Source organism: Halorubrum ruber, from assembly GCF_018228765.1.
Taxonomy (GTDB): Archaea; Halobacteriota; Halobacteria; order Halobacteriales; family Haloferacaceae; genus Halorubrum; species Halorubrum ruber.
On sequence record NZ_CP073695.1, the window covers coordinates 1 to 57,411 of the forward strand.

Here is a 57,411-nt window from a genome sequence, read left to right on the forward strand (position 1 = left end):
ATGGCAACGGTGTATGCGGTCGCGTCGGCGAAAGGTGGCGTCGGGAAGACCACCACGACCGCCGCGCTGGCGACGATTCTGGCGGAGTCGGGCGCCGACGTCGTCGCGATCGACGCCGACCTCGGCATGGCGAACCTCGCGGGCGCCGTCGGGGTGACCCCCGGCGAGACCACCCTCCACGACGTCCTCGCCGGCGAGGCGGACCCGGAGGCGGCGGTCCGCGAGGGGTCGTCGGGGCTCCGGGTCGTCCCGGGCGCGACCGACCTCGACGCGTACGCGGCCGCTGACCCGTCGGGGCTCCGCCGGGTCGTCGAGGCGTTCGACGACGCGGACTACGTGTTCGTCGACGCGGGCGCGGGGCTCTCTCACGACTCGACGCTCCCGCTCGCGATCGCCGACGAGACGCTGCTCGTCTCGACGCCGGAGCGGAGCGCCCTCGGCGACACCGAGAAGACGCGACAGCTGACCGAGCGGCTCGGCGGGACGGTCGCGGGCGCCGCGATCACCCGCGTGACCGACGACACCGACGAGGTCGTCACGGCCCTGCTCGACGCCCCCGTCCTCGGGCGGGTCCCGGACGACGAGGCCGTGGCCCGGGCCGCAGCGGCGAACCGCCCGCTGCTCTCCGTCGCGCCCGACGCGCCGGCGACACGGGCGTACCGCGACCTGGCCCGAGCGCTGACCGGCGCGGACGTCGATGGGGCCGGGCTCGACGAGCCCGCGGCCGCGGTCGCGGCGGGCGGGGACGACGCGCACGGCGACGACGAGGCCGAACCGGACGCGACGGACGACGCGGTGATCGTCGACGACGGACCGGCGGCCGATGATGACGAGCCGGCGAGCGACGACTCGGACGATGACGACGTTGGTCCGGAGGATGAGGAAGGAACCGACGAGGACGAGGACATCATCGTCGCGGACCCCGACGCCGCCGGGGTGGCGGAGCCGGGCGACGGCGAGGACATCATCGTCGCGAGCGAGAGCGAAGCGGCGGGGGACGTCGCGGACGACGACACCGACGAAGACGGCGACGACGACACGGGTGACGGCGGGAGCGAGGCCTCCGACGATGACGGAGGCGAGACGACCGACGAGGGAACACCCGACGACGGCGACGAGCCGGAGGAGTTCGTCGACGAGGGCGACGGGGCGGCTCGCGAGGGCATCGACGCCGACCAAGAGGCGACCGAGAGCGACGAGGCCGGCAGACCCGACGCCGGTGACGAGTCCGTGAGCGGCGGGAGAGCGGCTGCCGAGCTCGAGGCCACCGGCCCCGAGGCCGCGACGGACGAGGAGTCGGACACGATCCCCGACGCGGACGAGACGGCGCGCGAGTCGGCCGCCGGGCGCGACGACGACGGAGACGAGGGGCGAGCGGGCGACGAACCGACGGCGGCGGACGACGACATCGACGACGAGCTCGCGGGCAGCATCCCGTTCCGCGACGACGACTCCGGGACGATGAACACCGTGCTCTCGGAGGAGGACCGCGAGAGCGAGGCGGAAGCGGACGACGAGACGGCGAACGCGGACAACGAGACGGCGAACGCAGACGACGAGACGGCGGACGCCGGAACCGAGGATGAGTCATCCGCGGACGACGACGGGGAGCCGGAGAAGGACGGCGGCTTCTTCAGCCGGCTCCTCGGTCGGTGAAGCGGCTGGCGAGGAGAATTTTCGGCGACGAGAATAGAACGCGAAGAGCGACCGGACCGCGGCGGCGCGGTCAGGCCTCCGAGGGGGCGCGGGCGCGGTCGCGGATCAGCTCGCGGATCTCCTCGGGGTCGGTGACCGCGGCGAGCTCCTCGCAGGAGACCAAGGCGGTGCCGTCGACGGACTCGCGCTTCTCGTCCTCCTCGGTGAAGTACACCGAGCGGGTCTGTGCCACCTCGCCGATGGAGGACATGATCCGGGCGCGCTTCTCGGCCGCGGCGGTGAACGCCGAGTGGCCGGTGAGCACGCGCGTCGCCGGGCTGTCCTCGTCCTCCGAGACGGCCTTGAACGGGGCGCGGGCGGTCGGGTGGACGGTGAAGCCGGCGCTCGTGAGCACGCCGAGGACGTGTTCGTCGTCGGGGTCGGCCTCGGGCGCCGAGGGGGTCGGCTCCGAGTCGCGGACCTCGTCCGCGCCGTCGAGCACGTCGACCGGGCTGGAGAACGGCTGGTCGAACAGCTCCTCTAACTGGATCGCCACCTCGATGGAGGCGTTCATCCCGTCCTCGTACTTCGAGACGGTGCGCCTGGAGACGCCCAGCTCGGTCGCGAGGCGGCCGAGCGACCAGCCGCGCTCCTCGCGCTCGTCGGCGAGCAGGTCGCCGTCGAGGCTGACGTACAGCCCGCCGGGGGCCGCGTAGATGAGCGGGGGCATCCCCTCGACGAACAGGTCGTAGGCGGTGTCGGGGTTGATCACCGGCACGCCGTGTCTGAAGTAGACGACGCCGGGCTTCAGCTCCTCGTCGCGGGTGCGGATCCCGATCACCATCGGCGTCCCCCTGAGGTACTCGCCGAGCCGGCGCATCTCCGCGCCGGTCTCCGCGTCGAGCGCGTCGACGTTGCCGAGGATCTTTAAGAGGAGGAGGTCCTCGTCGCGGCGGGCCGCCACGTCGAAGCTCTTGGGCCGGACCGCACACCGGTCGCTGACGAGGAACCCTGCGTCCTCCAGCATCGCGGTGACGTTCCCGATGAGCGCAGTCCGGGACATAGCCGAAACAAGCGGCTCGCCGTATATATGCGTTGTGTCGTCCCGCTCCCGACGAAACTGCCGCCCGCCTGCGATTTTCCGCGTTCAGCACGGGAAACGGTTAAATACTCGACCGGCACCGAGAGCGGGTCGGCTGCCTCCGAAGCCATCCGGCCGCCCTCGAAAGGGGCTTGTCGCGCCGTCACGAACCGCGTCGCATGCCGATCGTCGCCGTCGACGACACCGACTCCCGCGAGCGCGGGATGTGCACGACGTACGTGGCGACGCGGATCGCGGAGCGGCTCGCGGACGACGGGGGCCGGATCCGGCGACGACTGCTCATCCGCCTAAACCCGGCCGTGAAACACAAGACGCGCGGAAACGCCGCGGTCGCGCTCCACGTCTCCGGCGTCGACCCGGATCGGGCCGCGACGGTCGCCGTCGAGACGGTCGAGGAGTTCGCCGCGGCCGCCGACCCCCGGACCTCACCCGGCGTCGTCGTCGCCGACCGCGACGTCGACGGCGACCCCTTCGATCCGACCGGAGCACCGATTCCCGACGAGATTGCCGGGTTTGCCCGCCGCGCGCTCCGCGAGCGGCTCTCCGTGGCGGAGGCGGTCGAACTCGCCGAGGAACACGGGTTCCGACACGCCGCGGTCGGCTCGGCCGGCGGGGCGGGCGGAGCGGACGGAGCGGACGGAGCGGACGGAACAGACGGAGCAGACGACGCCGACGCGGTCGCGGGACGCGGGCGGATCGGCGCGCTCGCGGCGGTCGGCGCGCCGGCCGCGTTCGACGACTGGACCTTCGAGCGCATCTCCTACCGCGAGCTCGACCGCTGCGGAACGCCCCGCGAGGTCGACGTCGAGAGCGTCTTCGCCGCCGCCGAGGCGGGGTACCCGACCGTCTGGGACACCGTCGACCGCGAGACGGGCGCCGCCGTCTGCGTCCCGAACGCTCCGGGCCCGATCCTCCACGGGATCCGGGGCGACAACGCGGTTGCGTGTCAGGATGTCGCGGCCGCAATCGACGGCGAGACGGTCGACCGCGCGGCGACCTTCCTGACGAACCAAGGCACCGACGCCCACCTCGCGCCGGGGCGGATCGGCGACCTCCGCGACGGCGCCGGCTACCGGGTCGCCGGCGTGGTGGCGAGCGCGCCGGAGACGAAACAGGGAGGCCACGTCCACGTCGACGTCGCGGGCGACCGCGACGCGGGCGGAGCAGGTTCGGGCGAGGAGTCGGATCCGGGCAAGGAGTCGAATCCGGGCGAGGAACCCGACGACGACCGACTCCGCGCCGTCGCGTTCGCGCCCACGGGCCGGTTCCGCGACCGAGTGCGCGCGCTCCGGCCGGGCGACCGCGTCACGCTCTGCGGCGAACACGAGGTCCGGGCGAACGCGGACGGCCCCGAGAGCACCCTAAAGCTGGAGAAGTTCGCCGTTCGCGACCTCGTCCGGACCGCGCCCGCGGTGCCGACCTGCCCCGACTGCGGGCGCTCGATGTCGTCGGCGGGAAAGGGGCAGGGGTACCGGTGTCGCGACTGCGGGACGAGCGCGCCGGGGAAGGTCGCGGAACCGATCGAGCGCGACCTCGACGCGGGGTGGTACGAGGTGCCGCCGAGCGCGCGCCGCCACGTCGCGAAGCCCCTCGTCCGGGGCGGGTTCGACGCGCCGACGCACCCGGAACGGTGAGGTCGCGTCCGGCGACGTCGACCGCGTCGCCCGGAGCGATGAAGTGCCTCCGCCGCGAGCGACCGCTATGACCGGAATCGTCTTCCACGCGACGGAGCGGCGCGACGCGGTCGTCGAGTTCTACCGCGAGCGGCTGAACGCGAGCGTACGGGTCGAACAGCCCGACTGCACCATCCTGGAGTTCGACGAGTTCCTGTTCGGGTTCTGCGAGCGCGACGCGGCCGACGACTGCGGGATACTCACCTTCGTCTACCCGGACCGTGAGGGGGTCGACGCCGCCGCCGAGGCGCTCGGCGACGCCGTCGTGACGGAGCCGCGAGAGAACGAAACGTACGATATTTACCAGTGTTTCGCCGAGGACCCCGAGGGGCGGACCGTGGAGTGCCAAGTGTTCCTCGACGACGCGGTCGACATCGAGTAACCGCGCGTACTACTCGTCGAGGTCGCGGGCCTCGCGCCACTCGGTCGCCCGCGCTTCGGCGGCCTCGCGGTCGTCGAACCGCACGCGCTCGTAGGCCGACTCGTCGGCCGCCTGTTCCATCACGTCGAGGCGGACGACGAAGCCGCCCGCCGCGCGCTCGCGGAGCCTGACGGTCGCGTACCCGTCCGACCGCTCCCACTCGGTGACCGTGCCGTCGTCGCGCTCCAGCGACCAGCTCATACCCGGGCGGACGCGCCCCGCGGCTAAAGCGGTGCGGTTCCGGGACGGCCGGGCGGACGCGCCACACGCCGGTGCTCGCGCCGGCCGGGTCAGTCGCCCGCGCTCGGCGACCGCTCGGCGCTCGACGACCGCTCCGGGGCCGGCGTGGCGGCGTACCCGCACACCGGGCAGACGACGTAGCCGAGCGAGTCGTACGGCACCGAGGTCGAGGGGGCGCTCACGTCGCACTCGGGGCAGTCGAACGTCGCGGCGTTCTCGGTTGACATGCTATCGCGTAGCGACCGATCCGCCGTAGTTATGCGCCGCTTGCGGCCCCCGCAACGCCACCCTACTTATATACCGAGTCCGAACTCCGGCGCGTGACCGACGACGCACACGCGGACCGGTCGGGGGGAGAGCGACCGACCGACGCGCACGAGCGACGACGCGAACGGGCCGCGCGGCGGCTGGACGAGGTCGACGCGGCGGGGTTAGTCGCGTTCCCGAGCCGCAACCTCCAGTACCTCACCGGGTTCGCCGAGGAGCCCGGCGAGCGGCACTTCTTCCTCGTGCTCCCGGCCGCGAGCGCGGCCGACTCGGAGCCGGCGCTGCTCGTGCCGGCGCTGTACGAGACGCAGGTCCGGGAGGCGACGAGCGTCGCGGAGATCCGGACGTGGAGCGACGGCGACAACCCGGTGGCGGCGACGCGCGAACTGCTCGCCGACCACGGGCTGGACGGCGGGCGGCTGCTCGTCGACGATACCATGTGGGCGCGGTTCACGCAGGACCTCCGCGCGGCGGCGCCGGAGGCGACGTGGGGGCTCGCGAGCGAGGCGCTCGCCGACCTGCGGGTCCGGAAGGACGAGGCCGAACTGACCGCCCTGCGCGAGGCGGCCGGGGTCGCGGACGCGGTCGTCGGCGACCTCCGCGAGTTGGGCGCCGACGCGGTCGGGATGACCGAGGCCGAACTCGCCGACTGGATCGCGGAGCGATTGGCCGAGCGCGGCGGGCGCGGCGTCAGCTTCGAGACGGTCGTCGCCGCGGGCGAGAACGGCGCGAAGCCCCACCACGGCCACGGCGACCGCGAGATCCGGGCGGGCGAGCCGGTCGTCCTCGACTTCGGGACGCGCGTCGACGGCTACCCCTCCGACCAGACGCGGACGCTCGCCTTCGGTGGCGAACCGAGCGAGGAGTATCGGGAGGTCCACGAGGTCGTGCGGAAGGCGCAGGCGGCCGGCGTCGAGGCGGTCGAACCGGGCGTCCCCGCGTCGGCCGTCGACCGCGCCGCGCGCGAGGTGATCGAGGCGGCGGGGTACGGCGACGCGTTCGTCCACCGGACCGGCCACGGCGTCGGCTTAGACGTTCACGAGGAGCCGTACCTCGTCGCCGGCAACGACCGCGCGCTGGAGCCGGGGATGGTCTGTTCCGTCGAGCCCGGGATCTACCTCGACGGGCGGTTCGGCTGTCGGATCGAGGATCTCGTGGTCGTCACCGAGGACGGCTGCGAGCGGCTGAACGAGACCGACCGCGGCTGGACGTAAAGAGCGGTAGTGCCGCTCGTCGCCGACCGAGACGCGCCGCTCGTCGTCGGAGTCAGCTGCGACGGGAAAACTCGCAGACCGGCGTGTCGACGCTCGACACGCGAATACGGGAGTCGTGTGCCATGCCCCCAACCGGAAATTACCGCCGGATAATATAACAGTATTACCGAATTATTTCGGGTATGCTCTCTGAGTCGGACCGAGTCGACGGCGGCCTCGCCGGGCGCGGTGGGTGCGGTGGGCGCGCCCCCGCGAGCCCCAGAGCGGCATCGAAACCATTAGTGTCGCCCGAGCGGAACCGCGGGGCATGAGCGACACCGATGCGGACGGGGAAGACGAGGAGGCGGAAGCGGAGCCGGCCGTCGAGCTCGGCGACGGGCCGGACGTGGCCGGCGAGCCGGTCGCCCGCGTCGCGTCGCGGCTCACCTGGCCCGCGAAGAACAGCGACGTCCGCGAACAGGAGGGCGACGCCGAAATCCGAACGCCCGACGGCGCCCAAACGCTCGACGACGTGCTCGCGGAGAGCGAGGTCCCCCTCTTCGAGAGCCGGAGCGACTTCGTTCAGGAAGTCGAAGAAGTCGTCGGCCGCGGTCCGGTCGCGACCGAATAGGCGCCGAGCGCGACGATTTTATTTATAAACAGCAGCCGAGACGACGAGAGACACTTATAAACCGGCGGTCGGCGCGTGCCGACAAGCGGCCGCCCTCGGCGGCCGCGAGTCGCACGCGCGAGGGAGTCGGCCGACCGGAGGGAGGCCGACGAGGCTGGGGAGGCGTGAGGTGCGGTTGCTGTGCGGGGCGGGACTCAAAGGGGCAGCCGGGAGGCGGGCGCAGGCGACGTAAGCACTGGAGGGAGCGAGCAACGCGAGCGACTGAAGCGCGCAGCGAGCGTGCGCCCGCCTCCCGGCTGGGGCTTTGGAGGTGGTCGCCGTCGATCCGTAGTCGGCTATTTATAAGCAAGCGACTGGGTATTTGGTCGTGTCCGCCATCGATCTGTTAACTGCTATTTATAAGCGAGCGACTGAGGCTTTGGCGGTGTTCGCCGCCGATCCGTTGTCGGCCGATCCACCATCAGCCATTTATACGCGAGCGACTGGGGATCTGCCGGCCTTCACCGTCGACCCGCTGCCGACTACTTATAAATAAACGCCCGCCACACCGACTTCCTACCCACTCGCCCCGCTGCCGTCCGCGCCACCACGATCCAGCCACGAGGTCGCGACCGACTCGAACGGCGCGGAGTAGCCCATCAGCGTCGTCCCCAGCACCGCCATCACGAGCACGTAGCCGACCGCGAACGCGTTGATCGTCCCCGCCAAGGCCGGGTCGAACGAGCCGGCGTTCGCGCCCGTGACCGCGACGGTCGCGATGATCAGCGAGAACTCGCCGCGGGTTGTCATCCCGAGGCCGACCCGGGTCGACCGGCGGACGTCGAGGTCGAACGCGCGCCCCGCGAGGTAGCCGGTGACGACCTTCGTCGGGGTGGTGACGACGACGGCGAGCGCGACGAGGGCCGCGACGTCCGCGAACAGCGCGGGGTCGGTGACGAGCCCGATCCAGAAGAAGAACACCGCGGCGAAGAGGTCCCGGACCGGCTCTAAGACCGTCTCGATGGTGTGGACCCGGTCCGTCGCGGAGAACGCCATCCCGACGAAGAACGCCGCGACCGCCTCGCTGACGCCGAGCGCGAGCGCCGCGCCGGCGACGAACACGACCGCGGCCGCCGCGCGGAGCGCCACGAACTCCCGGTTGTCGGTCGCGACGAGCCGGTCGAAGAGCGGGGTGCCGAACCGGACGACCGCGAACAGCCCGGCGATGAACGCGAGCGCGATCCCGACGTCGACCGCGGCCGCCGCGACGTCCCCGCCGCCGAGCACCAAGGCGGACGCGACGGAGAGGTACACCGCGATGAACAGGTCCTCGTACACTAAGGTGCCGAGCATCGGCTCCGCCTCGTCGTTGGCGATCCAGCCGAGGTCGATGAGCGACTTCGTGATCACCGCCGACGAGGAGATGTAGACGATCCCCGCGATCAGGAACGCCGGGAGGAACGCCCCGAAGACGAGCCAGCCGAGGACGAGCCCGACCCCGAAGTTCGCGAGGTCGATCGTCCCCGCCGTCCCGATCGGCCCCCGCCGGGCGAGCAGCCGGTCGAGGTTGAACTCCAACCCGAGGAAAAAGAGGAGGAAGACGATCCCCAACTCCGCGCCCAGCGAGATGAACTCCGTCTCGGGGACGTAGGCGGTCCCGATCACCGGGAGCGCGAATCTACCGAGGACGAACTCCCCGAGCAGCATCCCGACGAGGATGTACGCGGGGATCACGGACTGCCCGAGGCGGTTCGCGACCGCGCCGGCGACCGCGACCGCGGCGAACATGACGCCGACGTCGAGCAGCGCCACTACCAGTCACCTCCGGGAGAGCGGACCGTACCGCCGCGCCCCGACGCGCCGAAACCGGCGGCGCCGTGCCGGCCGCTCATTCGGTGAGGATCTCCTCGAACGCCTCGCAGTTCTCGGGCGTGCCGACCCCGATCAGGGTGTCGCCCTCGCGGAGGATGGTGCCGGCGTCCGGGCTTTCGAGCACCTCGTCGCCGCGCTGGATGGCGACGACGGCGAGCCCGGTCCGGTTGCCGATGTCGGCGCTCTCTAGCGTCTCGCCGACGAGCGGCGAGCCGGGCGGGAGCTCGTACCACTCCAAGAGGATCCCGCCCGGCAGCGTCGTCTCCTGCGTGTCGGGCTCAACCGGCTGGAAGTACGCCCCCTCGATTATCGAGCCGATCGTCCGAGCGAGGTCGTCGGAGAACTCGAACGCCTTCTCGGAGTCTGCGTCCGGGTCGCGCCGCCGGAACACCTCGCGTTTCCCCGTGTTGTGGATGACGACGATCATCTCCTCGCCGTCGCCTAACTCGATCTCGAACTTCTTCCCGACCCCGGGGAGGTCGGACTCGCTGATCGTCATACGGGCTCCAGCGCGCCCACGGTAATATGTCTGTACGTCGGCTTCTGCGCGCAACGATAGGCGACCGTTCAGAAGCCCCGTCCGACGGACGTCAGCCGCCGCACCAAACGCTAAGTGGGGCGGGACCGAGGGACTCCGTATGTGGCGCTCCCGAGGGAGCCGGGACCGGCGGACGGTGGTGTGTATCGCGTGCGGGGACTCGGTGCTGCGGGAGGACGCCCGCGAGTACGATAAGGAGGGCGACCGCTGGAGCCGACGCGACAAGGAGTTCGAGTACCTCTGTGCCGACTGCGACGACGAGATCTCCCACCAGCCGCGCGACGGGCTCGAATCGCTGATCCTCTCGATCGAGTCGGACGGCCTCTCCACCGAGGAGTTCCTCGACCGCTACGCCGACGCGGTCGCGGACGACGCCGGCGACCGGACTGACGAGGGTGGCGCCGGGAGCCGCTCGGACCGCGACCACTCGGACCGCGACCGCTCGGACCGCGACCGCTCGGACCGCACGCGCTCCGATCGCGACCGATCCGATCGCGACCGATAATTCTACCCGTCGCGGCTCGGTACCGCGACCGTACGCATGTGCGCCCTCCACGTAGCGGCCGCGACCGCTGACCTCGTCTCGGCCGTCGCCAGCACCGTCGACCCCGTCCCGACCGCTATCGCCGCCGTCGACTCCGTTCCGACCGCCGTCAGCGCCGTCGACTCCGTTCCGACCGCCGTCAGCGCCGTCGATCCCGTCACGACCGTCATCGGCGCCGGCGCGTGTGTCCTCGGACTCGCGTTCCTTGCGCGCGGCGCGAGCGGCACCGTCGACGCGGTCCGGGTCCTCCGAACGACGGCGACGAGTCCGGCCGGGCTCGACGGCGCGGAGCGAGAGATACGAGTCACGGGCCGCGTCGCTGCGGTCGACGACGAGACCCTCCCCGCGCCGTTCGGCGGCGAACCGTGCTGCTGCGTTGAGTACGACGTGTCCGAGCTCCGCAGCCAGGGCAAAGGGCAGTCGTGGGTCACGATCGACGGGGGCGAGGCCGGCGTCCCCTTCCGGGTCGACGACGGCGGGACCGGCGTCCGGGTCGACCCCGAGGCGGCGACCTTCTCGCTCGACGTCGACGAGAAGGTCAAGCTCGACGCCGGCGAGGAGCCGCCCGAGCGCGTCCGGGGTTCATCGACGCGGTCGACGACGTCGACGACACGGAGACGGGCTACGAGGTCGGCCCGCTCACGATCGGCGACGACCCGCGGCGCCGGTACGTCCAGCGGACGCTCCGCCCGGGCGACGAGGTGACGGTCGTCGGCGACAGCGAGGCGTTCCCGGACGCGCCCGTCGGCGAGGTGAAATCGCGGATCGCGGACGGCTCGCCGTTCGTCGTCTCGGACGCGGGCGCGCGGCGGACCGCGCTCCGGCTTGTCGGCGCGTCGGTAGTTCCGATCGCCCTCGGCGTCCTCGCGCTCGGCATCGCGGCCCTGCTGCTGTCGCCGATCCTCACGACGCTCGCCTGAGGGAGCCCTCGCGTCCGCGACCTCGACGTCCGCTCCCGGCCGCGCGCAGAGCGCTCGCCGCTCGCGCCGCCAGCGCCGCGCTCCCCCGCCCGACAGGCCTTTCTAACGGACCCGCGTTGGTGGAGGTATGTCAGACGACGAGCCGAAGCAAGGGTCCGCCGAGGACCAGGGCCCCGTGACGATCACGCCGGCGCTCGCGGACCGCCTCGCCGAGAAGCGCGAGGAACTGTTCGAGGAGTTCGAGATCCGCGACGAGTTCCCGAGCGAGGTCCTCCGCGAGGCCGAGGCCCGGACCGAGGGCGTCTACGAGGAGATCGAAGCCGAGATCGACGAGCGCGAGGACCTCCGCGACCTCACCACGTGGACCACCGACCCGGTCGACGCGCAGGACTTCGACGACGCCATCTCCATCGAGCGCGAGGAGGACGCCTACCGGCTGTGGGTCCACATCGCCGACGTCACCCACTACGTCACGCCCGACACCGCGATGTGGGAGGAGGCAGTCGAGCGCGCCAACACCGTCTACCTGCCGGACTACACGATCCACATGCTCCCGCCGGTGCTGGCCGAGACCGTCTGCTCGCTCGTCCCGAACGAGGACCGGCTCGCGCACACCGTCGAGATGGAGATCGACGATGAGACCCTCTCCTTCGAGGACATCGACATCTACAAGTCCGTCATTAACTCCGACGAGCGGCTCACCTACAAGGAGTGCGAGAACCGGCTGGAGGACCCCGACCTGCCACTGAGCGAGGAGAACCAGCTCGCCTTCGAGCTCGCGGACCGGATGCACGAGCAGCGCAAGGCGGACGGCTCCCTCGTCTTGAACCCGCGACGCGACCGCGCGCACACCATCATCGAGGAGTCGATGCTGAAGGCGAACAAGGCGGTCACGCACACGCTGATGTGGGACCGCGGCGTCGAGGCGATGTACCGCGTCCACCCGCAGCCGACCCCCGACCAGTGGAACGAGGCTTTAAAAGAGATCCAAGAACTCGACGGCGTCTCCATCCCCGGCGACGCGTGGGGCGACGACCCGCGGAAGGCGGTCAACGCCGCCCTCGAAGAGTCCCCCGAGCGCCAGCTCAACAAGATCCAGCGCGCCGTGCTGAAGGTGATGCCCCGTGCGAAGTACATGAACGACCCGTTCGGCGGCCACCACGCGCTCAACTTCGACATCTACGGCCACTTCACCTCGCCCATCCGCCGCCTGTCGGACACGATCAACCACTGGATCGTCCACGAGAACGACGTGCCCGAGACCCTCGTCGAGCTCTGCGACCACGCCAGCGACAAGCAGAAGGACGGCGAGACCGCGGAGCGACTTTATAAGCAGTTCCTCCAGGAGCAGGGGCTCGACCCGTACGCGGTCAACAACCGCGGCGTCGAGGTCGTCGAGGACCCCGAGGAAGCGAAACACACCGTCTGAGCGGCCGTCGGCCGACGCTCAGTCGCGCCGCGTCGCGAACCGCGTGACCGCGGTGGCCGACAGCGCGCCGAGCGCCGCGATGACCGCCAAGACGACGAACAGCTCTCGGGGCCCGGCGCGGGTGAGAACCGTCCCGGCCAGCGTGGAGCCGAGCGCGCCGATCCCGAAGATCCCGACGTACGTGTAGCCGAACGAGAGGCCGCGCGCCTCGCTCGGCGAGTACGCGGCGACCGTCGCCTGCGAGAGCGGCTGGACCGTGAACAGCGCCACGCCGAGCGCGAGCGACACCGCGACGAAGGTGGCGACCGTGCCCGTCGCGGGGATGAAGAGCAGCGCGAGCGCCGAGAGAACGCCCATCAGCGCCATCAGCCCCCACTCCGGGGGGACGCGGTCGGCGATCCGGCCGCCGAGGTACTGCCCGAACACGCCGACAGTGAGGACCGCCACGTACAGGTACCGGCCCACGTCGAACTGGTCGGCGTAGGGGCTCGACGGGTCGACGAGCTGGACGTCGACGAGCCCGCCGAGCACGTCGCCGAGGAGGTCCGGGAGGAACGTGAGGAACGTCCGGTAGTAGAGCCCGCTGAACGTGACGAACGCGAACACGATCAGGAACCCGCCGGCTATCAGGAGCCGCGTGTCCGAGAGGATCGACTGTAGCGAGACCTCCCCCTTCGTCCCGTCGTCCGACGCGCCGTCCGGCTCGGCGGCGTCGCCCGCGTCGTCGACATCGACGGTGAGGCCGTACGCGGCGACGGCGACCGCGGGGAGCGCGAGCGCGGCCGTCACCAGCCGCCAGTCGAACGCCAAGAGCAGCAGCGCCGTCGCCAGCGGGCCGAGCGCGATCCCGAGGTTCCCGCCGATCCCGTGGTAGCCGAGCGCGGTCCCGCGCTGGTCGATCGACGTCGAGAGCAGCGACAGCCCCGCCGGGTGGTAGACGCTCGCGGTGAGCCCCCATACCGCGATCGCCGCGGCGAGGACGGGGAGCGTCGGCGAGACGCTCACGAGGAGGAACGACCCCGCCATCCCGGCGAGGCAGGCGAGGATGAGCGGCTTCGACCCGAAGCTGTCGACGAGGATTCCGCCCGGCAGCGCGCCGACGCCGAACAGCCCGTAGCCGAGCGTGACGACGACGCCGAGCGCGGCGGCGGTCGTCGAGAACTCTCCGACCCACACCGTCAACAGGATCGGGATCGACAGCTCGTAGGTGTGAACGAGCCCGTGCGATCCCGCGGTGAATTTGACGATCCGGCGCTCGGCGGCGTCCATGTGGGTCCGGGGTTCGTCGGGTCAGGTGATAACGTCGGGGGTAGCCGCCGCGGTTGCCGAGAGTCGGGGGCGGCGCGGGCCGGCGGCCGGTGCCTACAACGACGAAGTGTACAGCAGCAGGCCGACGGAGATGATGGTGACGAGCAGGATCCACCCGACCATTATCGCCCCCATCTGCCGGTGCGTGAGGTTCGTTCCCTCAAGTAACTCGGAGATACCCATACGACGCTCAACTTACTCGGGATATATAAGCGGACTGGGTCTGGGAGGGATCGGTCGCAATGCCGGCGTAAGAACCGCTTCCCCGGGTTCAGCGTTCGCCTTCCCGGTCTCGGAGGAAGGTTCAAAGCGAGCGCAGGAGTGGACTCGCGGGGATTTTGAACCAGAACCAGACGTGCTCGCTCGCTTCGCTCGCTGCGCGCGACTGGTAGGGTTCAAATCCCGCTCGTTACAGATTTGCGCCGCTCGCGACGTTGCTCGCGGCACAAAATTATGGACTCGCGGGGGTCCCGCGAGCGAACGGAGTGAGCGAGTGGGACCAAGCGAGGGAACGACTAAGCGAACGAAGTGAGCGCAGGAGTGGACTCGCGGGGATTTGAACCCCGGGCCTCTTCCTTGCGAAGGAAGCGATCTGCCACTGATCTACGAGCCCTCATCACGAATCAATCCCCGTTCGTATTTGTACCTTACCTTTCGCTGACCGGTGCGGGAGACGCTCACATCCGGGAACCGAACCGGTTCGGGGAATCACCGGAGACGCCGCGAAGCCGACCGGCACCGACGGGATTACATATCCAGCGCGGGAACTATCGGTTCCAGCGGTTTTCCGGTCGGTTCCGCCGACCGCTTAACGTTTCTGAGACGTGTTCCATATTCGTTACCCTTTTGCCCGCGGACGACCGAGCGTATCGTATGTCAGACGCGACGGCGACCGACGCGGCGGCCGACGTGGACCCGGCCGCGCTCGCGGCCCTGAAACACGTCGGGCTGGTCGGCGGCCTCTCCGAGACGAAGGTGTCGTGCGCGGCGCTCGGTGACCGGCTCGACGCCTCCACGCAGACCGCCTCCCGACGCCTCCAGACGCTCGAATCCGCGGGCTACGTCGAGCGCGACGTGGTCAGCGACGGGCAGTGGGTCCGGGTGACGGACGCGGGCGAGGCCGCGCTCCGCGCGGAGTACGCCGACTACCGCCGCCTGTTCGAGTCGGACGTCGAGCTCTCGCTCCGGGGGTCGGTCACCGGCGGGATGGGCGAGGGGCGCCACTACATCACGCTGCCGGGCTACGCCGAGCAGTTCCGCGAGCGGCTGGGGTACGACCCGTTCCCGGGCACGCTGAACGTCGACCTCACCGAGGAGAGCGTCCGCCGGCGCGGCGAGATGGCCGGCATCGACGCCGTCCCCATCGACGCGTGGGAGGGCGAGGACCGCACCTACGGCGCCGCCACCTGCTACGGGGTCACCCTCGTCGCGGGCGACGAGCGCTACGAGGCGGTCCACGCCATCGTCCCCGACCGGACCCACCACGACGACGACCAGCTCGAGCTGATCGCACCGGACCGCCTGCGCGACGCGCTCGACCTCGAAGACGGCGACACCGTGGAGGTCCGCGTCGAGCCGACGAGCCGCGCCGACGAGCCGGGAGCGACCGCCGTCGAGACGGAGGCCGCCTGATGCGCGCCGACGTCGACGCCGACCCGGAGACGAGCGCGGCCGCGGCCGACGCCGCCGCCGAGAGCGACGCTACCGGTGAACCCGATGCCGCCGAGACCGACACCGCGGGGACCGCCGACGCCGCGGACGCGGCCGACCCCGTCGAGCGCGCGCTCGACGCCTTCCGCGCCGGCGACCCCGTCTGCGTCCACGACTTCGCGGACCGCGAGGGGGAGACGGACATCGTCTACCCCGCCGGCGCGGTCGACGAGGCCGCGGTCGCGCACATGCGCAACGACGCGGGCGGCCTGATCTGCGTGGCCGTGAGCGACCAGGTCGGCGACGCGTTCGACCTGCCGTTCCTCGCGGACGCGCTCGACCACCCCGCGGTCGACGACGACCCCGACTACGACGACCGCTCCTCCTTCTCGCTCCCCGTGAACCACCGCGACACGTTCACCGGGATCACGGACGCGGACCGCGCGAAGACAATCGTCGAGGTGGCGAACGCCGCCGCCCGCGTGCGCGAGGACCCGACCGGCTACGGCCCCGAGGACTTCGCGGCGGAGTTCCGCGCGCCGGGCCACGTCCACGTCCTGCGCGGCGACCGCGACGGTCTCGCCGGGCGGACCGGCCACACGGAACTCGGCCTCGCGATGGCCGAGGCCGTGGGGGCCGCGCCCGCCGCCGTCGTCTGCGAGATGCTCGACGACGAGACCGGCGACGCGCTCTCGCCCGCCGACGCCGCGGCCTACGCGGCCCGGCGCGACATCCCCTACGTCGAGGGCGCGGCCCTCGTCGAGGCGCTGAAGTAGAACCTCCCACGCTGCTGTCGGCGCGCGCCTGCGAGCGGCCGTTTTTAAACGGCCGCGAGGAGCGCGTGCGAGGGAGTCAGTCGCCCGGAGCGAAGCGGAGGGCGACTGACGAGGCTGGGGAGGCGTGAGGTGCTGTGCGGTGCGGGGCGGGACTCAAAGGGGCAGCCGTGCGGTGGCCGCAGGCGACGTAAGCACCGCAGGAGCGAGTGAAACGAGCGACGAGGCGCGCAGCGAGCGTGCGGCCACCGCACGGCTGGGGCTTTGAAGGTGTTTTCCGTCGATCTGTGGTTGAATATTTATAAACAAGCGACTGGGGCTTTGGAAGTGCTCTCCGCCGAACTGTAGGCAGCTATTTATAAGCAATCAGCTGGAACTTCAGCAGTGTTTGCCGGCGGTCTCCGAACATCTATTTATAAGCTATCGACCAGAGCGCCGAAACCAGCTACCGCGGCAGCAGCACTGAGTCCGAAACCCGACCCCACGTAGCGATCCGACCTCGCTTCCTCGCGGCAGTCCCCGACCGGTTGTTACAGTTTTAAGCCCGCCGGCCGCAACGCACGACTATGGGATTCGACGAGATGGACGTCGACACGATCTGGAAGAACGGGGAGTTCCTCGACTGGGAGGACGCGACCACCCACGTTCTGACCCACGCGCTCCACTACGGGAGCGGCGTGTTCGAGGGCGTCCGCTGTTACGACACGGAGCAGGGGCCCGCCGTCTTCCGCTGGGACGAACACCTCGACCGGCTGTTCGACTCCGCGAAGATGTACGACATGGAGATCGAACACTCCCGCGAGGAGATCACCGAGGCGACCCTCGAACTGCTCGACCGGCAGGACCTCGACTCCGCGTACATCCGACCGATCGCCTACTACGGCTACGACTCGCTGGGCGTCTCCCCGAAGGACTGCCCGACCGACCTCGTCCTCGCTGCGTGGCCGTGGGGCGCGTACCTCGGCGATGAGGCCCTCGAGGAGGGCGTCGACGTGATGGTCTCCTCGTGGCGGAAACACGCCTCCTCGCAGGTGCCGACGAACGTGAAGACGACCGGGCTCTACGTCAACTCCATGCTCGCGGGCGAGGAGGCGCGCCGGAACGGCTACGTCGAGGCCATCGTCCTCAACAAGGAGGGGAACGTCGCGGAGGGGCCCGGCGAGAACATCTTCATGGTGAACGACGGCGAGATATACACCACCGGGCCGGCGCAGTCCATCCTCGAAGGGATCACCCGCGACACCGTGATCACCCTCGCCGAGGAGCGCGGCTACGAGGTCCACGACGAGGCCGTCATCTCTCGGGGCCAGCTGTACACCGCCGACGAGCTGTTCTTCACCGGCTCCGCCGCCGAGGTCACCCCGATTCGCTCGGTCGACGACACCGAGATCGGCTCGGGCACCCGCGGCCCCGTCACCGAGGAGCTCCAGCAGGCCTTCTTCGACCTCGTCGAGCGGCGGACGGACGACCACGACGAGTGGTTCACGTACCTCTAAGCCGGGACGTCTGACCGCGGGCGGACGCCTCGAACCGCCTCACTCGGCCGAACTGCTACCCTCGGCCGCCGACCCGTCCCCGTCGCCGGGAGTCCCGTCGGTCCGGACGTGTCCGAACCCGTCGGCGGTGTCCGCACCGTCGCCTCCGGCGGGGTCCTCCTCGTGGACGGGGACCTGATGGGCCGACTCGGCGAACCCGGCCGAGAGGACGCGGGTCATCCCCTCCTCGACGGTCTCGCCGGTCTCCTCGATCTTCTCGGGCTCGACCTCGATGACGAAGCCGGTGGTGATGTTCGGCGCGGTCGGCATGAACAGGACGATCTTCCCGTCGCGGGTCTTCTTCCCGGTGCGGAACGCGGTCATCCGGATCCCGGGCCACGTCTCGATGTACACCGGGCTCTGCAGCTCGTCCGTGCCGGAGATCGCCGTCTCGATTGCGAGCTTCGAGGCGTTGTACACCACCCGCAGCGCCGGGATCCGGTTTATCGCGTCGTCCACGGCCGACTCCGCCAAGCGGCCGACCGTGGTCCGCATGAAGTACCCGACCGCGAGGACGACGGTCGCGAACACCGCGAACGCGATCACCACCCGGGAGACGGGCTCTAACGGCGCCGGGATGACCTCGGGCTGGAGCCCCTCGATCAGCGGGATCGACGCGATGTACTGGTAGATCCAGCGGAGGACGAGCAGTAAAACGAGGAGCGGCGCCAGCACGATGAGGCCGCTGGCGAAGTCGCGTTTCCACGTGGACATCTATCGCGTTGGTATGTGTCGGCAATCCTTAAAGGGGCTTCTACGCGGCGACAGCCTCCGGTCGGCGGCGCGCGGTCACCGGAGTCGAGAGCTACCCTGCCTACTGCCCCAACACCGCCCGCGCCGCAAACGTCAGGTTCTCCTTGCGCTCGCGGACGCGACGGTAGAAGTACGAGAGCCACTTGTCGCCGTACGGCGCGTACTGGTGCACGTCGACCCCCTGCGCGGCGAGGTCGCGCTGCGCGTCCTCGCGGACCCCCATCAGCATCTGGACCTCGTAGTCGGCGCCGTGCTCGCGCGCGAGCCGGTCCGAAAGCGAGATCATCTCGGGGTCGTGGCTGCCGACCGCGATCCCTCGGTCGCGCCGCTCGAAGAGGAATCGGAGGTCGTCGCGGTACGCCTCGTCGACGCGCGCCTTGTCGGTGTACGCGATCGACGACGGCTCGTCGTACGCTCCCTTCACGAGCCGGATCTTGCCGGGAACGTCGACGAGGCGTTCGAGGTCGTCGGCGGTGCGTTTCAGGTTTGACTGGACGCACTGGCCGACGCTCCACGGGTAGTCGGCGGCGATCGACTCGAAGGCGTCGAGAGTGGCGTCGGTCGTGTCTGCGTCTTCCATGTCGCACCAGACGAACGCACCGAGTTCGTGGGCGCGCGCGACTATCTCGCGATAGTGCTCCTCGAACAGGTCGGGCGAGACGTCCATCCCGATTTGCGAGGGCTTCACCGAAACGCAGGCGTCGAGGCCGCTGTCGGCGATGTCGTCGAGCAGGGAGAGGTACGCGTCCGTGTCCGCGCGGGCGTCCGCGGCGTCGTCGTAGTGTTCGCCCAGCAGGTTCAGGATGACCGCGACGCCGTCCTCGTTCGCGGCGCGGGCGTGGTCGAGGGCGGCCGGAACGCTCTCGCCGGCGACGAATCGCCGGGCGATCGGGGGGATCATATGATGACTTCCGGACGGAGCGAACTTTACCTTTGCCGACCCGGCGGCCGTGACCGGGAGCCCCGAACCGAGGTTTATAACACGCCGCGCGTCGCCCGTGAGGACATGATCGGTACGCTCGTTGCGACCGCGTTCTGGGCCATGCTTCCGGCGTACGTCCCGAACAACGCCGCGGTGTTGGCCGGCGGGGGCCGCCCCATCGACGGCGGCCGGGAGTGGCGCGGCGCGCGGCTGCTCGGCGACGGGAAGACGTGGCGCGGCACCGCGGTCGGGACCCTGGTCGGCGTCCTGCTCGCGCTCGGGCTCAACCGCCTCAACGACCCCGCGAGCGCCGCGTTCGGCGCCGAGCTGCCGACGTTCGCGCTCCCGGCCGCGTTCGCGCTCGCCTTCGGCGCGATGTGCGGCGACATCGGCGCCTCCTTCCTCAAGCGCCGGTCCGGGCGCGAGCGCGGCGCCGCGTTCCCCGGGCTCGACCAGCTCGACTTCGTCGTCGGCGCGCTGGGCCTCGTCTTCCTCGTCGACGCCGACTGGGCGCTCGCGGTGTTCACGCCGAGCGTCCTCGCGGTCGTCCTCGTGATGACGCCCGTCCTCCACGTCGTCACGAACGTCGGCGCGTACGCGCTCGGCGTCAAAAACGAGCCCTGGTAAGCGGCGGCGGGAGTTCGCTCTCCGGCGCCGGCCGCGCTGTGAAGTTGTGTATCGAACTGATTTCTCGCAGAAACTGATCACTCGTCCGCGTAATTCGCAGCGACGAGAACGGCAGAAAGATATATATGCTGGTGTGACATACCATGTCACGCATGTCCAGTAGTGCACCCAGCTCGGACGACGACGTGTTCGACGAGTTCCTCTCCGATCACGGCCACGAGACAGAGATCGTACGCTGGGAGCGATCCTATAACAAGCTCCAGTGTCCCGAGTGCGGTGCGCTCCACGAGGAAGGGTCCGCGCGGTGTTCCGTCTGCGACTGGCGGCCGAACTGACGCCCGGGTCGACGCCCGGTTCCGCGAATTTTCTTTCCGTCATACTCCCCGGTAGTATTATGTGGAATTACTCGATAGTGTGAACCATGCCGACCTGTCAGAACTGCGGTTCGTTCGTCACGACAGATTACGTTCGGGTGTTCACGCCGAACGAGGTCGATCGGCCCCGCGTCTGTCCGGCCTGCGAGGACATGGTCCGCGACGGCGCCGACGTCCGCGAAGCGCGCGCGACGCGGAGCAGCTGACGAGCCGACCGAGCGATGAAACGCCGCGCCGACGGGGCCGAACCGGGACTCGGGGTGGTCCAAGCGCCGCGGACCGGTGCCCGGAGTCGACGATCACCGAGCCACGGCGTTTAAGGAGAATGGGAATCTGGGGGTAATAATGACTGATACCACGGTGACGCGGCTGTTCGGCGGGCCCGGGAGCGGGAAGACGACCGCGCTCCTGGACCGCGTCGAGGAGATCCTCGAAAACGAGGACGCCGAGGTTCGCGACGTACTCGTCGTTTCGTACACGCGCGCGGCCGCGGCGGAGATCCGGGAGCGGCTCGCCGAGCGGCTCGACATCTCGCCGCGCAGCCTTCAGGGGAACGTGAGCACGATGCACGCGAAGGCGTACGAGCTGCTCGACCTCTCTCGGGGCGACGTGGTCGGCGACGACGACAAGGAGGCGTTCTGCGAGGAGTACGGCATCGAGTTCGAGGACCAGCACGGCGGCGCGGGGCGCCGGACCGCCCGGTCGACGACCATCGGCAACAAGATCATCGCCACCTCGCAGTGGCTCCAGCGCACCGAGCGCGACGTGGCCGACTGGTACGACGTTCCCTTCCAGTGGAACGTCGAGGAGGTCCGGCTCCCGCCCGAGGAGGACCCGAACGCCCAGCAGGGGAACAAGTACACGCCGACGTGGCCCTCCGACGACGACCGGATCGACATCCCCGAGACGATCCGGGCGTGGCGGGCGTACAAGGGCGACAACGACCTCGTCGGCTTCGCGGACATGCTCGAACGGGTCGCGCAGCGCTCGCTCGTCCCGAGCGTCGACTACCTGATCATCGACGAGTTCCAGGACATCACGACGCTCCAGTACAACGTCTTCGAGGAGTGGCGCCCGCACATGGATCGGGTGCTGATCGCCGGCGACGACGACCAGGTCGTCTACGCGTGGCAGGGCGCCGACCCCGACCTCCTCCTCGACACCGACGTCGACGAGGACGTGGTCCTCCCGAACTCCTACCGGCTCCCCTCCGAGATCCTCAACGTCGTCAACGCCGAGATCCGCCACATCGACAAGCGGCAGGAGAAGGACCTCCACCCGCGCAAGGAGGGCGGCACCGTCGAGGCGATCGAGTCGCCGTCGATGATCGAGCTGGTCCGGAACGTCCGGTACACCGTCGAGGACGACGAGGGCGACATCATGTGCCTGTTCCGGGCGCGCTACCAGATGTTCGACTTCATCGACGAGTTCATCGACCACGGCATCCCGTTCACGATGCTCACCGACGGGCGGATGTGGACCGATCGCGTTCAGGACTACGTGAGCGCGATCGAGAAGGCCGAGGCGGACGAGCCCGTCACCGGCCTGGAGGCGCGGCGCCTCGCCGACATGCTCCAAGAGTCGGCGTTCGGCACCCACGACCGCGAGGAGTTCTACGACTTCCTCGACGACCGCGAGGAGGCGGCCGACGCCGACGACGTCGCCGACATCGACATCGCGGCCGACACGCTGAACGAGTACATCCCGTTCATGCCGGACACCGCGAGCGCGGACGACATGGTCCGGAAGGTGACGAGCTTCCAGCGCAAGTCGATGGGCGCGTACTTCGAGGGCGAGCATCAGGGCGCCGACCCCACCCGCGTCCGCGTCGGCACCATCCACTCCGCGAAGGGCCGCGAGGCCGACCACGTGTTCGTCGCCACCGACCTCACGGAGAAGGTGGTCGAGCAGATGGCGGCCTCCATCGACGACCCGACCGACGTCGACGGCGTCGAGGAGTTCACGAAGGCGACGAGCCCGGTCCCGGTGCTCACCGACAACGAGCGCCGCGTCTTCTACGTCGGGATGTCCCGCGCCCGCGAGCGGCTCGTGATCATGGAGAGCCTCATCAGCGGCGCGCCGACGCTCCCGATCAGCGTCCTCCTGTTCAACGAGCTCCGCGACGAGCCGGCCCAGGAGCTCGTCGAGGAGGTCCAAGCGGAGCTGGCGGTGCCCGAACCGGAGCCGTGAGCGGGGACGGCGCGGGACCGGAAGCCGCCGAGGAGAACCTCCGCCCCCTCCGGACCGATCTCCGCCCAGTCGTCGAGGCGGTCCGCGAGGCGGACGCGGCCGCGTTCGTCGCCGTCGGCGACCGCTTCGACGACGATCTCCGGTTCCTGACGCGCTTCTCCGGCCCGGACCGCCCGTACGCGCTGGTCGTCGTGCCGGGCGACCCCGTCGGGCGCGCCGTCCTCTGTGCCCCGGCGCTCTTCCGCGAGCAGGCGGAACGGGAGTTCGTCGCGGCCGCCCGCGACGCCGACGGGGAGTTCCACGACGGGATCGGTCGCGAGATCCGGACCGATCGCGTCGGCGACCACGCCGGCGAGCGCGCGGCGGGGGTCGTGGACGACCTCGCCGACGGTGCGAACGCCGCGGCCGAGGGCGACGGTCCGACCGTCCTCGCTCCCGCTTCGATCCCTCACGACGCCGCGGTGTATCTGGAACGCGCGGACAACGATCTGACTTCGACGGACGTGGTCGCCGACGCTCGGGCGCGCAAGACGCCGGCGGAGGTCGACCGGGTCCGGCGCGTCCAGCGCGCGGCGGTCGCCGGAATGGCTCGCGCCGAGGCGGTACTCGCCGAGAGCGGTGTGACCGACACAACCGCCGAGAAATCGAAGAGAGACCGCCGACCCCCGCTCCGCTGGGAGGGCGAGCCGTTGACGACGGAGCGGCTCCGCCGCGAAGTGAATCGGGTCCTCACCGCTCTCGGGGTCCGCAACGCGGGCAACACGGTGATCGGCGCCGGCCCGTCGGCCGCCGACCTCCACTACGTCGGCGACGACCCGATACGGCCGGGGGAGACGGTGCTGCTCGACGTCTCTCCGCGTGGCCCGGACGGGTACTACGGCGACACGACGCGGACGTTCGTCGTCGACGGCGACGGCGGCTGGGAGCGCCGCGCGTACGTCGCGGTCGAGGCCGCCCGCGAGGCCGCGCTCGCGGAGATCGAGCCCGGCGTCCCGGCCAAGACGGTCCACGGCGAGGCCGCCGCGGAGCTGGCCGCGTACGGCTTCGACCCGAACGCGGACGAGGGCGAGGCCGGCTTCACCCACGGCACCGGCCACGGCGTCGGCGTGAGCCTCCACGAGGGGCCGTCGCTGTCGGGCGCTGGCGAGCTCCGCCCGGGCCACGTCGTGACGGTCGAGCCGGGGGTCTACGACCCCGAAATCGGCGGTGTCAGACTGGAGGATCTGATTCTCGTCACCGACGACGGGTACGAGATACTGGCCGAGTACCCGTTCGGCATCGTTCCCGGAGCGGACCCGGCCTGAGTCAGGGCGGCGCGTTACTTCGGCGCGTCACTTCGGCGCGTTACTTCGGGGCGTCGCCGCCGTCGACCGCGGCGGCGTCCGCCGACTCGGACTCGTCGTCACCGCTTTTAGGACCGGAGTCAGTGCCGTCCGAATCAGCGCGGAGCTGCCGCGGCAGCAGCCCGGAGAGGAGCCTGCGGGCGATCCGGGCCGGGTCGAGAAAGTACTGCGGGAGGACGACCATCGCGACGGCGACGACGAGGAGGCCGGCGCCGAGCGCGACCTCGCCGGCGACCAGCCGGATGACGGCGTAGTTCGCGAGCGGCAGCGCGAAGACGAGCGACGCCGCCAGCCCGATCATGTCCAGCAGTCCGAGTCGCATCGGGCGTCCGTTGATCCCCGGGGGCAAAAGGGACGCGGCGTCGACTGCGGAGGGTCGACCGGGAGAGGATCCGCCCGGACCCAGAACCGATAACCGTCGCCCGCCCCCAGTTCCGGTATGTTCACCGGCATCGTCGAGGACACCGGGACGGTCCGCGAACGGACCGAGACCGACGACGGACTCCGGCTTCGGATCGGCGTCGACGGGTTCGACGACCTCCACCACGGCCAGTCGATCAGCGTGAGCGGCGTCTGCCTGACCGTCGAGGAGTACGGCGTCGACGCGGGCGCAGGGGAAGACGACTGGTTCGAGGTGTTCCTCGCGAGCGAGACGGTCGCGAAGACGTACCTCGGCGACGTGCGCGAGGGCGACGCGGTCAACGTCGAGCGCGCGATGCCCGCCGACGGGCGATTCGACGGCCACGTCGTTCAGGGCCACGTCGACACCGTCGCCGAGGTGACGGGGATCGAGCGCGTCGGCGAGGACTGGCGGTTCACCTTCGCGATCCCCGAGGGCCACGGCGACTACCTCGTCGACAAGGGTCGGTGACGCTCGACGGGATCTCGCTGACGGTCGCCGAGAAGCGTGACGGGGAGTTCGACGTCGCGATCATCCCGACCACCTACGACCTGACGACGCTCTCGGAGAAGTCGGTCGGCGACCCCGTCCACCTGGAGGTGGACGTGATCGCGAAGTACGTCGAGAACATGCTGGACGGATACGTGTAAACTACCCCGCCCTACTCGCTCACGGCTTCGCCGTTCGCTTCGTTGAGAGCGGGGCTTTCGCGTGGACTCCCGTTCTGGCCATCGCTGGCAGGCTCGTAATCGCCGTTCACGTTCAATGTCCCGCGATTCAAGCGCACGTTTACGGGTGCGCCTCCACCCGACGACGTTTGCGCCGAGCGGAGATACTTCAGACCGATATTCTTCGCCGCGTTGTAGTCCGCGTGCGGTGAGTATCCGCACTTCAGGCACTCGAATACCTCTTGGCCGTCCGAGATCGGGCGGTTGTCCTCATGAGTGAACCCGCACTTGGAACATCGCTGGGAGGTGTAGGCGGGACTCACCTGCTCGACCGAGATGCCGACGACTTCGGCTTTGTACTCGACGTACTCGAACAGGCGCCGGAACGCCCACGCGTGGAATTTCTTGGCGTTCGCCATCCGCTCACGAATTCCGGTCAGGTTCTCGAACGCGATCACGTCACAGTCGTGTTCGACGGCTTCTGCGACGATTTCTTTCGAGACGGTGTGTAAAAAGTGGTCGTAGCGTCCCGTCTCCGTGCGCCCGACCGATTGGATGGTTTCGTGAGCGGCCCGCGTCCCGCACTGTTGAAGCGACCCGCGTCGCTTCTCGAACTCGCGGCGCCAGTGGTTCAACTCCGACCCGTTCCAGAACGTGCCCGTTGACGTGACGGCGACGTTTTCGATGCCGAGGTCAACGCCGAGGACTGTGTTGTGCTCGTCGTTGCCGTCGTCGGCAGTCTCGAACTCTACGTCCGCCTTTGTGCGGACATGAAGGTAGAACTCGCCGTCTCGGTAGTGAAGTTCTCCGCCTGTCACTTCGTAGTCGTCGTTGAGAAGGTACTCCGAGTAGGGCGTCTCACGGTTACCGTCTGGCACGACGTACTCGGCGGTGATACGGCCTTCGACGGTCGAGAGCGTCGCGTGGTCTTCGTTAAACGTCGCACACCTCTTGTCGTAGACGAGAGTTGAGGCAGTGAAATGCGGCTTCCCTGCGTAGTCACCTTGTTTCCAGCGGGCGACGACGCTTTGGACGGCGTCGGCGGCCTTGTTACGGGCGTTCTGGACGAGATTCGCTTGAAGTCGCGTCTCGGCTCGCACGTCGTCGTAGGTCTCGCGTTGTAGCTCGGCCTTGCTTGTTGTTTTATACTCGCCTTGCCAGGCTTGGTCGACGACGTAGTTGGCGGCCCACAGGAACTCGGAGATAGTTTCATGGAGGAGGTCGGCGTCGCTGTCGGCCATATCGAGCTTGACTGGCACGGTGCGCCGTACCTCCATCCGTACTTCAGACGTATTTCTTACTTTTATATTAGTGACGATTCAGTGAGAAGTCGGCCGACGATCGAACGTGGCTGGTGTAGTGCCTGGTGGGTTTCCTCTCCGACCTACTCGCTCGCTTCGCTCGCTCTCTCCTCACGGGCCGCAGACCCGTTCGGATGGTCAGCGGGACCTACGGTCCCATACGACTTGAGGTCGGAGGCTCCAACTTGTATTATGCTGAACGCTGTTGCGGTGAGGCGCCGTCTCGCGATTTCTGGTTGCTCGGCTTTGTGACTCCGGAGACGAGACTACGAAATCGGTTTTTAAATTCTGGTCGCTCGTTTATAAATAGGTCACCGTGGATCGACCAAGAACGTCGTCAAGGCCCCAACCGCCCATTTATAAATAGTCGAATACGGATCGACGGCGTACACCTCCAAAGCCCCAGCCGCTCGGTTATAAGTGATTGACTGCGGATCGACGGTGAACACCTCCAAATCCCCAGCCGCGAGGCCGGCGTACGCTCGCTGCGCGCTTCACTCGGTCGCTCACTCCGTTCGCTCCCTCGTTCCAGTGCTTGCGTCGCCTACGCCGGCCTCGCGGCTGCCCCTTTGAGTCCCACCCCGCACGGCACCGCACAGCACCTCACACCTCCCCAGCCTCGTCGGTGGTCCTCCGCTTCGCTCCGGACCACCGACTCCCTCGCGCGGTGCTGTTCGCGCCCTCCGGGCGCTCACAGGCACGCGCCGACCGTATCACTGGCCCACTTAGCCCAGTAGATCGACTGTCTTCCTCGGATGAAGCATCCGCGAGCGAAGCGAGCGGTTCACCGACGGCGAGGCGAACGCCGAGCCGTCGGCTTTTTCCCTCCAGGTTTTTCGAGGAGCGGTTCCCGAAGCGAACGAAGTGAGCGAGGGAACCCGACGAGAAAAAGGTGGTTAGGCGTCGTGCGCGTCCTTCGCGCCCTTCACCGTCTCGCGGACGGCGTCGACGCCCTCGTCGTGGAGCAGGTCGCCGACGACGATCACGTCGCTGTGGGCGGCCATCTCGTTGGCCGACTCGTAGTCGTGGATGCCGCCGCCGTAGAAGAGGGTGGCGTCGTCCAAGGCGTCGTGGGCGGCCGCGACCTTCTCGGTGTCGCCGAAGGTGCCCGAGTACTCGACGTAGACGATCTCCTGGCCGAACATGCGCTCCGCGATCTTCGCGTACGCCGCCACGTCGTCCGCGGCGAGGTCGCAGTCGGCCTCCGTCAGCTGGGCGACCGACGCCTCGGGGTTCATCACGATGTACGCCTCGGTGTGGGTCCGGCTCCAGTCGAGGTCGTCGATGCGTACCCACTCCTTGTGCGCGCCCGTGATCCAGAACGGGCCGCCGGCGTTGAACACGGTCGGGATCAGGTAGCCGTCGAGCGCCGGGGAATCGATCACGACGCCCGGGTTCGACGGCTCCTGGTACAGCGGCACGTCGTACTCCGCGGCCGCGTCGACGACGCGCGTCATCTTCTCCGCGGTGACGTCGAGGGTCCCGCCGATCTCGATCGCGTCCGTCCCGGTCCGGCAGACGTCCTCGAAGGTCTCGCCCGACCGCAGGTCCTTGTCGGGGTCGACCTTCAGCACGTGGTCCCAGTCGTCCCACGGGTTGGTCATCGGGCGAGACTCCACCGGGCGAGAACAAAAAGGTGCGGAACCTGTCCCGTCGGCCGGGCGTGTCGCCCGGTTCCGGGCGGCGGAGCGCGCTTAGAGCAGGTCGTCGATCTCGTCGTTGTCGAACGCGGCCGCCGGGTCCGGCTTCTCCTCGCGCTCGTCGCGGACCGCCTGCCGCGCGCGCTCTAGGAACGCCTCGACGCGCTGCGACCGCTCGACGCCCGCGAGCAGGACCAGTGCGGCGATCCGGTCGGAGTCGAGCGGGAAGTCCCCGCCGCGCACCTGCATCGACCCCGTCTCCTCTTGGAGCCACTTCCGGGCCTTCTCCGCGCCCTTCCGCGAGATCCGGTCCGGGTCGCCCGCGACCGCGACAAGCGCGGCGTCGGCGTCGGTAGCGTTCGGCAGCGAGAGGCCCGTCATCACCGCGCTGCGGACCGCGCTCGTCACCGTGGTGACGTTCTCTTCCGGGTCCTCAGCCGCTGGCGCCGACGCGAACCCGACCGCCGCCATCCCGCCCGCGCGGAGCGTGTTGATCACCTCGCTCGTGTCGACGACGGACTCGCCGACGCCCTCGACCGCCTCGCCGGCGGCTAAGATTAGGCCGATCCGCTTCGCCATCGAGGCGTTGATCGCCTCGTAGCCGCCCTCCATGGACTCCCCCGAGGAGCGCCACGCGTCGTTGTCGAGGAGTATCGTCGCGTCCGCCTCCCGGACGAGCGTCTTGAGCGATCGCCCGGCGTTCACCTGGTACATCGTCCCCTCGTCGCGGCCCGGGAGGATTCCGATCGCGTAGACGGGGACGTCGTACACACGGTTCAGCTCGCGGACGAGGACCGGCGCGCCGCCGGAGCCCGTGCCGCCGCCGAGACCGGCGACGACGAACACCGCCTCGGCCTCCGCGGTGACCTTCGGCGCGAGGGCGTCGAGCACCTCGACGGCGTCCTCGTCCATCACTTCCGCGCCCAGTTCGTTGTCGCCGCCGACGCCGTGGCCGTTGACGCGCGACTGCCCGACGAGGACCGTTTCGAGCGGGAGGGGGTCGAGGTCGGCCGCGGCCGTGTTGACGGCGAGCGCGTCGAGGACCGCGCCGTAGCCGGCGTCGGCGTCGAACTCCGCGATGGCTGTCGTCAGCTTACCGCCCGCCTGTCCGACGCCGAGGAGGACTGCTTTCATGCGGGGACGTACCACTCCCGGCGACAATACCCTTTCCCCGAGATTTAAGAGTGGAGCCGCGGGCAACGGCGCGCATGACCGACAACACGCGGGGTGCGGAGCCGCCGAGCGCGGAGCCGCCGAACACGGGAACGGAGGCGACGCGGACGGCGGCGGAAACCGAGGCGACGACCGGCACGAACGAGGCGACGACCGGCACGAGCGAAGCGGACGACCGGATCGAGGCCCGCCTCAGCGCCGTCGAGCGCGCGGTGACCGGGAGCGACGCGCGCCCGGCGGACGCCGCCGCGGGGGCGGAGGCGACCGCCGAGCGCGAGCGGCTCGAATCGCGGCTCGACGACCTCGAGGAGCGCGTGGCGGAACTTGAGGCGGCGACGCAGGCGGTCCGCGGCTACGCGGGGGCAGTCAGGGCCGTCAACCGCGAGGTCGAGCGCCGGGCCGACCTGGCGCTCGCGCGGGCGACGGAGGCCGGACGGGAGAGCGGCCGAGACGGCGGTGGCAATGGGACCGGCCGGGGCGCCAGCGACGGGGGCGATCGAGCCGCCAGCGGCGGGGCCGGGCGAGACGGCGGGAGCGGCGCGCCCGATCGAGGCGCGAGGGACCGGGATGGCCCCGACGGTGCGGTTCCATCGGAGAGTGCCCTCGACGCTGCCCTGCCGGACGACCGGCCGACCTCCGGACCGCGAACCGGCAACAGCGAGCCCGACGGGGACGACGGAGACGGCGACGACAACGCGTGGGCAACGGACGCGCTGGACCGGCTCCGGGAGTCGCTGTGAACGGGCCGTGATCCGGGTGGTCCTCACCGTCCTCGTGGCGGTCGCGTTGCTGGCGGCGTCGATGCCCGCGGTCGAGACGGCCCGGACCGCGACGACGGGTGAGCGGATCGGCGCGGAGGCGGACCGATTGGAGCGGGCGATCGGCGGCGTCGTCGCCGGGTCGACCCCCGTGAGCGATCCCTCGATGGCGGCGCAGACGACGGTGCTCCTCAGGGTTCCGACCGGGTTCGCCGCGGCGGACGTCGATCGCGTCGCACTCGTCGAGTCGCCGGACCGACCGGGCGGCCTCGCGCTCGCGTATCGGATCGACGACCGGCCGGAGCGCACACTCCGCGTCGGCACTGGGTCCGCGGAGCCGGCCGTCGACCTCGCCGGCGGAGCGATCGAACTCCGACCGGGCGGGGCGAACCGGGTCCGGGTCCGATACGTCGACGACGAGGGGCCGACGGTCCGGATCCGTCGCGTCGGATAGCTCCAGTCGACCGGGATCCGTCGCATCGGAGAATTCCGGTCGACTGGGGGACCCGGGAGCGGACGCCCGGCCGATCGTTTATATACCAAACCGGGGCCACGCCCGCCATGAACCTCGGTCTTAGCGAGCGGATCGCCGGCGACGACGGCGAGACGCCGCTTCGACGGCTCCCGTGGGTCGACGGCGACGCCGGCGGGTGCCGATGCGAACCGACGTTCCGCGAGCCCGTGGGGACGGGCGTCGAGGACCGGGTCGTCCTCGACGTCGACGCCGACGGCTGCCCGGGACGCGGCGACCTCGCCGCGAGCCCGGACTGCCTCGCGACCGTTATCGCGGCGCTCACCGACCGGGACGCGGACGTGATCAGGGCTCGACATCGCGGGCGCGAGCGCTCCTACGCCGACCACGCTGCCGATCTTCTCATCGCCGCGGGACGGTTCCGCGAGCGGATCGAGTTCCACGAGGAGAGACTCGCCGATCGGGTCGCCCGAGACCCGCTCGGCGCGGCGGCGGAGGCGGCCGGACGGGCGGGTCCCGCGAAGCGGATCGCGACCGAGACGGGGCTGCTGTCGGCCGCCGAAGAACTCGCGGGAGACACGGGGCTCGGCGGAGACGCGGAACGAAGCGAGAGCGACCGCGACTTGAACGAGAGCCTGCGAGCGCACATCGGGCCGACGGCCGCGACCGCGCGCGTCGCGGCCGCGCCCCCACCGGGCGCGACGCTGGCCGACCGCTGGACGGTCTCGACCGGGGCGACCGTCCGGCTCTACGAGGGCGACGGCTCCCTCAGGACGTACCACCTCACGCCGCCGAGCGCCGACTTAGACGCCGAGAGCGTGGCGACGCTGGCCGCCGCGCGCGACCGGCTGCTCAACGACCCCCGCGGCGGCGACAGGGCGCCGGGGCGAGCGGTGCGGGCCGTGGCCGACGACGACGACCCGGTCGCGGACCTGACCGAAGTCCTGCGGCGACACACCCACGGCTACGGTGCGTTCGAACACGTCTTCGCCGACGACCGGGTGAGCGACGCGACGGTGACGGCGCCGGTCGCGGAGAACCCGCTCCGCGTGGTCCTCGACGGCGAGCGGTGCCGGACGAACGTACGTCTCCCGCCGGAGGGGGCCGCCACCCTCGCGTCGCGGCTCCGGCGAGAGAGCGGCCGGGCGTTCTCGCGGGCGACGCCGACGCTCGACGCGACGATCGAGTCCGAGACCGGGCGCGTCAGGGTCGCCGCGGCCACGGCCCCGGCGAGCGACGGCCTCTCGTTCACCTTCCGCCGCGGCGACCCGGAGGCGTGGACGCTCGCTCGGTTAGTGTCCGTCGACACGCTCACGCCCGCGGCGGCCGGGCTGTTGTCGGTCGCCGTCGAGCGCGGCGTGACCGGACTGGTCGCCGGCGGTCGGGCGGCTGGCAAGACGACCGCGCTCGGGGCGCTGCTGTGGGAACTGCCCGCCGAAACCCGGACGATCGTCATCGAGGACACGCCGGAACTCCCGGTGGACGCGCTCGCCGACGCCGAGCGGGACGCCCAGCGGCTCCGGGTCGGGGACGGCGCCGAGCTCGCGCCGGCTGACGCCGTGCGGACCGCGCTCCGCATGGGCGGCGGCGCGATAAGCGTCGGCGAGGTGCGCGGCGAGGAGGCGCGGGCGCTGTACGAGGCGATGCGCGTCGGGGCCGCCGGCGAGACGGTCCTCGGGACGATCCACGGCGAGGACCCGGCGGCCGTCGAAGAGCGTGTCGTCACCGACCTCGGGGTCGCGCGCTCGTCGTTCGCCGCGACCGACCTGATCGCGGTCCTCGACGACCACCGCGTCGAGTCGATCGTCGAGGTCGGCGACCACGGCGACGGGGTGAGCTTCGATCCGCTCTTCGAGCGGACCGAGCAGGGACTCGTCGCGACGGGGCGGATCGACCGCGGCGAGAGCCGACTGATCGAGGACCTCGCGGGATCGAGCGAATCGTACGCGGCGGTTCGAGAGGCTGTCGACCGACGGAGCGACCGAGTCCGCGACGCGGTTCGAACGGGACGGATCGCGCCGGCGCGGTACGCCGGAGGCGACCGATGACGGGGCACCGGTCGACAGCGTCCGACGAGTCCGGCCTCCACTCGAACGGCGACGACGAATCGGACGTTTCGGAGGAGCTCCGCCGCGCGGTCGCGTTCCTCGGGTGGGACGTCTCCGCCGATCGCGTCGTGGCCGTCGGGTACCAGGTCGGCGCCGTCGTCGGCGCGGTCGTCACTGCCGTCGCGGCGCTCCTCGCCGGCGCGGTCGCCGCCGCGCCGGCCGGGCTGGCCGCCTTCGTCGGCGGGGTTCACGCCGTCCACCGGGCGCCGGTCTGGCTCGCGTCGCTCCGGCGGACGCGCGCGCTCGGCGCGGCACCGGGGCTCGTCGGGCGGCTCGTGTTGCGGATGCGGCTCGACCCCTCGACCGAACGGGCGGTGCGGTTCGCCGGGCGGACAGGAGACGGGCCGCTGGCGGCGGCGCTCGCCCGCCACGAGCGTGGGTGCGCGGACGGACCGACGAGCGGACTTCGGGCCTTCGCTCGCGAGTGGCGCCCCTGGTTCCCGGCGATCGACCGCGCCGCGGCGCTCGTCCGGACGGCGGCGACCGCGCCGCCGGAACGCCGCGGGCGGTGTCTGGACCGTGCGCTCGACGCGACGCTGTCGGGGACGACCGACCGACTCGCGTCGTTCGTCGGCGCGGTCCGCGGGCCGGTCTCCGCGCTGTACGCGTTCGGCGTGCTGCTCCCGCTGGCGCTCATCGCGCTGCTTCCCGCGGGCGCCGCCGCCGGCGTCGCCATCGGTCCCGGGCTCGTCGCCGGCCTGTACCTCGTCGCGCTCCCCGGCGGACTGGTGGCCGCCTCGGCGTGGCTGCTCTTCCGGCGACCGGTCGCGTTCCCGCCGCCGGAGATCAGCGGTGACCACCCGGACGTGCCGGATCGGCGCGGCCACGCTCTCCTCGTCGGGTGCGCCCTCGGGGCGGCGGCGGCCGTCGTCGCCGCGAGAACCGTCGCGCCGTGGGCGTGGCCGGTCGCGGGGGTCGGCGTCGGCGTCGGGAGCGCGCTGTTCGTCGTCGCGAGACCCCGTCGGGCCGTGTTGTCGGACGTGCGCGACGTCGAGCGAGGGCTGCCGGACGCGATGACAGTGATCGGCGGCGACGTGGCGGAGGGCGTCGCGGTCGAGACCGCGGTCGCGAACGCCGGCGAGCGGCTGGACGGCGCGACCGGCGAACTGTTCGAGCGCGCCGGACGCCGGAGCGACACGCTGCGGGTCGGCGTCCGCGAGGCGTTCTTAGGACAGGGCGGACCGGCGGCCGCCGTCCCGTCGCCCCGGCTCCGGGGCGCGATCGCGCTGCTCGCCGTCGCCGCGCGTGAGGGCCGGCCGGCCGGCGACGTCCTGCTGGAACTCGCGGACCAGCTGGAGTCGCTGCGCGAGCTCGAACGCGACGCGAGGCGGCAGCTGGCGACCGTCACGGGGACGCTCTCGAACACCGCGGCGGTGTTCGCGCCGCTCGTCGGCGGGGCGACCGTCGCACTCGCGACGGGGATCGACGCTGTCGACGTCGGCGGTCTCGGAGCCGGGGCGGCAGCGGGGGCCGACGCGCTCGGCGGGGGGCTGAGCGCCGGAGGCGGAGCGACCGCCGGCGCCGGCGGTGCGGCGGGCGGGAGCGGCGCGGCAGAGGCGAGCGGCGGCGCGGGGGCCCTGTCGGTGCCGGTACTCGGACGGATCGTCGGGACGTACGTACTGCTGCTCGCCGCGCTCCTCACCGGGCTCGCGACCGGGCTGGAGCGCGGATTCGACCGGACGCTGGTGGCGTATCGGATCGGTATCGCGCTGCCGACGGCCACCGCGACGTTCCTCGTCGCGTTCGCCGGCGCCGGCCTCCTGTTTTGAAGTCGGCCGGCGGGGGAACGAGGTCGCGTTCGGACCCGACCTCCGCGCCGATCATTTATATACCAAGCCGCGGCCAGCCGCGCCATGTTCGAGACGCACCTCGACGCCACGTACGCGTGGCTCGGTCTGGCCGTCGTGAGCGTCGCGGCCGTCGGCGTGGCCGCCTCGTTTCCGGCCTCGCCGCCGCCGGACGCCGACGGCGTGGCGCGCACGATCGACTCGGTCGCGGACGGGGAGTACCCGGCGACAGCCGAACACGGGATCGCCGCGGAGCGGCTCCGGCTCGCGGAGGGATCCGTCTCGCTCGGCGACGATCGGGGGACGGCGCGGGCACCGCTCGACGCCCCGCGGATCACGCCGGTGATCCGGCCGGCGGCGGGGGTGAGCCCGGAGGCGACGACGGACGCACGGCTTCGGCGCGTCCTCGCCGGCGCTCCCCCGGACGCCGCGTTCGACGATCCGGCGGCGCTCGCGGCGGCGGCCGAGCGCGCGCGCTCGGCGGACGCGACGTGGACGCCCGCGCCGGAGCGGGTCACGGTTCGACGGGTCCACTACGGCGACGTCCGCGTCACGCTCGTGGGGTGATCTCGTGTGTTACATGGTCTCGTGAGGTCGGACGAGCCGAAGGCGACGGAAGCGTCGACGCGGCCGACCGCAACGTTCTCGACCGCCGACCGCGCCGCCGTCGAACCGACCGCCGCGCTCATCGCGGTGGTGGTCGTCGGACTCGCGTTGGGGCTGTACGCCGGCGCGTTCGCGGACGCAGCCCCCGACGACGGTCGGTCGACCGCGAGGGCGGCGCTCGACCGCGTCGAGGAGACAGTCACCGTCGGCGGCGTCGTCGATCCGAGCCGGATGCGGCGAGTCGAAGCGCCGGGGACCGAGACCGCGATCGAACTGGAGGCTGGCGGCGAGCGGTGGCTGGCGGCGTCGGGTCCGGACGCGCCGGGACCGCCGGAGGCCCGGTCGCCTGACGCGGTTGCGGTCGCCGAGCGGCGGGTGACGGTCCGGGTAGCGCCCGGCCGCAACGTCCGCGGGACGCTCCGGGCGGTGGTGTGGCGGTGACCAGCACCGTCCTCGACGTGACCGTGCTGCTGCTGTGCGTCTCCGCGAGCGTCGTCGCGCTCAGCGCGAGCGACCCCGGCGGCCCCGACGGCCCGACAGCGACCGACGCCGCGGACCGGCTCGTCACCGAGACCGCGACCGTGACGTATCCCGACGACGACGCGCCGAACGGGACGCGACGGATCCACGCGACGCGCGCGGAGCTGCTCGCGCTGATCGCCGACAGGGCAGCCGAGGGAGGCGCGAAGGGCGCGTTCGATCGCCGGGCGATCGGTGCGGTCCGAACCGGCGTCGGCCCGCGGACGCGCGTCGACGTTGCCGTCGACGAGCCGGCGCGGACGGACGAGCGGATCGCCGGCGTCCCGGAGCGGTACCGGACGCGAGGGGAGTCATCGGCGACCGCTTCGTACGGGACGGCGGCGGATGAGGACCGATGGATAGTCGCCGTCGGACCGGAGCCACCGCGGGACGCCACCGTCGGCGTCGCAGTCGTCAGACAGCCGCTTCCGTCGGACGGGGGCGGCGAATCGGCGTCCGATCCCGACGGTCCGGATCCCGTGGTTCGGATCGTCGTCCGGAGGTGGTGACCGTGGGGAGCCGGGACGATCGACGGTCGACGCTCGGTCGGCGGCCGCGGACGTTCGCCGTCGACGAGCGGGCGCGAGTGCCCTTCGCGCTGGTCGGCGTGCTGTTGCTCGTGACGAGTTCGGCGTACGCCGCGGGGCTCGCCGAGCAGGGGCTCGTCGGTGAAGATCGCCGCGTGGAGCGCGCGGTCGAGCGCGTTGACGCCGACGCCACCGCCGCGCTCAGGAGCGCGGCTCGAGAGGCCGCCCACGACGCGGCGGCGGAGCCGGTGACGCGCGCGCCGGGTGGATCGGGACCGGGGGCCGAAGCGGTCCGCGAGGAGTCCGCGTTCGAGGACGCGTTCCGGATTCGGCTCGCGCTCGCCGGGGCCGAGGCGTTGCGCGCGGTCGAGAGCGACGTCGGCGGCGTCGAGGCGAACGCCTCGCTCCCGCCGGTCGATTCGGTCGACGACCTCGTCGCGGCGCGCGAGCGGGTCAGCGTCGAACCGGCCGCGAACGGGACCGCGACGCGGGTCACCTTCGCGGGCGTCGCGACGACCGCGACGCGGGACGGCCGAACGGTCGTGAACCGGACGCGGTCGCGGACGGTCACGGTCCCCGTGCCGACGCTTGCCGCCCACGAGCGGACCGAGCGGTTCGAGCGCCGGCTCAACCGCGGCCCGGTCGAAGGGCCCGGGCTCGGCAGACAGGTCACCGCTAGCCTCTACGCGATGGCGTGGGCCAGAGGGTACGGCCAGTACGCCGGCGCCCCGGTCGAGAACGTCGTCGCGAACCGCCACGTCGAGCTGTCGACGAACGCCGGGATCGTCCGCGTCCAGCGGGACGTGTTCGGGACCAGCGACCCCGACGCGCGCGGCGGCGTGGCCCGCGCGGCCGCCCGGACCGGCGTGACCGACCTGTTGTCTCCGACCGGCGTCCGCGAGGCCGCCTGGACGGACGCCGTCCTCGGAGCGCCGACCCCGACGGGGACGGGAGACAGCGAGGGAGGAACCCCAGCTTCGACCGGCGACGAGACGGCGAGCGAGGACGCCGCCTTCGATCCGGGCGCGGACGCGACGAGCGAGACCGCGTCGGTCGAGGTCGGGCACGCGGCCGACCGGGCCGCTACGCGCGTCCACGACGACCTCGAATCGATCGTGCGGGCGAGCCACCGCGTCAAGGCGACCGCGGAGACGGAGACGACCCGGGTGGCCGACGGCGGCCCCGTGACGCCGGATCGCCCCCGGTCGCTCCTCGACGAGCCGTGGCGACGGGTCGACACGTCAAGGACGGAGCGGATCCGGGTTGTCGACGGGAGCGACCTCCGAACGGGGACCGACGGTGAGACGGTGTCGGCCGGCGAGTCCGTGTCGTTCGGCGGCGCAACCCGGGAGGTCATCGTGGAGCGCGCCGCGACCGCAACGTGGGAGCGGCGGGTCGTCGAGCGGGGGCCGAACGGGACGGTACAGAACGTGCGCGTCGACCGCGCCGTGACGCGCGACGAGGCGACGGACCGGTACCGCGTCCGCGTGTCGGTGACCGGGACGTACGCGCCGCGAGACGACGCGCCCGACAGGCCCACGGCGACGTTCGGCGCCGGTGAGGGCGGCGACATCGTCGGGCCGGACCTCGCGGACACCCCGGCGGCCGCGATGGCGGACCTGAACGTCGAGACGGACGGTGACGTGGATCGACTGGCGCGCGATGCCGTCGAAGGAGGCGACGAGACGCGGTCGACGGTCGTGTACGGCGACCGGTCGGACGCGGACGTAGACCGAATCGCGAGGGACGTCTCGTCGCTGTCGGAGCGCGTCCGCGAGATTGAGACCGAGGCGTCGATGGCGGACACCGCAGCCGGGAAGTCGACCCCGTACCGAGACCTCGCCGCGACCGTGCGCGACCGCCGGGACGCGCTCCGCGACGCCCCGTCGAGATACGACGGCGCAGTCGACCGAGGACGCGTCGCCGCCCGCGTCGCGTACCTCGACGCCGTGATCGCGGAGCTCGAATCGGCGTCCGAAGACAGGGAGGCGGCGACGGAGGGCGTGCTCGACCGCGTGAACGACGCGTTCGGGGGCCGCCCGTCGGCGAGGTGATCGCCAGCCGCGAGGCCGCCCGCGACCCGGGAACCTACAGCGTCGGCGACGAGGGGCCGGGCGGCGCCGTCACGTTCGCCCCGGAAGGGTCGCCGGGGTACCTCCCGCGGACGGCGGTCGACGGCGAGCGCGTCGAAGGCGTCGACGGCACGACGACGCGACCGCTCGCGACCCGGAACGTGAACTACGTCACGCTCCCGTACAGCGACGTCTCGGGCGGCATCGCCGACCGGATCCTCGGCACCGACGACACGGTCCGTCTCGGCGTCGCCGGGCGGTCGCTCCTCGCGGCCGACGAGGCGCTCGCGGCGGCCGACGACGACGACCTGCGCGCCGACCGACGCGCGCTCGCCGGCCGGATCGACGCCTCGCTTGACCGCGTCGACGACGCGCTAGCGAACCGGCTCGCGGAGCGGACCGACCTCTCACGCGAAGAGCGGAACGCGGTGTTGGAGAACACTGCGGCCGAGTACGACTCGCTCGGCGAGAGGGCCGTCGCAGTCGGCGACGGCGAGTACGCGAACCGCGTCGCGAGCGAGGCGGCCCGGATCGGGGCCCTTTCGTCGGCCGGGCGGCTCGGGCTCGCGGCGCACCTCCGGGTCGCGACGCGCGAGGAGACGGGGCGGAACGCGGTCCGTGTTCCGGCCCGATTCGTCGACGAGACGACGGCCGCGTCCCGCGCGGTTCGCCGGAAGAAGGTCGAGTCGAAGATCGAATCCCGCGCCCAGAAGGCGGTCGCGTCGGTGCCGGACGAGCGTGTTCCGAAGCCCGTTCGGACCGTGGGAGCGGGACTTCCGGTCGCGCCCGTCCCCGGCTACTGGGTGGCGACGGTCAACGCGTGGAACGTGGAGGTGCGCGGGGAGTACCCGCGGTTCGCCCTCCGCGCGAACGTCGGGACGCCAGACCGCCCGTTCGAGTACGTCCGGGAACCCGGCGCGGTCAGCGTCGACGTGGACGGCGAGTCGGTCGCGCTCGGGAGGACCGAGCCGGTCGCGTTCGAGACGCGGACGGTCGTCGTCGTCGCCGTCCCCGCCGGGCCGCCGGGCGTCGGCGACGTCGGCGGAACGCGCGACGAGACCTCCGGCGGCTGGCCGTGCCCGGGGGCGCTGACCGCGTCGCCGGCGGAAAGCGACGACTGCGAGGCTGCGCAGGGGGACTGACGGGCGCCGTTGAGGCCGCCGACCGCAGCCGTTTTGAGACACGGCAACCGAGTGGCGGTATGTTCCACGAGGTCGTCGACGGCCGCGGAGCCGGACCCGACGTCGACGCCGACGAACCGGCGGCGGCGGATCTGCTCGCCGCCTTCGAAACGATGGTATCGGAGGCGGCGGCGGCGAGCGTCGATGGCGACCGGCTCGTCGACGAGGTCGGACTGTCCAAGACGGACGCGAACGCCGTCCGCGACGGGGACGTCGCGGCGCTCTCGCTCGCGGACGCGACGGCCGTCCTCGCGGCGGCGAACCCGGACCGCGACGCCGACGCGATGGTGGCGGAGGTCCGTGATCACCTGCTGATGGGGATGGCGACCGCCGTCCTCGACGTCGACGCGATCGCCGCGAAGATCGACGCCGACCTCACCGGTCAAGAGGTCCAGCAGGCGCTGGAGGGGCGGACGACGATGACCCTCGGACAGCTCGCTGAGATCCTCGCGGTCATCGAGCGCCGGAAGCCATGAGGGTCGTCGTCGTCGGCTGCGGCTACGTCGGGCTGGCGCTCGCGGCCCAGCTCGACTCCCGGGGGCACGCAGTGACGGGCGTTCGGCGGTCCAAGGCCGGGCTGGACGCGGTCGACGCCGTCGCCCCCGACGTCGAGGCCGTCCGCGCGGACGCGACCGACCCGTCGTCGCTATCGGCGCTGCCGGACGCGGACGCGGTCGTCTTCGCGGCCAGTTCCGGCAGCCGCGGCGCCGACGCGGCGCGGGAGGTGTACGTCGACGGACTGGCGAACGTCGTCGACGAGTACGGCTCGCGGTCCACTCCGCCGGACCGATTAGTGTACACCTCCTCGACGGGCGTGTACGGCGACCACGACGGCGGCTGGGTCGACGAGGAGACGCCGGTCGAGCCGACCACTGAGAAGACCCGGGTCCTCGCCGAGGCCGAGCGGATCGCGACCGAGCGCGCGGCCGACACCGGGATAGACGGGACCGTCGTCAGGTTCGCGGGGCTGTACGGCCCGGATCGATACCGGCTGGAGCGGTACGTGGAGGGGCCGGTGACAGCCGGGTACTTGAACATGGTCCACCGCGCGGACGCCGCGGGGTCGATCCGACACCTGCTGGAGACGGACCGCGCGCGCGACCGCGTCGTCCTCGTCGTCGACGACGAGCCGGTCGACAAGCACGCGTTCGCCGACTGGCTCGCGGACGCCTGCGGCGTCCCGCGCCCGGAGAAGCTGTCGAAGGACGAGCGGATCACGGCCGGCGACCTCTCCGCGGCCGCCGAGCGCCGGATCCGAACGAGCAAGCGGTGTTCGAACGCGCTGCTCCGCGAGCTCGGCTACGAGTTCGTCCACCCGACGTTCCGGTCGGGGTACCGCGACGCCGTGCGCGCGTACCGGGCGCGGACCGAGTAGCGCGCCCCGGCCGGATGGTGACCGTTTCGGCGTGTAAACGCCCGAAAACGGCCGATTTCCGTCGGTTCAGCTCCGTCGGAACGGTAACGAACCTTCATGTGTCGGGAGCGATTCGCCACTACCCATGCGAGCGATGAGCGCGGTCGGCGACCGGTTCTCGCAGGCGGAGGCCATGGCCCGAGAGAATCCCGAACTCGCCGTCGCCGCGGCGCTCGTCGTCCTGATCGCCGTCGCGGCCGTGGTGGTGGTGCTGCGGTCCCGGCGCACGCCGGGGGTGCGGTTCCGCCGACTGCTGGCCGACGAAGACGAGATAACGGTGTTGATGCACCCGAACCCGGACCCCGACGCGATGTCGGCCGCAGTCGGGGTCGCCTCGCTCGCCGACCAGGTGGACGTCGACGCGACCGTCCAGTACCCCGGCCAGATCCGTCACCAGGAGAACCGGGCGTTCCGGACCGTCCTCGACCTCGACTTGGAGCCGATCGAACACGTGAGCGACCTCGCGGCGGAGTCGGTCGTCTTAGTCGACCACAACGAGCCGCGAGGGTTCGCCGGCGCCGACGGCGTGTTGCCGACGGCGGTCGTCGACCACCACCCCGGGGACGGCGCCGGCGAGTCGTTCACCGACGTGCGGACGGACTACGGCGCGACCGCGTCGGTCGTCGCCGAGTACTTCCAGGACAACGACGCCGTCCCCGTGCCCCCCGACAAGCACGCGAGCGAGACGGCGAGCGCCCTGACGCTGTCGACTGACACGGCAACCGGGCTGCTGTACGGGATCTTGGCCGACACGAAACACCTCACTGTCGGCGCCAGCGAGCCCGACTTCGCGGCGGCCGCCTACCTCTACCCCGGCGTCGACCAGGACCGGCTCGACCGCATCGCGAACCCCGCGGTCGACGCGGAGGTGCTGGAGGTGAAGGCCCGGGCGATCGCGGGACGCCGCATCGAGGGGTCGTTTGGGGTCGCCGACGTCGGCGGCGTGAACAACGTCGACGCGATCCCGCAGGCGGCGGACGAGCTGATCCAGCTCGAGGGAGTCAGCGCCGTCGTGGTGATCGGCGAGCGGGACGGCACCGTCCACCTCTCGGGGCGGTCGCGCGACGACCGGGTCCACATGGGCAACGCGATCGCGGCGGTGTTAGACGACGTCGACAACGGGAACGGCGGGGGCCACTCCCGGATGGGCGGCGGGACGATCCAACCGAACGTCGACCCCACCGGGGAGGGAGAGCCGGAGACCGTCGACCGCGACGCCCTCGCCGACGGGCTGTTCCGGGCGATGGCGGGCGACGTGTGATCGGTGACCGACCCGGGCGGCCGCGCGCCACAGACGTCCGCGGCGGACGCGAGCGCCCGGATTTAACTTCCGGGCCGCGGTACCTCCGGTATGAACGTCGCTGACGCGCTCGACGACGGATGGCTCGCGCTCGCCGGCGTCGGCGCGGGCTACGCGCTCGCGGCCGGACTGGTGTTCCTGCTGGTTTTCGCGGTCCCGTCCCTCGCGGTCGCGGGGCTGTGAGGACGGTCGAGAGAGAAATCGAGTCGACGGCGGCTTCCGGATCGGAGCGAAGACGACCGGATCAGGCGAACGCCAGCGAGTCGTCGGCGCTCGTCTCCTCGTCCTTGCTGAGCTTCTCGTGGGCCTCGAGGAAGTCGTCGAGGGTGACCTCCGTGCGGTCGTCGCGGATGGCGAACATCCCTGCCTCGGTACACATCGCCTTGATGTCGGCGCCGGAGGCGTCGGGGGTCAGCTCGGCCAGCTCGGCGAAGTCGACGCCGTCGGCGAGGTTCATGTTGCGGGTGTGGATCTGGAAGATGATCTCGCGGCCCTCGGTCTCCGGCTTGGGCACCTCGATGAGACGGTCGAAGCGGCCGGGGCGGAGGATGGCGGGGTCGAGCATGTCGAAGCGGTTGGTCGCGGCGATGATGCGGACCTCGCCGCGCTCGTCGAACCCGTCCATCTCGGAGAGCAGCTGCATCATCGTCCGCTGGACCTCGGCGTCGCCCGAGGTCTTCGAGTCCGTCCGCTTCGAGGCGATCGCGTCGATCTCGTCGATGAAGAGGACGGCGGGCTGGTTCTCGCGGGCGACCTCGAAGAGGTCCCGGACCAGCTTCGCGCCCTCGCCGATGAACTTGTGCACCAGTTCGGAGCCGGCCATCTTGATGAACGTCGCGTCCGTCTCGTTGGCGACGGCCTTCGCGAGCATCGTCTTGCCCGTCCCCGGCGGGCCGTACAGGAGCACGCCGCTCGGGGGCGTGATACCCACGTCCTCGAACATGTCGGGGTGTTCCAGCGGCATCTCGACGGTCTCGCGGACCTCCTGCATCTGGTCTTCGAGCCCGCCGATGTCGGCGTAGGTGACGTCCGGGGAGTGCTCGACCTGCATGACGCGGGCGCGGACATCGGTCTCCTTCTCTAACTTCTTGACCACCGACAGCGAGTTGTTGACCGCGACGCGGTCATCGGGGTCGAGCTTCTCGCGCATCTCGTCGGTAATCTCGGTGAGCGCCTCCTGGTTGTTCCCGTGCTGTTTGATGACGGCGCCGTCGGGAGTGATCTCTTGGACCGTCGCCACGAACAGCGGGGACTGCTTCAGCTTCTTGTTCTCGTGGGTGAGCCGTTCGAGCTTCTGCTGGTACTTGTTGTTCTCCGCGTTGGCGTCGAGGAGCTTGTCGCGCATCTCCTCGTTCTGGGACTCGAGCACGTCGAGCCGCTCCTGTAAGGAGTCGATCTTCTCCTGTTTCGACGCCGCTCCCTCGTCGTAGGGCATATCGACGTCGTCGACCGTGTCGCTCATTGTGTTTATTAAAGCGTCTCGCGGATAAGAGGCTTCGGGTGGGGGCACGACAGGGGCGTACCGCCAACAAGACGCCGAACAGCGGCGGTCTGCGTCCGCGACTATCGGTACCGTTGGCCGCCGGTTTATGATTGAAAGTAATTAAAATGGATAGTAAATATTATCAAATAGCATGACGACGATCAGACCACGCATGAGCACGACCGACGCCGTTACCGCCGACGACGGGACCGCGGACCGCTGGGCGGCCGTTCGCGACCTCCCGCCGAGCGCGAAGTTAGTCGCGAAGGTGTTAGATTACAACGACACGCTGACCCAGAGCGAATTAGCCGAGGAGACGCTGCTCCCGCCCCGGACCGTCCGCTACGCGCTGTCGCGGCTCGAAGAGGAGGGCGTCGTCGACTCGCGGTTCTCCTTCACGGACGCGCGAAAGCGACTCTACTCGCTGGGTATCTGATCGGGAGCGAACGAGCGAACGGGTAAGCGACAGCCGCCGCGTCGAGGGGAGACGGCCGCGACGATTTATATCCGATACCGCGCCAGTTGGCCCGTGGTCTCGACTACCGCCGTCAAGCGCGCCCTGGCCGCGCTCGCGACGCGCACCGACACCGCGAGACGCCCGTACGTCGCCGTGATCGACGAGGCGGACGCCGCGCGAACCGACCTGCGGCGCGCGGCCGGGTTCGTCGACGCCGTCGGGCTGGACCGGCTGGCGGACGCGATCGACGCCGCGGAGCGCGCGGGCGACGAGGCCGCCGCCGAGCGGGGACGCGACGCGCTCGCCGAGTATCGGGCGTTTCGACGCGCGGCGGCGGGCGACGCCGACGAGAGCGATGCCGACGAGCGCGCCGGTGTCTCCCGGTGGGGCCGCGACACCGACCGCGAAGCGGAGCGCGGCCCCGACCACTTCCGCTCCGGCCCCGGAATCCCTAAGCCGGGCACCGGCCAAGACCCGTCCAGATGACACGGGTGATCCACACCGGCGACACCCACATCGGGTACTCGCAGTACCACTCGCCGGTCCGACGCCAGGACTTCCTCGACGCGTTCGAGGCCGTGGTCGACGACGCGGTCGACGACGGCGTCGACGCCGTCGTCCACGCGGGCGACCTCTTCCACGACCGCCGGCCCGAACTGCGGGACTTGATGGGGACCATCTCCGTCCTCCGCCGGCTCGACGACGCCGGGGTCCCCTTCCTCGCGGTCGTCGGCAACCACGAGTCGACGCGAGGCGGGCAGTGGCTCGACCTCTTCGAACGACTCGGCCTCGCGACCCGGCTCGGCGACGAGCCGGTCGTCGTGGGCGACACCGCCTTCTACGGCCTCGACCACGTCCCCGTCTCGCGGCGCGACGACCTCGACTACGCGTTCGCCGACCACGACGCCGAGTACGCGGCGCTCGTCGCGCACGGGCTCTTCGAGCCGTTCGGCTACGCCGACTGGGACACGGAGACCGTACTGACCGAGAGCGACATCGACTTCGACGCGATGCTGCTCGGCGACAACCACAAACCCGACACCGCCGAGGTCGCCGACACGTGGGTCACCTATCCGGGCTCGACCGAGCGCGCGAGCGCGAGCGAGCGCGAGGGCCGCGGCTACAACCTCGTCGTCTTCGACGCGGACGCGGCGGGCGGCGACGACCGCGTGGAGATCCGGCGTCGGGCGCTCGACACCCGACCGTTCGTCTTCGTCTCGGTCGAACTGCGCGAGGGCGAGGGCGAGTCGCGGGTCCGCGAGCGCGTTCGCGAGTACGACCTCGCGGAGGCGGTCGTCCACGTCGATATCACCGGCGAGGGCGACCCGGTGACGCCCGCGGCCGTCGAGGAGTTCGCCAACGACGAGGGCGCGCTCATCGCGCGCGTCACGGACAAGCGAGAGGTCGACGCGGACGGCGAGGTGGACGTGAGCTTCGCCGACCCCGAGGACGCGGTCCGCGACCGCCTCGACGAGATGGCGCTGTCGACCGCCGCGCGCGACGTCGAGAGCGCGGTCCGCGAGGACACGGTCCCCGACGCCAACGTCCGCGAGACGGTGAAACGCAGGGTCGAGGAGCGGCTCGATGAGGGGGAGGATCTCGGCGCGTTCGAACCGGTCGAAACGGCCGCGGAGCCGATCGAGACGGACGACGACGACGCCGGCGACGACGATAGCGACGAACCAGAGGGCGAGACCGTCGACGGTGGTAGTGATGAACCGGCCGACGAAACCGTCGATGACGGGAGCGACGAATCTGATACCGGCGAACCGAAGCCCGATGACTCGGACGCCGACCAACAGAAGCCAGACGAATCGGCCACCGACGAGCCGGACGCCGAGTCCGATCCCGCGGAGGCGGCCGACCCCGATCCGGCGTCGACCGACGGCCAAGTCTCCATGGAGGACTACCTGTGAAGTTCGACCGCGTCCGCCTCGCGAACTTCAAGCCGTACGGGGACGCAGACCTGCGGCTGACGGAGGGGGTCACGGTGATCCACGGGCTCAACGGCAGCGGGAAATCGTCGCTGCTGGAGGCCTGCTTCTTCGCGCTGTACGGGTCGAAGGCGCTCGACGGGACCCTCGAGGACGTCATCACGAACGGCGAGGAGGAGACGGAAGTGGAGCTGTGGTTCACCCACGACGGCGTCTCTTATCGGGTCGAGCGCCGGCTCAAGTCCTACGACGGCCGGATCGACCACCAGTGTACGCTCGAATCGATCGACGGGAGCGACGTGACCCGCGACGGCGCGCGGGCGGTCCGCGAGTTCGTCACGGAGCTGCTGCGGATGGATGCCGAGGCGTTCGTCAACTGCGCGTACGTGCGGCAGGGCGAGGTGAACAAGCTCATCAACGCCACCCCGCGGGAGCGACAGGACACGATCGACGACCTGCTCCAGCTGGGGAAGCTCGAGGAGTACCGCGAGCGCGCCGGCGACGCTCGGCTCGGCGTCGAAGACGTCCTCGAAAACCGTCGCGGGCGGCTCGACCAGCTCGACGAGCAGATCGCCGCGAAGGAGGACCGGGACCTCCACGGACGACTCAACGAGTTAGAGAGCGAACTCGGCGAGGTCGACGAGGATATCGATCGGTACGAGAGCCAGCGCGAACAGGCGAAGGAGACGCGCGACGCGGCCGCGGAGACGCTCGAGACCCACGCCGAGAAGCGGGAAGAGTTGGAGTCGGTCGAAGGGGAGATCGACGAGATCGAGGCCGCGATCCGCGAGGCCGAGCGCGAGCGCGACAACCACCGCGACGCGATCCGCGAGGCCCGCGAGCGGATCGGAGAGATCGAAAGCGAGATCGACGACCGGCTCGACGACGCCGGCCTCGACGCGGCGAGCGAGGAAGCGATCGCCGACCGCCGCGAGGAGCTCGGCGACCGGGAAGAGGCGGTCCGCGAGGAGCTCGACGACGAGCGGGTGAGCGCCGAGGCGTTCCGGAACCAGGCGACGAACCTCGCCGGGAAGGCGGACGACCGCACCGAGCGCGCCGCGGAGATCGAGTCCGAGGCCGACGACCTCGCCGACGAGGCGGAGGCGGCGGCCGAGGAGGCCGACGAACGCGAGGCCTCGATCGAGGAACTGCGCGAAGAGGCCGACGGACTCCGCGAGCGGATCGCGGCCGCCGACGCCGACGTCGACCGCGACGGGGTCAGCGAGGAGCGGGACGCGCTGCGCGACGAGCGCGGCGAGGTCCGCGAACGGATCGCCGAGCTGTCGGCGGAGCTGAAGAACGCCCGCGAGCGGGTCGAAGAGGCCGAGGAGCTGCTCGCGGCGGGGAAGTGTCCCGAGTGCGGGCAGCCGGTCGAGGACTCGCCGCACGCCAGCGGGATCGAGGAGGATCGTGAGCGCGTCGCGGAGCTCGAAGCGGAGCTGGAGGACGCCCGCGAGCGCGAGGACGACCTCGACGAGCGGATCGCGGAGCTGGACGAGCTCGCGAGCGCCGCGGACCGGCTCGACGAGATCGACGAGCGGGTCGAGACCCTCGAATCGCGGGTCGAAGAGAAGCGCGAGGAGGCGGAACGGAAGCGGGAGTCGGCCGAGGAGAAGCGCGAGCGCGCGGCCGACCTCAGGGAGGAGGCCGAAGAGACCCGCGAGGTCGCCGCGCAGAAGCGCGACGAGGCAGAGGAAGCCGCAGAGCGCGTCGAAGAGCTGGAGGCGTCGCTGTCGGAGATCGACGACGACCGCGAGGCGGTGACGGCGATCGAAGAGCGCCTGTCCGCGATCGCGGAGGCGGAAGACGAGATCGAACGACGCCGCGAGAAGCGGGAGAACCTCGAGGAGGTGAACGACGAGCGGCGCGGCCGGCTCGCCGACAAGCGCGATCGCCGCGACGAGCTCGCGGACGCCGTCGACGAGGCCGCGGTCGAGAACGCGAAGGAGCGGAAGGCCGACGCCGAGCAGTACCTCGAACAGGTCGCCGAGGAGCTCGACCGTCTCGGCGAACGGCGGGAGGAGATTCAGAACGCGATCGGCGGGGTGAAAGGCGAGCTCAGCGAGCTGGAGGCGCTCCGCGAGGAGCGCGAGGCGCTCGGCGAGCGCGTCGAAGCGCTCGAAACGCTCCACGAGGAGACGAGCGAGCTGGAGTCGATGTACGGCGACCTGCGCGCGGAGCTCCGCCAGCGCAACGTGGCCGAACTGGAGCGCACGCTCAACGAGACGTTCGAGCTCGTCTACGGCAACGACGCCTACTCCCACATCGAGCTTGACGGCGAGTACGTCCTCACCGTCTACCAGAAGGACGGCGAGCCGCTCGACCCCGAGCAGCTCTCCGGCGGGGAGCGCGCCCTGTTCAACCTCTCGTTGCGCTGCGCGATCTACCGGCTGCTCTCCGAGGGGATCGAGGGCGCGGCGCCGACCCCGCCGCTCATCCTCGACGAGCCGACCGTCTTCCTCGACTCCGGCCACGTCTCGCGGCTCGTCCGGCTGGTCGAGGAAATGCGCGGGTTCGGCGTGGCCCAGATCGTCATCGTGAGCCACGACGACGAGCTGGTGGGCGCGGCCGACGAGCTGGTCACCGTCGAGAAGGACCCGCGCTCGAACCGCTCGACCGTCCGCCGGGAGGATGCGGCGGAGCTTGACCTCGCGTCGCTCGCGGACGACTGAGCGTCACTGCCGCTGCGCCGGGCCCCTTTATAAATATCAGACGACGGCAGGAACGGTAGAAGCCCGCGGCGACGCCGCCGCTGAGAGGGACGGCGACGTCAGACCGCCCCTCCACGTCGGCGCGTGCCGACGAGCGCCCGAAGGGCGCGAGTCGCACGCGCGAGGGAGTCGCTGGCGGCGCCAGCCGCCAGCGACGAGGCTGGGGAGGCGTGAGGTGCCGTGCGGTCGCGGTCGGGTGGGGCTCAAAGGGGCAGCCGCGAGGCTGTCGCAGGCGACGTAAGCACCGCAGGAGCGAACGAAGTGAGTGACGAGGAGCGCAGCGAGCGTGCGACAGCCTCGCGGCTGGGGCTTTGGAGGTGTTCGCCGTCGATCTAGAATCAACTATTTATAAGCGAACAGCCGCAGCCGACCGCAGATCGCGGTTATAAGTGAGGTCCTAGTCGCCCTCGTCAACCCCGTCGCCCTCGTCCGCCGACCCGCCGCGCAGCGCTTCCAGCGCCTCGACCGCGACCGGGGTCGCCTCGTAGCCGCGTCGACCGGCGACCTCGGCCTCGTCGACCAGCCCGGCCGCGCGGAACTCCGTGATCGTTCCGTGGAGGTCCGACTCGCACATGTCGGCGGCGTCGAGGAGGTCGATCGCGGCGATCGGCCCCTCGTCGACGACCACAGCGAGCAGCCCGAGCGACCGGTCGTCGCGGACCGCGCCGAGCGTCCGGCGGACCGGCTCCGGCACGCCGGAGGCCGCTGTCGCGAGCGGTGACTCGCCGTCGACGACCGAGAGCTGGTCGTTGTCGACGTACCGCTCCGCGCCGGTGGCCGGGTCCCGCACGCGGCTGGACTCGGCGGAGCGCTTCACGAGGAGGTACGTCTCGCCGTCGCCGTCGCGGACCGTCTGCATGGTCGGAAGAGGGCGCTCGCCGGGCATTACCTTTCCGGGGGCGCCGCCTCGGGGGCGGCGTCCGGATCCGCGTCGCGCTCCGGAGGCGTGTCGTCCTCGGGAGTCGCGTCGCTTTCCGGGTCCGGGTCGCGCTGCTCGTCCCGCGACCGCTTCCAAGACCGGTACGTCTGGTAGGTCCGGACGCCGGCGAACAGGCCGCCGACGAACAGGGCCGGCCCGACCCGCGACCAGCCCTCGAAGAACCACACCATCGGGCCGAGCGCGACGAGGAGGACGGCGGCGTTGGCGTAGATGACGGCGACGACGAACGCGCGGAGGGTCCCCTGGTCCACGTCGCTCGCGCCCTCGAAGTCGCCCCCGTCGTCGAACGACTTCACCGAGGGCGCCTTCGGGATGTCGGGCGTCATCTCCCGCTCGGCGTCGGAGCTCTCGCCGACGGAGATCTCGCCCTCGTCGTCCTCGTCGAGGCTGAACACGCCCGACCATACGCCGCGCCGGGGCAAAGGGGTTCCGTCCGGACGCGGCGCCGCGGCTACGGGAGGCGAGCGCTGGACGACGGAACGGAGGACCGAGGCCGAGAGCCGCTTCAGACCGCGTCGGCGAGCCGCACGGTTCGGCTCGCTTCGACCCACGCGAGGGGGTTCGTGGCGTCGAAGAGTACCACGTTCCCGTCGTCTTCGTACGCCTCCACCTCGGCGTCGACCGCGTCGGAATCGGCCGGACGAGCCGCCTGGGGTTCGGAACGTGGGTCCGAAGACATGGACCGTGGTAAGTCGTCACACAATATATGCCTTTCCGTGGCGGGATAGCTCGCCGCACCCGAAAGCCGAGTTTTTTAGCCGGGTGACGCCGAAGAGCGGGTATGACTCAGTCGGGGCTGTCGGACTTCTCGTCGACCGGGGACGCGGGCGACGGGGCCGACGGCGACACGGACACCGAACGGGAGGAGCTGGCCGCTCAGGAGGCGGCCGTCGTCGCTGGCGGCGGACGTGGCCACGTCAACGACGTCGTCGACGTCGACGAGGCGAAGTTCCCGGAGTCGACCGGGACCGTCGAGCTGATGATCACCCAGATCGACTACGCCGTCGAGGGGTACGGCAGCGACGAGTACCCGGTCGTCCACGTGTTCGGCCGGCGGCCCGCGGAGCACGTCGAGGACGCCGACCACGACGTCGTCGAACACCTCCGGGTGCTGGGCGTCGAGCCCTACTTCTACGTCCCCACGGCCGACCTCGACCGCGACCCCGTCGAGGAGTACGACGTGGTGATCGGGACCCGCGAGGAGAATCCCGACGGCGAGCCGTACGAGAGCATCCGCGGCGAGCCGCTCACCCGGATCGTCACGCGCACGCCTCGCGACGTGGGGAACATCCGCGATGACTTCGAGACCAGCTTCGAGGCGGACATCCTCTTCCCGAACCGCTTTCTGATCGACAACGGCCTCAACGGCGGGATCCGCGTCGAGGAGCGGCGCCTCGACGACGGCGAGGGGACGATCCAGGTCCACGAGGGGCACCTCGAACCGGCCGACGTCGACGCCGAGATGCGCGTGAACACCTTCGACATCGAGGTGGACGACCGGCGCGGCTTCCCCGAGGACGGCGAGGAGCCGATCATCTGTCTCACCAGCCACGACTCCTACGACGACGAGTACGTCGTCTGGCTGTACGACGCGCCCGAGGCCGAGATCCCGCCGCCCGAGGACCTCCCCGACTACGAGGGGATCGTGGGCGACGGCGAGGAGCTCGACTTCCGGGTCCGCACCTTCGAGGAGGAGGCCGCGATGCTCGACGCGTTCGTCGAGTACATCGACGAGACCGACCCGGACCTGCTCACCGGGTGGAACTTCGAGGACTTCGACGCGCCGTACGTGCTCGACCGGCTGGAGGTGCTCGACGACGGGAGCCAGTACGACCTCGACGTCGACCGCCTCTCCCGGATCGGCGAGGTGTGGCGCTCGGGCTGGGGCGGCCCGGACGTGAAGGGCCGGGTCGTCTTCGACCTGCTGTACGCCTATAAACGCACGATGTTCACGGAGCTGGAGTCGTACCGCCTCGACGCGGTCGGCGAGCGCGAGCTCGGCGTCGGCAAGGAGCGCTACACGGGCGACATCGGCGACCTCTGGGAGCAGGACCCGGAGCGCCTCCTGGAGTACAGCATCCGCGACGTGGAGCTGTGCGTCGAAATCGACCGGAAGCAGGACGTGATCGCCTTCTGGGACGAGGTGCGCACCTTCGTCGGCTGCAAGATCGAGGACGCGCCGACCCCGGGCGACACCGTCGACATGTACGTCCTCCACAAGGCGTTCGGGAAGTTCGCGCTGCCGACGAAGGGCCAACAGGAGTCCGAGGATTTCGAGGGCGGCGCCGTCTTCGACCCGATCACCGGCGTCAAGGAGATGGTGACGGTCCAAGACCTGAAGAGCCTCTACCCGATGTGTATGGTGACGATCAACGCCGGCCCGGAGACGAAGGTCGACCCCGACGAGTACGACGGCGAGACGTACGTCGCGCCCAACGGGACCCACTTCCGGAAGGAGCCGGACGGCATCATGCGCGAGATGGTCGACGAGCTCCTCACCGAGCGCGAGGAGAAGAAGTCGCTCCGGAACGACCACGACCCCGGCACCGAGCCGTACGAGCAGTACGACCGACAGCAGGCGTCTGTCAAGGTTATTATGAACTGTTTCACGCCGGACACCGAGGTCGTGACCCCGGACGGCGTTCGGTCGATTACGGACTTGGAGGTCGGCGACGCCGTGTACTCGCTCGATCCCGATACGGAAGAGATGGAACTGAAGACCGTCGAAGAGACCCACGCGTACCCGGACTACCGAGACGAACTCGTCGACATCGAAACGTCGAAGATCGACTTCCGGGTGACGCCGAACCACCGGATGCTCGTCCGGAAAAATGACAAAAATGGAATCACCGAGGACGGTTACAAATTTGTTGAAGCTGGTGAGCTACACGAGTATTGTAATTATGAACTCCCACATGATTGGACGTATGAAGTGGATTCGTATCCTGAAGAATATACTATTTCAAAATTAATACAAGAATACACAGAGATCGCGACTACAGTATCAGATGGAGGCACACAGATTGCTGCGAAATACGGACAACCATCCGCTGAGAACTGTATTCAAGCGGATGATCTACTAGACTTCCTAGCGTGGTACATAACTGAAGGGAGTCTGTACGAGGCAAAAACCAAGAATTATCGGATTAAAATCGCACAAGAGCTTGGGAAAGAACATGACGAGATAGCAGCATTAATCGACAAAATATCTAGCTACAGTTACACGACGGATCGAGCAATTTCATTCTCAAGTCGCGTCTGGTACGAGTTGTTGTGGAGTCTCTGCGGGAAAGGAAGTGAGAATAAAAAGATTCCCGAGTTAGTGTTTGAACAGTCTACGGAACGTCGACGCCAGTTCCTTGAGACGCTCATTGCGGGTGATGGTCGGTGGGAAACCGAGAACGAATCCTTCACCTACACCACAAAAAGCGAGCAACTCCGTGATGATGTCCTTCGACTCTGTTTAACGCTCGGATTGACAGCACATTACACCCGCGACAGCGGCGTTTGGCGAATACATGCGAGCCGTAACACTAAGAACACTCTTCGCATGTACAGGAGTGGCGAGCGAAGTCGCGCAGAAGAGGGGGTATATTGCGTAACTGTCGAAGATAATAATACACTTGTTGCCGGTCGAAACGGAAAGTTTCAGAATGTTGGGAATTCATTGTACGGCGTTACGGGGTGGGATCGGTTCCGTCTCTACGACAAGGAGGGTGCCGCGGCCGTCACGGCGACCGGTCGCGAGGTGATCGACTTCACCGAGGAGGCCGCGGAGGAGCTCGGCCACGACGTTGCGTACGGGGACAGCGTCACGGGCGACAGACCCGTCGTCGTGCGCGATCCCGAGGGCTTCGTTCGAATCTTGCCGATTGCCGATCTCTTCGAGCTGTCGGACGCGACTGCGAGCGAGGATCTGATCGTTACCGCCGACGGCGGGCCTGTCGCTTCGGTGTCGGTCGAGAAGGAACGGGGTCGCGTGGACGGGTGGAAGGCGCTTTCGGTCACCGAGGACGGTGAACCGGAGTGGCAACCGATCGAGCAGGTGATTCGGCACGAGACCGACAAGCCGGTCGTCAACCTCCAGCACAAGTTCGGCGAGTCGACAACGACCAGAGACCACTCGTACGTCGTCGAAGAGGACGGCAGCCTCGTCGAAACGAAGCCAGAAGACGTCGAAGAGCCGCTTCGGGTGCCCGGTTTCCCCGACGTCGAGACGGTGGAAACAATCGACGTGTACGACGTGTTGGAAGGATACACGCGCGAGTACGAGGACGGCCGAAGCGTCGGCAGTGAGAACGCGGCGACGAAGGTCAAGCGAATCCACGCGAACGACGACTGGGTCTGGTTCGGCCACAGGCATCACGATGCGATAGAGAAGAGCATCAAGGTACAGCGATACGTCGATTTGGACTCCGAAGACGGACGGGCGCTCGTGCGGTTGCTCGCCGCGTACGTCACCGAGGGGAGTGCCTCGACGATCGAAACGGCCGAATCCAAGTTCGGCGCGAGCATCGCGGAATCCAGAACGGAATGGCTGAAAGGCCTCCAAGAGGATTATTTACGTCTGTTCGACGGAGCGACAGCGAGTGTCATTTCGTCGAACACGTCCGGCGAACGAACCGTCGAGTACGAAACCGACGACGGGGACCAGTCGGTAACGTACGACGACGGCACCCACAAGCTCCAGATGATGAACGAACTCTCGGCGGTGTTCTTCCGTGAGTTCGCCGGGCAAACGTCGCGTGGGAAGCGTATCCCGGGGTTCGTGTTCAATCTCCCCGAAGATCTCCAACAGCTCTTCGTCGACGTACTCGTAGAGGGCGACGGCTCACGCGAATTCCCACGGTACTCGGCCGAGTACTGCGAGCGAAACTTCGACTTCGAGACGACGAGCCGAGAACTCGGGGCGGGCCTCTCGACACTTCTCACCCAGCGCGGGGAGAAACACTCGCTGAAATACAGGGAGAGCAAAGAGAGCTACACGATTCGAACGTGCGATTACTACCGGGGTGGACGGGATCCAGTGGTTAAAGAAGTGGATCACGACGGGTACGTGTACGATCTCAGCGTCGCCGAGAACGAGAACTTCGTCGACGGTGTCGGCGGTATTGTGCTCCACAACACGGATTCGGTCATGTTGTCCCTCGGCCAAGAGGTTGACAAAGAGGAGGCGATCGAGACCTCCTTCGAGATCGAGGACCACATCAACGAGCGCTACGACGACTTCGCTCGCGACGAATTAAACGCCGAGTTCCACCGCTTCGAGATCGAGTTCGAGAAGCTCTACCGGCGGTTCTTCCAGGCGGGCAAGAAGAAGCGGTACGCGGGCCACATCGTCTGGAAGGAGGGGAAAGACGTCGACGACATCGACATCACCGGCTTCGAGTACAAGCGCTCCGACATCGCCGGCATCACGAAGGAGGTCCAACAGAACGTCATCGAGACGATCGTGACGGGTGACGACATCGACGAGGACTTAGAGGAGGTGAAAGCGTACCTCGTGGACGTCATCGCGCGCGTGCTCGACGGCGATATGGACCTCGACGAGATCGGGATCCCGGGCGGGATCGGCAAGAAGCTCGACGCCTACGACACCCCGACCGCGCAGGTCCGCGGCGCGAAGTACGCAAACCTGATGCTCGGCACCAACTTCGGGAGCGGGTCGAAGCCGAAGCGGCTGTACATCGAGAAGGTCCACCCCGACTTCTGGGCGCGGATGGAAGACGAGGAGGGGCTCGACCCGCAGCGGGATCACCTGTACGGGGAGTTCAAACGGGATCCGGACGTGATCTGCTTCGAGTACGCCGACCAGGTGCCCGACGAGTTCGAGGTCGACTGGGAGAAGATGCTGGACAAGACCCTGAAAGGCCCCATCGAGCGCGTGATAGAAGCGCTCGGGATGTCGTGGGAAGAGGTCAAGACGGGCCAAGAGCAGACCGGGCTCGGCTCGTTCATGTGACCGACGGCGAGGCGAAACGCCGGTCGTCGAAAGCAGTTTTCGATTGGAAGAAAATTTCTTGGTCGATCTGCGATTTTTGACGGGGAGATGCGTAACCATTAACCCCCTCAACCCCCACCGTCAACGTACGAGGCACGAGAATACATATGGCTACTCTCGAAATCAACGATCTTCACGCACGAGTGGCGGAAGAGGGCGGCGAACGCATCCTTCTCGGGTCGACCTGACCGTCGAGTCCGGCGACATCCACGCGCTGATGGGCCCGAACGGCTCCGGGAAGTCGACGCTCGCGAAGGTCATCGCCGGCCACCCCGCCTACGAGGTCACCGGCGGCGAAATCCTGCTCCACCTCAGCGAGGAGGACGTCGCCGACGTCGACGCCGATCTGGACGACGAGGACTACCACTGGGAGCTGCTCGAGTTAGAGCCGAACGAGCGCGCCGCGCTCGGCATCTTCCTCGGCTTCCAGTACCCCGCCGAGATCGAGGGCGTCACCATGACGAACTTCCTCCGGCAGGCCCTCAACGCGAAGGCGGACGAGCGCGAGGAGCTGTTCGAAGAGGAGGGCGAGGAGGAGGAAGCCGAGGCCGACGACGAGGACGACGAGGGCTACGAGACCTCCCCGATGGAGGGGCCCGCGGACGACGGCGAGATCGGCGTCGCCGAGTTCCAGGAGATCCTCTCGGAGAAGATGGAGCTGCTCGATATGGACGAGAAGTTCATGCAGCGGTACCTCAACGCCGGCTTCTCCGGCGGCGAGAAGAAGCAGAACGAGGTCCTCCAGGCCGCGATGTTGGAGCCGAGCGTCGCCGTACTCGACGAGATCGACTCGGGGCTCGACATCGACCGCCTAAAGGACGTCTCGAAGGGGATCAACGCGCTCCGCGACGAGCAGGGCACGGGCATCCTCCAGATCACCCACTACCAGCGCATCCTCGACTACGTCGAGCCCGACCACGTCCACGTCATGCTCGACGGCGAAGTCGTGAAGAGCGGCGGCGCGGAGCTCGCCGAGAAGCTCGAGGACGAGGGGTACGACTGGGTCCGCGAGGACGCCTTCGAGGCGGCGTAACCGAATGCGGGCACGCGACACACGTAAACACGGGAATCCGTAACAATACACTATGAGTTCACAACAGGACGACCTCAAGGAGACAGACACCGAGGCCCGCTTCGAGTTCAAGAAGGAGGAGAAGTCCGCCTTCAAGAGCGAAAAGGGCCTCACCGAGGAGACGGTCCGCGTCATCTCGGAGGACAAAGACGAACCGGAATGGATGTTAGAGCGGCGCCTGCGCGCGCTCGAGCAGTTCCAGGAGATGCCGATGCCGACCGACTGGCCCGGCCAGCCGGACCTCTCGGAGGTCGACATCAACGAGATCGTGCCGTACATCCGGCCGGACATCGACAAGCGCGGCGGCGCCGACAGCTGGGAGGACCTCCCGGAGGAGATCCAGGACACCTTCGACAAGCTGGGCATCCCGGAGGCGGAGAAGAACGCGCTCTCGGGCGTCGGCGCGCAGTACGAGTCCGAGATCGTCTACCAGAACATGCAAGAGCGGTGGGAGGAGAAGGGCGTCATCTTCTGTGACATGGACAAGGCCGTCCAAGAGCACGAGGAGATCGTCCGCGAGCACTTCATGACGAAGTGCGTCCCCCCGAGCGACAACAAGTTCGCGGCGCTTCACGGCGCCATCTGGTCCGGCGGCTCGTTCGTCTACGTCCCCGAAAACACCACCGTGGAGATGCCGGTTCAGGCGTACTTCCGGATGAATAGCGAGGGGATGGGCCAGTTCGAGCACACGCTCATCATCGCGGAGGAGGGCTCCGAGGTCCACTACATCGAGGGCTGTTCCGCCCCGAAGTACTCGGCGTTCAACCTCCACTCCGGCGGCGTGGAAGTGTTCGTCGGCGAGGACGCCCACGTTCAGTACTCGACCGTCCAGAACTGGTCGAAGAACACGTACAACCTGAACACGAAGCGCGCCATCGCCGAGAAGGGCGGGCGCATGGAGTGGATATCCGGGTCGATGGGGTCGAAGGCGACGATGCTGTACCCGTCGACGATCCTGAAGGGGCGCG

50 protein-coding genes, 1 tRNA gene and 4 pseudogenes (1 of these 55 only partly in view) are annotated in these 57,411 nt (G+C 69.7%); 37 read left to right on the plus strand and 18 right to left on the minus strand.

What is annotated here, in order from left to right:
• On the plus strand, positions 1-1,656 hold the full coding sequence (gene minD, locus J7656_RS00005; RefSeq protein ID WP_017341996.1) for a cell division ATPase MinD: 1,656 nt from the start codon (positions 1-3) through the stop codon (positions 1,654-1,656).
• A gap of 70 nt (positions 1,657-1,726) precedes the next feature.
• Here minD and J7656_RS00010 read toward each other — a convergent pair whose 3' ends face one another.
• Positions 1,727-2,698, minus strand: coding sequence for a transcriptional regulator (locus J7656_RS00010; protein ID WP_017341995.1), 972 nt, complete (start codon positions 2,696-2,698; stop codon positions 1,727-1,729).
• Positions 2,699-2,895: 197 nt separating this feature from the next.
• Here J7656_RS00010 and J7656_RS00015 point away from each other — a divergent pair, with 197 nt between their 5' ends.
• Positions 2,896-4,371 carry a tRNA(Ile)(2)-agmatinylcytidine synthase gene (locus J7656_RS00015; RefSeq protein WP_211553723.1) on the plus strand — a complete coding sequence of 492 codons (1,476 nt, stop codon included), beginning with the start codon at positions 2,896-2,898 and terminating at the stop codon, positions 4,369-4,371.
• A gap of 67 nt (positions 4,372-4,438) precedes the next feature.
• Entirely contained in the window at positions 4,439-4,792 is a 354-nt protein-coding gene (locus tag J7656_RS00020) for a VOC family protein (RefSeq protein ID WP_211553724.1), read from the plus strand.
• Positions 4,793-4,801: 9 nt separating this feature from the next.
• Here the strand turns inward: J7656_RS00020 and J7656_RS00025 are convergent, their stop codons facing one another.
• Together J7656_RS00025 and J7656_RS00030 are read right to left on the minus strand one after the other, a co-directional pair.
• Complete coding sequence (locus J7656_RS00025; RefSeq protein ID WP_017341992.1) at positions 4,802-5,032, minus strand: DUF7543 family protein; 231 nt, start codon at positions 5,030-5,032, stop codon at positions 4,802-4,804.
• Between the two features lie 89 nt (positions 5,033-5,121).
• Positions 5,122-5,298, minus strand: a complete 177-nt coding sequence (locus J7656_RS00030) for a hypothetical protein (protein ID WP_017341991.1) — start codon at positions 5,296-5,298, stop codon at positions 5,122-5,124.
• A gap of 93 nt (positions 5,299-5,391) precedes the next feature.
• Here J7656_RS00030 and J7656_RS00035 point away from each other — a divergent pair, with 93 nt between their 5' ends.
• The 3 genes from J7656_RS00035 to J7656_RS00045 all read left to right on the plus strand — a co-directional run bounded on the left by J7656_RS00035 (position 5,392) and on the right by J7656_RS00045 (position 7,697).
• A complete protein-coding gene (locus J7656_RS00035) occupies positions 5,392-6,552 on the plus strand; it encodes a M24 family metallopeptidase (protein ID WP_017341990.1) in 1,161 nt (386 codons plus the stop codon).
• Positions 6,553-6,859: 307 nt separating this feature from the next.
• On the plus strand, positions 6,860-7,162 hold the full coding sequence (locus tag J7656_RS00040; RefSeq protein WP_017341989.1) for a DUF5789 family protein: 303 nt from the start codon (positions 6,860-6,862) through the stop codon (positions 7,160-7,162).
• A 367-nt stretch (positions 7,163-7,529) separates the two neighbouring features.
• A complete protein-coding gene (locus tag J7656_RS00045; protein WP_249191480.1) occupies positions 7,530-7,697 on the plus strand; it encodes a hypothetical protein in 168 nt (55 codons plus the stop codon).
• 20 nt (positions 7,698-7,717) lie between these two features.
• Here J7656_RS00045 and J7656_RS00050 read toward each other — a convergent pair whose 3' ends face one another.
• Together J7656_RS00050 and J7656_RS00055 are read right to left on the minus strand one after the other, a co-directional pair.
• A complete protein-coding gene (locus J7656_RS00050; RefSeq protein WP_211553725.1) occupies positions 7,718-8,953 on the minus strand; it encodes a cation:proton antiporter in 1,236 nt (411 codons plus the stop codon).
• Between the two features lie 76 nt (positions 8,954-9,029).
• On the minus strand, positions 9,030-9,512 hold the full coding sequence (locus tag J7656_RS00055) for a cation:proton antiporter regulatory subunit (RefSeq protein WP_017341987.1): 483 nt from the start codon (positions 9,510-9,512) through the stop codon (positions 9,030-9,032).
• A gap of 139 nt (positions 9,513-9,651) precedes the next feature.
• Between J7656_RS00055 and J7656_RS00060 the strand changes: the two genes are divergently transcribed.
• From J7656_RS00060 to J7656_RS00070, 3 genes and pseudogenes are all read left to right on the plus strand, one after another.
• Positions 9,652-10,056 carry a DUF7562 family protein gene (locus tag J7656_RS00060; RefSeq protein ID WP_211553726.1) on the plus strand — a complete coding sequence of 135 codons (405 nt, stop codon included), beginning with the start codon at positions 9,652-9,654 and terminating at the stop codon, positions 10,054-10,056.
• A 36-nt stretch (positions 10,057-10,092) separates the two neighbouring features.
• A pseudogene (locus J7656_RS00065) lies at positions 10,093-11,015 on the plus strand (hypothetical protein).
• Positions 11,016-11,142: 127 nt separating this feature from the next.
• On the plus strand, positions 11,143-12,444 hold the full coding sequence (locus tag J7656_RS00070) for an RNB domain-containing ribonuclease (RefSeq protein ID WP_017341984.1): 1,302 nt from the start codon (positions 11,143-11,145) through the stop codon (positions 12,442-12,444).
• An 18-nt stretch (positions 12,445-12,462) separates the two neighbouring features.
• Here the strand turns inward: J7656_RS00070 and J7656_RS00075 are convergent, their stop codons facing one another.
• The 3 genes from J7656_RS00075 to J7656_RS00080 form a co-directional block, all read right to left on the minus strand.
• A complete protein-coding gene (locus J7656_RS00075) occupies positions 12,463-13,713 on the minus strand; it encodes an MFS transporter (protein ID WP_211553727.1) in 1,251 nt (416 codons plus the stop codon).
• A 93-nt stretch (positions 13,714-13,806) separates the two neighbouring features.
• On the minus strand, positions 13,807-13,935 hold the full coding sequence (locus tag J7656_RS15045; RefSeq protein ID WP_017341982.1) for a hypothetical protein: 129 nt from the start codon (positions 13,933-13,935) through the stop codon (positions 13,807-13,809).
• Positions 13,936-14,293: 358 nt separating this feature from the next.
• Positions 14,294-14,365: transfer RNA gene (locus J7656_RS00080), tRNA-Ala, on the minus strand.
• A gap of 260 nt (positions 14,366-14,625) precedes the next feature.
• Here J7656_RS00080 and J7656_RS00085 point away from each other — a divergent pair.
• The 3 genes from J7656_RS00085 to J7656_RS00095 all read left to right on the plus strand — a co-directional run bounded on the left by J7656_RS00085 (position 14,626) and on the right by J7656_RS00095 (position 17,671).
• Positions 14,626-15,384, plus strand: a complete 759-nt coding sequence (locus J7656_RS00085) for a DUF120 domain-containing protein (protein WP_017341981.1) — start codon at positions 14,626-14,628, stop codon at positions 15,382-15,384.
• The gene (ribB, locus tag J7656_RS00090) at positions 15,384-16,178 is read left to right on the plus strand and encodes a 3,4-dihydroxy-2-butanone-4-phosphate synthase (RefSeq protein ID WP_211553728.1); all 795 of its coding nucleotides are present in this window, start codon (positions 15,384-15,386) and stop codon (positions 16,176-16,178) included. Before J7656_RS00085 ends, ribB begins: the two co-directional genes overlap by 1 nt.
• A 563-nt stretch (positions 16,179-16,741) precedes the next feature.
• Positions 16,742-17,671 carry a branched-chain amino acid transaminase gene (locus tag J7656_RS00095; protein ID WP_017341979.1) on the plus strand — a complete coding sequence of 310 codons (930 nt, stop codon included), beginning with the start codon at positions 16,742-16,744 and terminating at the stop codon, positions 17,669-17,671.
• Between the two features lie 39 nt (positions 17,672-17,710).
• On the opposite strand, the gene J7656_RS00100 is transcribed toward J7656_RS00095, so the two are convergent.
• Both J7656_RS00100 and J7656_RS00105 read right to left on the minus strand, forming a co-directional pair.
• Positions 17,711-18,424, minus strand: coding sequence for a DUF502 domain-containing protein (locus tag J7656_RS00100; RefSeq protein ID WP_017341978.1), 714 nt, complete (start codon positions 18,422-18,424; stop codon positions 17,711-17,713).
• A gap of 100 nt (positions 18,425-18,524) precedes the next feature.
• The gene (locus J7656_RS00105) at positions 18,525-19,364 is read right to left on the minus strand and encodes a proline dehydrogenase family protein (protein ID WP_211553730.1); all 840 of its coding nucleotides are present in this window, start codon (positions 19,362-19,364) and stop codon (positions 18,525-18,527) included.
• A 105-nt stretch (positions 19,365-19,469) separates the two neighbouring features.
• Between J7656_RS00105 and J7656_RS00110 the strand changes: the two genes are divergently transcribed.
• The 5 genes from J7656_RS00110 to J7656_RS00130 all read left to right on the plus strand — a co-directional run bounded on the left by J7656_RS00110 (position 19,470) and on the right by J7656_RS00130 (position 23,880).
• A complete protein-coding gene (locus J7656_RS00110) occupies positions 19,470-20,012 on the plus strand; it encodes a CDP-2,3-bis-(O-geranylgeranyl)-sn-glycerol synthase (protein WP_017341976.1) in 543 nt (180 codons plus the stop codon).
• 152 nt (positions 20,013-20,164) lie between these two features.
• Positions 20,165-20,347 (plus strand): HVO_0416 family zinc finger protein, encoded by a 183-nt coding sequence (locus J7656_RS00115; RefSeq protein WP_017341975.1) that lies wholly within the window; start codon positions 20,165-20,167, stop codon positions 20,345-20,347.
• Between the two features lie 86 nt (positions 20,348-20,433).
• Positions 20,434-20,592 carry a DUF7563 family protein gene (locus J7656_RS00120; RefSeq protein ID WP_004598729.1) on the plus strand — a complete coding sequence of 53 codons (159 nt, stop codon included), beginning with the start codon at positions 20,434-20,436 and terminating at the stop codon, positions 20,590-20,592.
• Positions 20,593-20,731: 139 nt separating this feature from the next.
• Entirely contained in the window at positions 20,732-22,576 is a 1,845-nt protein-coding gene (locus J7656_RS00125; protein WP_017341974.1) for a UvrD-helicase domain-containing protein, read from the plus strand.
• The gene (locus J7656_RS00130; protein WP_211553731.1) at positions 22,573-23,880 is read left to right on the plus strand and encodes a M24 family metallopeptidase; all 1,308 of its coding nucleotides are present in this window, start codon (positions 22,573-22,575) and stop codon (positions 23,878-23,880) included. The genes J7656_RS00125 and J7656_RS00130 overlap by 4 nt, the downstream gene beginning before the upstream one ends.
• A gap of 40 nt (positions 23,881-23,920) precedes the next feature.
• Here the strand turns inward: J7656_RS00130 and J7656_RS00135 are convergent, their stop codons facing one another.
• Positions 23,921-24,241 carry a DUF7533 family protein gene (locus tag J7656_RS00135; protein ID WP_211553732.1) on the minus strand — a complete coding sequence of 107 codons (321 nt, stop codon included), beginning with the start codon at positions 24,239-24,241 and terminating at the stop codon, positions 23,921-23,923.
• Positions 24,242-24,358: 117 nt separating this feature from the next.
• Here J7656_RS00135 and J7656_RS00140 point away from each other — a divergent pair.
• Positions 24,359-24,969 (plus strand): annotated as a pseudogene (locus J7656_RS00140) (riboflavin synthase).
• Between the two features lie 11 nt (positions 24,970-24,980).
• Here the strand turns inward: J7656_RS00140 and J7656_RS00145 are convergent.
• From J7656_RS00145 to J7656_RS00155, 3 genes are all read right to left on the minus strand, one after another.
• Entirely contained in the window at positions 24,981-26,264 is a 1,284-nt protein-coding gene (locus J7656_RS00145; protein WP_211553733.1) for an RNA-guided endonuclease InsQ/TnpB family protein, read from the minus strand.
• A 920-nt stretch (positions 26,265-27,184) separates the two neighbouring features.
• Entirely contained in the window at positions 27,185-27,892 is a 708-nt protein-coding gene (locus J7656_RS00150) for a phosphoglycerol geranylgeranyltransferase (RefSeq protein ID WP_121595304.1), read from the minus strand.
• A 90-nt stretch (positions 27,893-27,982) separates the two neighbouring features.
• Positions 27,983-29,062 carry a tubulin/FtsZ family protein gene (locus J7656_RS00155; RefSeq protein WP_121595303.1) on the minus strand — a complete coding sequence of 360 codons (1,080 nt, stop codon included), beginning with the start codon at positions 29,060-29,062 and terminating at the stop codon, positions 27,983-27,985.
• A gap of 74 nt (positions 29,063-29,136) precedes the next feature.
• Here J7656_RS00155 and J7656_RS00160 point away from each other — a divergent pair, with 74 nt between their 5' ends.
• The 12 genes and pseudogenes from J7656_RS00160 to J7656_RS15050 all read left to right on the plus strand — a co-directional run bounded on the left by J7656_RS00160 (position 29,137) and on the right by J7656_RS15050 (position 42,028).
• Positions 29,137-29,841 carry a DUF7310 family coiled-coil domain-containing protein gene (locus J7656_RS00160; protein WP_211553734.1) on the plus strand — a complete coding sequence of 235 codons (705 nt, stop codon included), beginning with the start codon at positions 29,137-29,139 and terminating at the stop codon, positions 29,839-29,841.
• 7 nt (positions 29,842-29,848) lie between these two features.
• A complete protein-coding gene (locus tag J7656_RS00165; protein ID WP_026046111.1) occupies positions 29,849-30,313 on the plus strand; it encodes a DUF7311 family protein in 465 nt (154 codons plus the stop codon).
• A 107-nt stretch (positions 30,314-30,420) separates the two neighbouring features.
• Complete coding sequence (locus tag J7656_RS00170) at positions 30,421-32,379, plus strand: ATPase, T2SS/T4P/T4SS family (RefSeq protein WP_017341965.1); 1,959 nt, start codon at positions 30,421-30,423, stop codon at positions 32,377-32,379.
• Positions 32,376-34,208: a hypothetical protein gene (locus tag J7656_RS00175; protein WP_017341964.1), complete on the plus strand. Its 1,833-nt coding sequence runs from the start codon at positions 32,376-32,378 to the stop codon at positions 34,206-34,208. Before J7656_RS00170 ends, J7656_RS00175 begins: the two co-directional genes overlap by 4 nt.
• A gap of 84 nt (positions 34,209-34,292) precedes the next feature.
• Positions 34,293-34,793, plus strand: a complete 501-nt coding sequence (locus J7656_RS00180) for a DUF7283 family protein (RefSeq protein WP_017341963.1) — start codon at positions 34,293-34,295, stop codon at positions 34,791-34,793.
• A gap of 21 nt (positions 34,794-34,814) precedes the next feature.
• Positions 34,815-35,273 carry a DUF7285 family protein gene (locus J7656_RS00185; RefSeq protein ID WP_017341962.1) on the plus strand — a complete coding sequence of 153 codons (459 nt, stop codon included), beginning with the start codon at positions 34,815-34,817 and terminating at the stop codon, positions 35,271-35,273.
• Positions 35,264-35,860: a DUF7284 family protein gene (locus tag J7656_RS00190; RefSeq protein ID WP_017341961.1), complete on the plus strand. Its 597-nt coding sequence runs from the start codon at positions 35,264-35,266 to the stop codon at positions 35,858-35,860. Before J7656_RS00185 ends, J7656_RS00190 begins: the two co-directional genes overlap by 10 nt.
• A pseudogene (locus J7656_RS00195) lies at positions 35,854-39,092 on the plus strand (DUF7286 family protein). The gene J7656_RS00190 and the pseudogene J7656_RS00195 overlap by 7 nt, the downstream one beginning before the upstream one ends.
• Positions 39,093-39,151: 59 nt before the next feature.
• Positions 39,152-39,607, plus strand: a complete 456-nt coding sequence (locus J7656_RS00200) for a DUF5791 family protein (RefSeq protein WP_017341959.1) — start codon at positions 39,152-39,154, stop codon at positions 39,605-39,607.
• A complete protein-coding gene (locus J7656_RS00205; RefSeq protein WP_017341958.1) occupies positions 39,604-40,506 on the plus strand; it encodes an NAD-dependent epimerase/dehydratase family protein in 903 nt (300 codons plus the stop codon). Before J7656_RS00200 ends, J7656_RS00205 begins: the two co-directional genes overlap by 4 nt.
• A gap of 124 nt (positions 40,507-40,630) precedes the next feature.
• Positions 40,631-41,806: a DHH family phosphoesterase gene (locus tag J7656_RS00210; protein WP_017341957.1), complete on the plus strand. Its 1,176-nt coding sequence runs from the start codon at positions 40,631-40,633 to the stop codon at positions 41,804-41,806.
• A 90-nt stretch (positions 41,807-41,896) separates the two neighbouring features.
• Positions 41,897-42,028: a hypothetical protein gene (locus tag J7656_RS15050; protein WP_283091177.1), complete on the plus strand. Its 132-nt coding sequence runs from the start codon at positions 41,897-41,899 to the stop codon at positions 42,026-42,028.
• A 61-nt stretch (positions 42,029-42,089) separates the two neighbouring features.
• On the opposite strand, the gene pan1 is transcribed toward J7656_RS15050, so the two are convergent.
• On the minus strand, positions 42,090-43,307 hold the full coding sequence (pan1, locus tag J7656_RS00215; RefSeq protein ID WP_007995214.1) for a proteasome-activating nucleotidase Pan1: 1,218 nt from the start codon (positions 43,305-43,307) through the stop codon (positions 42,090-42,092).
• 193 nt (positions 43,308-43,500) lie between these two features.
• Here pan1 and J7656_RS00220 point away from each other — a divergent pair, with 193 nt between their 5' ends.
• The 4 genes from J7656_RS00220 (at position 43,501) to rad50 (ending at position 48,391) form a co-directional block, all read left to right on the plus strand.
• On the plus strand, positions 43,501-43,764 hold the full coding sequence (locus J7656_RS00220) for a helix-turn-helix domain-containing protein (RefSeq protein ID WP_004598708.1): 264 nt from the start codon (positions 43,501-43,503) through the stop codon (positions 43,762-43,764).
• 93 nt (positions 43,765-43,857) lie between these two features.
• Positions 43,858-44,271, plus strand: coding sequence for a DUF7966 family protein (locus J7656_RS00225; protein ID WP_017341956.1), 414 nt, complete (start codon positions 43,858-43,860; stop codon positions 44,269-44,271).
• Positions 44,268-45,701, plus strand: coding sequence for a DNA double-strand break repair protein Mre11 (gene mre11 / locus J7656_RS00230; RefSeq protein WP_211553735.1), 1,434 nt, complete (start codon positions 44,268-44,270; stop codon positions 45,699-45,701). Before J7656_RS00225 ends, mre11 begins: the two co-directional genes overlap by 4 nt.
• Positions 45,698-48,391, plus strand: a complete 2,694-nt coding sequence (rad50, locus tag J7656_RS00235; protein ID WP_211553736.1) for a DNA double-strand break repair ATPase Rad50 — start codon at positions 45,698-45,700, stop codon at positions 48,389-48,391. Before mre11 ends, rad50 begins: the two co-directional genes overlap by 4 nt.
• A 436-nt stretch (positions 48,392-48,827) precedes the next feature.
• Here the strand turns inward: rad50 and J7656_RS00240 are convergent, their stop codons facing one another.
• The 3 genes from J7656_RS00240 to J7656_RS00250 all read right to left on the minus strand — a co-directional run bounded on the left by J7656_RS00240 (position 48,828) and on the right by J7656_RS00250 (position 50,049).
• Complete coding sequence (locus tag J7656_RS00240; RefSeq protein ID WP_017341953.1) at positions 48,828-49,289, minus strand: DUF7346 family protein; 462 nt, start codon at positions 49,287-49,289, stop codon at positions 48,828-48,830.
• Positions 49,290-49,315: 26 nt separating this feature from the next.
• Positions 49,316-49,765, minus strand: coding sequence for a DUF7322 domain-containing protein (locus J7656_RS00245; RefSeq protein WP_017341952.1), 450 nt, complete (start codon positions 49,763-49,765; stop codon positions 49,316-49,318).
• A 110-nt stretch (positions 49,766-49,875) separates the two neighbouring features.
• Positions 49,876-50,049, minus strand: a complete 174-nt coding sequence (locus J7656_RS00250; protein WP_004599863.1) for a DUF7331 family protein — start codon at positions 50,047-50,049, stop codon at positions 49,876-49,878.
• A 102-nt stretch (positions 50,050-50,151) separates the two neighbouring features.
• Here J7656_RS00250 and J7656_RS00255 point away from each other — a divergent pair, with 102 nt between their 5' ends.
• From J7656_RS00255 to sufB, 3 genes and pseudogenes are all read left to right on the plus strand, one after another.
• Positions 50,152-55,332: a DNA polymerase domain-containing protein gene (locus J7656_RS00255; RefSeq protein ID WP_211553738.1), complete on the plus strand. Its 5,181-nt coding sequence runs from the start codon at positions 50,152-50,154 to the stop codon at positions 55,330-55,332.
• Between the two features lie 146 nt (positions 55,333-55,478).
• Positions 55,479-56,404, plus strand: a pseudogene (locus J7656_RS00260) (ATP-binding cassette domain-containing protein).
• Between the two features lie 52 nt (positions 56,405-56,456).
• Positions 56,457-57,411, plus strand: partial view of a Fe-S cluster assembly protein SufB gene (gene sufB, locus J7656_RS00265; protein ID WP_004598699.1) — the 5' portion only. The gene runs 476 nt beyond the window's last position; 955 of the gene's 1,431 nt are visible here — the first part of the coding sequence; the start codon lies at positions 56,457-56,459; its stop codon lies beyond the right edge, outside the window.

Coding starts and splice junctions, on each gene's coding strand:
- minD (WP_017341996.1), top strand. CDS start 1: ATGGCAACGGTGTATGCGGTCGCGTCGGCGAAAGGTGGCGTCGGGAAG.
- J7656_RS00010 (WP_017341995.1), bottom strand. CDS start 2,698: ATGTCCCGGACTGCGCTCATCGGGAACGTCACCGCGATGCTGGAGGAC.
- J7656_RS00015 (WP_211553723.1), top strand. CDS start 2,896: ATGCCGATCGTCGCCGTCGACGACACCGACTCCCGCGAGCGCGGGATG.
- J7656_RS00020 (WP_211553724.1), top strand. CDS start 4,439: ATGACCGGAATCGTCTTCCACGCGACGGAGCGGCGCGACGCGGTCGTC.
- J7656_RS00025 (WP_017341992.1), bottom strand. CDS start 5,032: ATGAGCTGGTCGCTGGAGCGCGACGACGGCACGGTCACCGAGTGGGAG.
- J7656_RS00030 (WP_017341991.1), bottom strand. CDS start 5,298: ATGTCAACCGAGAACGCCGCGACGTTCGACTGCCCCGAGTGCGACGTG.
- J7656_RS00040 (WP_017341989.1), top strand. CDS start 6,860: ATGAGCGACACCGATGCGGACGGGGAAGACGAGGAGGCGGAAGCGGAG.
- J7656_RS00055 (WP_017341987.1), bottom strand. CDS start 9,512: ATGACGATCAGCGAGTCCGACCTCCCCGGGGTCGGGAAGAAGTTCGAG.
- J7656_RS00060 (WP_211553726.1), top strand. CDS start 9,652: ATGTGGCGCTCCCGAGGGAGCCGGGACCGGCGGACGGTGGTGTGTATC.
- J7656_RS00070 (WP_017341984.1), top strand. CDS start 11,143: ATGTCAGACGACGAGCCGAAGCAAGGGTCCGCCGAGGACCAGGGCCCC.
- J7656_RS00075 (WP_211553727.1), bottom strand. CDS start 13,713: ATGGACGCCGCCGAGCGCCGGATCGTCAAATTCACCGCGGGATCGCAC.
- J7656_RS15045 (WP_017341982.1), bottom strand. CDS start 13,935: ATGGGTATCTCCGAGTTACTTGAGGGAACGAACCTCACGCACCGGCAG.
- J7656_RS00085 (WP_017341981.1), top strand. CDS start 14,626: ATGTCAGACGCGACGGCGACCGACGCGGCGGCCGACGTGGACCCGGCC.
- ribB (WP_211553728.1), top strand. CDS start 15,384: ATGCGCGCCGACGTCGACGCCGACCCGGAGACGAGCGCGGCCGCGGCC.
- J7656_RS00095 (WP_017341979.1), top strand. CDS start 16,742: ATGGGATTCGACGAGATGGACGTCGACACGATCTGGAAGAACGGGGAG.
- J7656_RS00100 (WP_017341978.1), bottom strand. CDS start 18,424: ATGTCCACGTGGAAACGCGACTTCGCCAGCGGCCTCATCGTGCTGGCG.
- J7656_RS00105 (WP_211553730.1), bottom strand. CDS start 19,364: ATGATCCCCCCGATCGCCCGGCGATTCGTCGCCGGCGAGAGCGTTCCG.
- J7656_RS00110 (WP_017341976.1), top strand. CDS start 19,470: ATGATCGGTACGCTCGTTGCGACCGCGTTCTGGGCCATGCTTCCGGCG.
- J7656_RS00115 (WP_017341975.1), top strand. CDS start 20,165: ATGTCCAGTAGTGCACCCAGCTCGGACGACGACGTGTTCGACGAGTTC.
- J7656_RS00120 (WP_004598729.1), top strand. CDS start 20,434: ATGCCGACCTGTCAGAACTGCGGTTCGTTCGTCACGACAGATTACGTT.
- J7656_RS00125 (WP_017341974.1), top strand. CDS start 20,732: ATGACTGATACCACGGTGACGCGGCTGTTCGGCGGGCCCGGGAGCGGG.
- J7656_RS00135 (WP_211553732.1), bottom strand. CDS start 24,241: ATGCGACTCGGACTGCTGGACATGATCGGGCTGGCGGCGTCGCTCGTC.
- J7656_RS00145 (WP_211553733.1), bottom strand. CDS start 26,264: ATGGAGGTACGGCGCACCGTGCCAGTCAAGCTCGATATGGCCGACAGC.
- J7656_RS00150 (WP_121595304.1), bottom strand. CDS start 27,892: ATGACCAACCCGTGGGACGACTGGGACCACGTGCTGAAGGTCGACCCC.
- J7656_RS00155 (WP_121595303.1), bottom strand. CDS start 29,062: ATGAAAGCAGTCCTCCTCGGCGTCGGACAGGCGGGCGGTAAGCTGACG.
- J7656_RS00160 (WP_211553734.1), top strand. CDS start 29,137: ATGACCGACAACACGCGGGGTGCGGAGCCGCCGAGCGCGGAGCCGCCG.
- J7656_RS00170 (WP_017341965.1), top strand. CDS start 30,421: ATGAACCTCGGTCTTAGCGAGCGGATCGCCGGCGACGACGGCGAGACG.
- J7656_RS00175 (WP_017341964.1), top strand. CDS start 32,376: ATGACGGGGCACCGGTCGACAGCGTCCGACGAGTCCGGCCTCCACTCG.
- J7656_RS00180 (WP_017341963.1), top strand. CDS start 34,293: ATGTTCGAGACGCACCTCGACGCCACGTACGCGTGGCTCGGTCTGGCC.
- J7656_RS00200 (WP_017341959.1), top strand. CDS start 39,152: ATGTTCCACGAGGTCGTCGACGGCCGCGGAGCCGGACCCGACGTCGAC.
- J7656_RS00205 (WP_017341958.1), top strand. CDS start 39,604: ATGAGGGTCGTCGTCGTCGGCTGCGGCTACGTCGGGCTGGCGCTCGCG.
- J7656_RS00210 (WP_017341957.1), top strand. CDS start 40,631: ATGCGAGCGATGAGCGCGGTCGGCGACCGGTTCTCGCAGGCGGAGGCC.
- J7656_RS15050 (WP_283091177.1), top strand. CDS start 41,897: ATGAACGTCGCTGACGCGCTCGACGACGGATGGCTCGCGCTCGCCGGC.
- pan1 (WP_007995214.1), bottom strand. CDS start 43,307: ATGAGCGACACGGTCGACGACGTCGATATGCCCTACGACGAGGGAGCG.
- J7656_RS00220 (WP_004598708.1), top strand. CDS start 43,501: ATGAGCACGACCGACGCCGTTACCGCCGACGACGGGACCGCGGACCGC.
- mre11 (WP_211553735.1), top strand. CDS start 44,268: ATGACACGGGTGATCCACACCGGCGACACCCACATCGGGTACTCGCAG.
- J7656_RS00240 (WP_017341953.1), bottom strand. CDS start 49,289: ATGCAGACGGTCCGCGACGGCGACGGCGAGACGTACCTCCTCGTGAAG.
- J7656_RS00250 (WP_004599863.1), bottom strand. CDS start 50,049: ATGTCTTCGGACCCACGTTCCGAACCCCAGGCGGCTCGTCCGGCCGAT.
- J7656_RS00255 (WP_211553738.1), top strand. CDS start 50,152: ATGACTCAGTCGGGGCTGTCGGACTTCTCGTCGACCGGGGACGCGGGC.